Consider the following 56,306-nt stretch of genomic DNA (forward strand, 5'->3'; position numbering starts at 1 on the left):
CCCGAGGACATTGTCGCCCGCTATGGTGGCGAGGAGTTCGTAGTGGTGCTCCCGGATACCACGGCTGAAGGGGCCCGCTGCGTGGCCGAGCGGATCCGCCGGCGGGTGGCCGAAACGCCTTTCCAGGTCTCCCGGGAGACCATCCACCTGACGGTAAGCATCGGCATCAGCGGCCGGATTCCCGAGACGGTTGAGATCACGCAGCGCCTGTTTGAGGACGCGGACCAGGCCCTATATGCCGCCAAGCATTCCGGACGCAACCGGGTCTTTGTCGGCAGCGATGGGCAACCGGCCTGATGGCTCTAGGAGCCTGCCAGGCTGGCATCCAGACCCGGGGAAAGGATCTCGGCCATGGCCCCCATGAACTGGCGGCGGAGGAAGCGCTCCGTCTCCTTCTGGATGGCTTTCTGCTGCTCCGGGTACTCAATGTAATCCATACCGCGGAACAGCATGAACCGGACCACGGTCCGGGCAATGTCCAGCACCGTGGTCCGGTCCACCTGGGGGACCAGCTCCCGCTCGGTCACGTCATCGGCCATCTCGCTGGCGGCCTCCTCCAGCTGCCGCGCCAGGGCCTGCCTGAGCACCAGTGAGGGCCCGTGAAGTTCCCGCACCGCGACCATGACCACCGCCGGGTTAACGCGGAAGTACTCGTACACGAAATAGACCGAATCGTGGGCTGCCTGATCCGAGGTCGCCGCCGCTGTGCGCAGACGCCGGACCTGACGCTTGACCTCGGAGGCGATGCATTCGAGCACGAACAGGCCGAAGTCATCCAGATCCGAAAAGTGACGGTAAAAGGTGTTGGGGTTGAGGCCGGCTTCACGGGCCAGCTCCCGGATACCCAGCGAACTGATGCTGCGACTGCTGGTCACCAGGCGCAGCGATGCCTGGAGCAGTTTCATCTTCCCTTCCGGGATGGACTGGGTGCCAGGTCCGATCATCGGCCTCTTTCCACTGGTTCACTCGGGTTCACGGGCCTTAGAATACGCGCTCAGCAGCACATTCGGACAGGCCACCCCCATCATGCCCACCACCTATGACGTCATCATCATCGGCGCCGGCGCCGCCGGGCTCATGTGCGCCGCGACTGCCGGCTACCGTGGCCGGCGTGTGCTGGTGATCGAGCACGCACGCCGCCCCGGGCGCAAGATCCTGATGTCCGGTGGGGGGCGCTGCAATTTTACCAACCTCAACAGCACCCCGGCGAACTTTCTCTCGGACAACCCGGGGTTCTGTATTTCCGCCCTCAAGCGCTACACCCCCGAACACTTCCTTGAGCTGGTGGAACGCCATGGCATCGAGCACGAGGAAAAAGCGGCGGGGCAGCTGTTCTGCCAGGACTCAAGCCGCGAGATCGTGGATCTTCTGATGACCGAGGCCGAGTGGGCTGGCGTCGATGTCATGACGCGCACGACGGTGGCAACGGTCGCCACCTCCGATAGCGGCTATACACTGGCGACCAGCGCTGGCGAATTCCACGCGGAAGCCCTGGTGGTTGCCTGCGGCGGCCTTTCCATCCCCACCATGGGGGCCACTGGTTTCGGCTATGAGCTTGCCCGCCAGTTCGGGCTCGATATCATACCCACCCGGGCCGGCCTGGTGCCCTTTACGCTGGCGCCGGAGCTCCGGGAGCAGCTGGCGCCACTGGCGGGCATCAGCTGCCCGGTGGCGGTCTCGTGCAACGGCGAACGATTCCGGGAACCCATGCTGGTGACCCATAAAGGGCTGAGCGGCCCCGCCATGCTGCAGATCTCCAGTTTCTGGGAACCCGGTGATGCCCTGGGGATCGATCTGCTGCCGGATCAGGATGCGAGCCAGTGGCTGACGGAACAGCGCCAGAACCACCCGAACCGCAGCGCTGCACGGGCCCTCGGCGAGGAACTTCCGAAGCGCTTTGCCCAGGCCTTCTCGGAACTCCAGGGCTGGCGGGAACCGCTCCAGCATTTCAGCAGGGCAGACCTGACGCAGGCGGCACAGACCCTCAATGGCTGGCAGTTGACGCCGGCGGGCACCGAGGGTTACCGGACCGCCGAGGTTACCCTGGGCGGCGTGGATACTCGCTCGCTGTCCTCAAAAACCATGGAAGTCCACGACCAGCCCGGGCTTTTCTTCATCGGCGAGGTGGTGGACGTCACCGGCCACCTCGGCGGGCATAATTTCCAGTGGGCCTGGGCCTCCGGCGTCGCCGCCGGCCAGGCGGTCTAGGAGCAGCGTATGATCATCCTTGTTCTCGTCACCATCCTCTGGGCCTTTTCCTTCAGCCTGATCGGCGTCTATCTCGCCGGGAACGTGGACAACGACTTCGCCGTGCTGACCCGTGTGCTGTGCGGCGCGTTGGTGTTCCTGCCGCTTCTGCGCTGGCGCGGCGTTCCAGGCGGCTTCCAGCTGGGCATGATGCTGGTCGGCGCCAGCCAGTTCGGCATCACCTACCTGCTGCTGTACCGCTCATTCGCCTTCCTGACGGTGCCGGAGGTGTTGCTGTTCACGGTCTTCACGCCCATCTACATCACGCTTATGGATGACGCCCTCCACCGCCGGTTTGCCCCGGTGGCCCTTATGGCTGCCGCACTGGCCACGCTGGGGGCGGCGATCATCCGCTACGATGGGCTCAGTGAGTCCTACATCACCGGCTTTGTCATGCTGCAGGGCGCCAATCTCGCCTTTGCCGCCGGCCAGGTCGGGTACCGGCGCCTCTATGAGCGCTATTCGCTGACGGCGCCCGCCTGGCGGCTGTTCGGCTACTTCTTCCTGGGCGCCATACTGGTGGCGCTGCCGTCCTTCCTCATATTCGGCGACCGCACCATGCTGCCCGCCACGCCCTGGCAGTGGCTGGTTCTGGGCTGGCTGGGCTTCGCCGCCTCCGGGGCCGGCCTGTTCTTCTGGAACCAGGGGGCACGGAAAGTGGATGCGGGCACCCTGGCAGTCATGAACAATGCCCTGGTGCCCGCGGGACTGCTGGTGAACCTGCTGATCTGGAACCGGGATGCGGACCTGCTCGCGCTGGCTCTCGGCGGGGGACTGATCGGGATTTCGCTCTGGGTCAACCAGTACTTCCGCCCTGACCTGAAGGACGCTGCGGCATGAGCATCGACATGGAGGAACCTACACAGGTCCATACCCTGCGGACACCGGATAACCGGCAACTGGTGGGCCTGGAAACGGGCGCGGAAGACGGCATACCCGTAGTCTACGCGCACGGCATGCCCGGCTCAGCGCTGGAGGCTCTGTTCTTCCATGAACAGGCACGGATAGCCGGTTTCCGGATACTGGCGCTGGACAGGCCCGGCATCCGTGGCTCCAGTTACCAACAGGACCGGACGCTGCTCGACTACCCCCGGGACCTGGCCCTGTTCCTGGATCACCTGGGGATCGATCGCTGCATCCACATGGGCTGGTCCAGTGGCGGATCCCGCACCCTGGCTGCCGCCCATGAACTGCCCGGGCGGATACGGCTCGCGATACTGCTCTCCAGCTATACCCATTTCCGGGAAATGGCCGGTGCCCGGCGACTGTTGCTGCGCACGCTCTGGCCCGGGCCTGTCATTGCGGATATCAGTCCCGCCCTGTTCCGGGCGACCGTCGCGCTGATCACCGCCATTGCCCAGCGGCGGCCTGATTTCTACATGGCCCGGGCACGCAGCCTGTTCAGCGACGCGGACCACGCCATCCTGGGAGATCCTGGCCAGATCCGGCGCTTCCGCGCCAGCCAGCTGGCCTGCCTCAACTCAGGCGCCCACGCCATTGCCACGGACCTGCTCACGGAGATGGGCGATTGGGGATTCCGGCTCGGGGCCATCCGGACACCAACACTGGTCCACCAGGGCGCCGAGGATCAGCTCCTGCCCCCGGCCTACGCCCGGCACCTGGCCGCCACACTCCCTGATGCGGAACTCACCATGCTCCCCCACTCCGGCCACTTCTATCCCCTGGGCCGGCCCTTCCAGGGGGATCTGTTCCAGCGTATCCAGGAGGCGCTCAGCGCACCTCCCGCTCACCGATGAACAGATAGTAGGCCAGCGGCACCACGATCACCGTCAGCAGGGTGGACATGGCCAGCCCGAAGATCAGTGAGATCGCCAGACCGTTGAAGATCGGGTCCGTCAGGATGAAGAAGGCCCCCAGCATGGCGGAGACGGCGGTCAGCGCTATGGGCTTGATGCGCACGGCGCTGGCCGTCACAACCGCCTCTTCCAGCGGTGTCCCCTCGCGCAGCAGATCCCGGATGAACACCACCAACAGGATGGAATTGCGCACGATGATGCCGGCCAGCGCGATCATGCCGATCATGCTGGTCGCGGTGAATTCCTTACCCAACAGCGCATGGCCCGGCATGATCCCGATGAGCGTCAGTGGGATGGGCATCATCACGATCAGCGGCAGCCCGTAGGAGCCGAACTGCGCCACCAGAAGCAGGAAAATGGCGATGATCCCAACGGCATAGGCGATCCCCATGTCCCGGAAGGTCTCATAGGTGATCTGCCACTCCCCGTCCCATTTGATGGCAGCCTCATCCGGCCATTCCGGCTGCTGGATGTAGTACTGGGGCAGGTCTTCCAGGTCCTCGGCCATACGGAACATACCGTACAGCGGGGAGTCCACGTCGCCGGCCATGTCGGCAGTGACGTAGGTAACCGGCATCAGGTTCTTGTGATGGATCGCCCCGGGCCAGCTGCTGGGCTCGATTGAGGCCACCTGCGCCAGCGGCACCCTATCGCCGGAACGGCTCCGGACATTGAGGGACAGCAGCGCCGCTTTTTGAGCCCTGTCGCCTTCATCCAGGATCACCCGTATCGGAACGGCGTACTTGGCGTTCGGATCGTGGAAGTATTCAAGATTGCGCTTGCCCAGTGTGGTCGAGAGCAGCTCCACCACCTGGGCCTGGGAAACGCCCAGCGTGGCCGCCCGCTGGCGGTCAAACACCACACGCCAGCGCTCCACAGGGGCCTCCACCGTGGTGTCGATATCCACCAGCCCCTCGACACCTTCCATACGCCGTGCCAGTGACGCCGCCTCCCGGGCACGCACCTCCGGACTGGGGCCATAGACCTCGGCAACCAGCGGCGACAGCACCGGAGGCCCCGGCGGCACCTCCACCACCTTCACGGCAGCCCCATAACGTTCACCAATCTCTGTGAGGGGCTCACGCATCGCCTGGGCAATATCGTGGGAAGCCTTTTCCCGCTCGTCCTTCAGGTTGATCTGGAGATCGCCCTGCCAGGGTTCCTGGCGCAGATAGTACTGGCGCACCAGCCCATTGAAGTTGATGGGTGACGCCGTACCGGCATAGGCCTGCCAGTTGGTAACAGACTCGTGACTCTCCAGATAACCACCCATCTCCGTCAGGACTTTCTGGGTGGTCTCCATGGGAGTGTCCTCAGGCATATCCACCACCACCTGGAGCTCCGACTTGTCATCAAAGGGGAGCATCTTGAGGATCACCAGCATGAACACCGGCAGGGCGGCAGCGCCCAGCGTCAGCGCGATGACCCCGGATGCCAGCCCATGGCGCCGCCAGGGATGATTGCCCATGAAGGGCGTCAGAACCCGGCTGAAGAGACGGTAGAGGCGGGGGTTAACTTCCTCCGCTTCGGCACCCTCCGCCTCTTTCGCCCGGTCCCGGGGACGCACCAGCCGCAGTGCCAGCCAGGGAGTAAGGATGAACGCCACGAGCTGTGAAAGCACCATCCCGGCCGAGGCATTGATGGGAATAGGGCTCATATAGGGGCCCATAAGCCCCGTCACAAATGCCATTGGCAGAAGGGCAGCCATGATGGTGAGGCTCGCCATGATGGTTGGGGTCCCAACCTCATCCACCGCAGCAGGGATCACCCGGATGGCAGGGGCATCGGAGTTATGGATGCGCCGGTTGACGTTCTCGACGATCACAATGGCGTCATCCACCAGGATCCCGATGGCGAAGATGAGCGCGAACAGGGATACCCGGTTCAGGGTGAAGCCCCATGCCCAGGAAAACACCAGCGTCAGGAGCAGGGTCAGAAGCACCGAAAGACCGACCACCATGGCCTGGCGCCACCCCATGAACGCCAGAACCAGAAGCATGACGGACAGGGTGGCCATGATCAGGTCCGAGATGAGCTTGCGTGCCTTGTCACTGGCGGTCTGCCCATAGTTGCGGGTGGTGAGCACCTCAACATCATCGGGTATCACCCGCCCCCGCAGCTGTTCGAGCCGGTCTGAAACAGCGGCGGTTACATCAATGGCGTTCTCGCCGGCTTTCTTGGCAACGGCCACCGTCACTGCCGGATAGCGCTGACCGGGTTGGCCCTCACCCGCAGGGCCAAAGCCCAGCTGCACCGACGCATCCGGTACCGTGCCGCCACGGCCGACCGACGCCACATCCGAAAGGTGAACGACAGCCCCATTGCTGTGCGCCACAACAAGCGACCTGAGCTCCTCGACCTGCTGGAGTGGCTCCCCCGGCTGAACCGGGATGGACAGCCCCGCACGCGTAACCCTGGTTTCCTGGCCGGTGGCATTGGCGGCCCGGACCGCCTGCTGGAGATCACTGATGCCCAGGCCATAACCGGCCAGGCTGGCGGGCTCAACCCGCACATCGATGCGATCCGGCACACCACCGACCGTGTAGATATCCCGGGTTCCGGGCACCCGCTTGAGTTCCGTCTCCAGGGTATGGGCAAGACGGGTCAGGTCTTCGCCACTCTGGCGCCTCTGCGGGTCATAGAGAGTCAGGGTCATGACTGGAACGTCATCAATACCCCGTGGCTTGACCACGGGTTCGCCCGCTCCCAGGCCCTCGGGGAACCAGTCGCGGTTGGACTGGACCTTGTTGTGGATGCGCACCAGGGCTTCCCGACGCGGCAGCCCCACCTCGAACTGGACCGTGATGACCGCCTGGCCCTGGCGCGAGACCGAATAGATGTCCTCAACGCCCCGGATCTCGTCCAGGATCTGTTCGCCCGGGGTGGCGATCAGGCTCTCCACCTCACGGGCACTGGCCCCGGGAAACGGCACCATGACGTCCACCATGGTGACGTCGATCTGGGGTTCTTCCTCCTTGGGCGTCACGATGACGGCAACAATACCGAGCAGCAGCCCGATCAGTGCAAGGAGGGGTGAGGCGACTGTTCTGGAAGACACGCGCGATCTGTCCGGATGGGCCCAACCTGCCATTCGGTGCCATCAGTACAGGGCCTCACGACGCACGGATTCACCCTCACTGACACCGGAGAGCACTTCCACCAGCCCATCCCGGCGGCTCCCGAGACGCACCTGGCGCAGACGGGGCTCGTCATCCGGGCCGCGCACGAACACGGCACGCAGTTCACCACGCCGATAGATGCTGGACTCGGGCACCCAGAGTGCCTCGCGCGTATCGGTCGGAATGCCCACACGCACCAGCATACCGGGGAAGAGACGGGCCTCGGGGTCGGCAAGCTCAAGCCTCAGCCGGAAGCTGTGGCTACGCTGATCCGCATAGGGGTAGAACGTCATCCCATCGGTTTCGAGCTGTGCCCCGCCATTGAGGGTAACCACTGCCTCACGCTCGGAGCGCACGCGCTCCGCGTACTGCTGGGGAAGAGAGACCACCACCCGCAGCTGCTCCAGCGACAGACCCCGCATCAGCGGCTGCCCTGGCGAGACGGATTCCCCCACCTCGACCATGCGCTCGGTCACGATGCCACTGTAAGGGGCGTGTACACGGGTGTAACTGAGCTGCTCCCGTGCTTCGGAAAGTGCGCCTTCGGCGCGTGAGACACGGGCTCTGGCTGCATCAAAGCGATTCCGCGCCTGATCCAGTTCCTGCTGTGAGGCGACATCGCGTTCGTGCAGCTGCTCCACGCGCCCCAGGTTCTGGCGGGCATCCGTCAGGTCGGCGCGGGCCTCGTCCAGGCTGGCCCGGGCCTGCTCCACACGAGCCTGTTCATCACTGTCCTCAAGCCGGACAATCAGCTCGCCCTCTGGAACGGCGTCATCGACGTCGTAGGGCAGCTCGACAACGGTTCCCGCTGTCTGGGCGGATACTGTGCTTTCCCGCACAGCCTCGATCATGCCATCAAGGCGGAGGGTTTCTGTCAGCGTTTCCCGCTTCACATCCACCCACTGTGCTGAGGCGGCCTGGACTGCGCCCGAAAGGCAGAAGCAGAGAACCATCATGAGGGCTCGGCGCATGCCTGCCTCCTTAAATTTAGTGTAACCTAATATTTAAGTCTAGCACCCGCATGGCCTGGCAGGAAGGTGGCGGCTGCCGGCTCCGCGCTTGCACGGGCCGGCAAACCTGTAAACAGAGCCCTGGTCAGGAGTCTCCGCTCTCCGGCTCAACCGCCTTGCCGTCGGCCCAGCCGCCGCCCATCGCCTTGAACAGCGTGGCCGTGGCGTTGAGCCGGTCGCGGATGGCATTGGTGAGGGTCAGCTCCGCGTCCAACAGGACGCGCTGGGTATCCTGCACCGTCAGGAAGTCCGTGAGGCCTTCCTCGTAGCGCAGCTCGGCCAGCTCCAGCGTTTTCTCCAGCGCCTCGACCTGATCCCGGAGCCGGCTTACCCGTTCATCCGTGGCCTCATACACGGCCAGCGCATCGCGGACCTCGCGGAACGCCTGCTGCAGAGTGACCCGGTACTGGGTTTCAGCCTGGTCACGCAGGCTCTGGGCCGCCTCCACACGTGCTTTGTTACGACCGAAGTCGAAGATGGGGCCAAGCACGGAGGCGCCGATTTCCCAGGTTTCCGCCGGACCGGTAAACAGGTCATCCGACTCGATGGCCGCGCTGCCGAAGGAGCCACGCAGATTGAAACTGGGCAGGCGCTGCGCCTGGGCGACGCCGACCTCCTCGGTCGCCGCAATGATGGCCGCCTCGGCCGCACGGATATCCGGCCGCCGCTCCAGCAGATCCGAGGGCAGCACTTCCGGGACTTCCTCAGGCAGGGTGATGTCACTGAGGCTGCCTTCGCCGAAATCCAGCTCGCTGGTGAGTTCGCGCGGGGTCATGCCCACAAGCACACCCAGAGCCGTCTTGAGCTGGGCGACACGCTGACGCTGCTGGGGCACCAGCGCACGGGTGGCTTCCAGTTCGGACACCGCCTGGCGCAGGGTCAGCTCATTGGTATCGCCGCCCTCGTAGCGCGCCCGCTCGATCCGCACGGTTTCCTCGCGCGTCTCCAGAGTGCGCTCGGTGATGGCGAGGGAGCGCTGGGCCGCTCGCAGCTCGGTGTAGGTGGCCACCACATCCGCAACCGTGCTCAGACGCACCGAGTCATGGGTGAACACCGATTCCTGCAGCGCCGCCTCGGCGGCATCGCTCTGACTCTCGAGCTTCCCCCAGAGGTCCACCTCATAGCTCAGAAGGCCGGTTACCGAGAACATGTTGCTGGTGGTACCGCCACCCAGCGGGTTGGCCGCCCCGGATTCACGCCCACGGGCGGCATCGGCCTGGCCTTCGACAGTCGGCATCTGCTGGGCGTCCGCCAGCCCCAGCCGCGCCCGCGCCTCCTGCAGCCGCTGGTACTGCAGCTGCATGTTGAGGTTGTCGTCCAGAGCCCGTTCCACCAGACGGTTGAGCACAGGATCGTCAAACCGGTGCCACCAGTTGGACCAGTCAGCACGCTCCTCGCCGGTCAGCAGGACCTCGTCCGGCCATTCCTCCGGCAGATCCACCTGGGGCTCTTCGTATGCCGGGCCGACCGCACAGCCGGCCAGGAGCAGAGGGAACATCAGTGTTGCGAACAGTATCCTACGCATCGGAAACCTCTCTGGAGCTGTTGTTGCTCCCGCGATTGCTCAACCAGATCGAGAACTCCTCGAACAGCCGGTAGAACAGCGGCACGAAGAACAGGGCCAGGGTACTGGCGACGATCATGCCACCAACCACCACGGTGCCGATCTCCTGCCGGCTGGAAGCACCGGCGCCGGTCGCCACTACCAGTGGCAGCGAACCGATGATGAAGGTCAGCGCCGTCATCATGATGGCCCGGAAACGCTGCTGGGCTGCCGCAATCGCAGCATCCTTCGGTGACAGGCCCTCGCTGCGGTTCTGGGCCGCGAACTCCACAATCAGGATGGCGTTCTTCGCCGCCAGGCCGATCAGCACCAGCAGCCCCACCTGGAAATAGATGTCGTTGGGGAAGCCACGCAGCAGGGCGGCCAGAGCCGCGCCGAATACGCCGAAGGGGATGGCCGTGGCCACCGCCAGCGGGAGCGTCAGGCGTTCATACTGCGCCGCCAGGATCAGGAACACCATGACCAGGCCCAGAGCAAACGCGATGGTCCCGGCCTGGCCGGCAGCCTGGAGTTGATAACCCTGCCCAATCCACCCGAGTGGCGTGTTGGCCCCCAGATTCTCGTCAGCCACCTCGCGCAGCGCCTTCATAGCATCGCCGGTGGTGTAACCCGGTGCCGGGTCGGCGGCGATGTTGGCCGCGGGGTAGACATTGAATCGGTTGATGATATCGGCCCCGGTCTCGCGGGTCAGTGTGACCAGCGAGCTGAGGGGGATCATCTGACCGCTGTTGGAACGCACGAAGACACGGCGCAGATCCTCGGGCCGGCTGCGGAACTCACCCTCGGCCTGCATGTTCACCTGCCAGTTACGCCCCTGCATAGTGAAGTCATTCACGTAGAAGGTGCCGAAGGTACTCTGCATAGCGGAGAACACCTCACCGATGGGCACATCCAGGGCCCTCGCCTTCTGACGGTCCACTTCGGCCTTATAGCGCGGAATGCTCACATCCAGATCGGTCCGGGCATTGGTGAGCACCGGATGCTGGTTCGCGGCCTTCACCACTTTCTGGGCCAGCGCATGGAGTTCCTTGGTACTCATGCCGCGCTGATCCTGAATAAACGCCTCCACGCCACCGGTGAGGGACAGCCCCTGGATCGGCGGCGGAGAGAACGACATGACATTCGCCTCTTCCACTCCTGCACCCATGCCCATGATTTTCTTGGACACGGCAGACGCTGACTGCCCTGGCCCCTGACGCTCAGCCCAGTCCTTCAGCGTTACGAATGCGATTCCGGCATTGGAACGGCTGGCACCGGCCAGAAGATCGTAGCCGGCGAAGGCCACAACGTTCTCGACTTCGGGCAGATTCAGCACATTACCAACCAGCTCCTCACGCACCGCCTCGGTCCGCCCGAGCGCCGATGCCGGCGGCAGGTAGGAGGCCATCAGTACATAGCCCTGGTCCTCCTGGGGCACCAGTCCCGAGGGCAAGCGGTCCAGCATCCAGAGGGTACTGCCGATGAACAGGAAGAAAAGCGCCACACCAATCACGGCATGATTCAGGATCCAGGTCACACCGCCCACGAACCCATTGGTGATTTTCTCGAAGGCAGCATTGAACCATTGGAAGGGCTTTGAGACGTCCTTGGGTTCACCATCCAGCAACCGGGCACACATGGCCGGGGTCAGCGTCAGCGCCACAATGCCGGAAATCACGATGGAGACCGCGATAGTCACCGCGAACTGGCGGTAGAGCTCACCGGTCAGCCCCCCCAGGAACCCAACGGGCGCGAACACGGCAACCAGCACCAGAGTGGAGGAAACCACGGCTCCGGATACCTGCCCCATGGTCTCCACGGAGGCGCCGTACGCCGTCATGCCGTGCTCCTGCATCAACCGTTCCACGTTCTCCATCACAATGATGGCGTTGTCCACCACCACCCCGATGGCAAGAATCAGTCCGAACAGGGTAAGCAGATTCACCGAGAAGCCGAGCACCGTCATCCCGGCAAAGGTACCGATCAGGGCAACCGGAATGGCCGCCAGCGGGATCAGCGTGGCACGCAGGTGCTGGAGAAAGATGAACGTCACCACCGACACCAGAACCAAGGCGATCACCAGTGTGATCAGAACCTCCTGAATCGACATCTTGATGAAAGTGGTGGTGTCGTAGGGGATATCGTACTGGATGTCCTCCGGAAACCGATCCTCCAGCTTCTGGAGTGCTTCACGCACATTGGTAGCGGTCTCGAGCGCGTTGGCCCCGGGCTGCAGGTAGACCCCGACCGGCACCGCCGCCTGGCCGTTGAAGCTGGCCGTGAAGTTATAGTTCTGCGCGCCCAGCTCGACCCGCGCGACATCGCCGAGACGCAGCGAAGCGCCATCGCTCGTGGTCCGCAGCATGATGTCCTCGAATTCGCTGGGATCACTCATCTGCTGCGGTGTGGAGACACTGAATGTGAACGCCTGATCCACGGGCGCCGGCTGCCCACCGAGACGGCCTGCTGCGTACTGGGCGTTCTGGGAACGCAGGGCACTGGCGACGTCCATCGGAGAGATGTTGTATTCCGCCATCTTGTCCGGCTGCAACCAGATGCGCATGGAATAGTCCTTGGCGCCGAAGAGAGAGGCGTTACCCACACCCGGGGTCCGGACCAGCTCGTCGATGACGTTCAGCAGCGCGTAGTTGGAGATTTCGATGGTACCGGTGTCCCCGGACTTCGAGGACAGCGCCACGACCTGGAGAATCGAGGTGGAGCGGGCCTCAACGGTAACGCCCTGATCACGCACGGCCTGGGGCAGGCTGGCCATGGCCCGCTGGACACGGTTATTGACGTTGATGGTGGCCTGGTCCGGATCGGTGCCAACCTCGAAGGACACCGTGATCTGCACGCTGCCGGCGTTGGTGCTCCCCGACTCCATATAAATCATGTCGTCGACGCCGTTGATCTCCTGCTCCAGTGGCGCCGCCACACTGTCGGCCAGAACTTCAGCACTTGCACCAGGGTACCTGGCCTCAACCACGACTTCGGGCGGCACCACGTTCGGGTACTGCTTCACCGGCAGCCCCATGAGCGAGGCCGCGCCGGCGATCAGGATGATAATGGAGATGACCGCCGAGAAGATCGGGCGGTCAATGAAGAATCGGAACATCAGTTACTCTCCCCGCCTTTCTCGCCGTCTTTCTGACCATCCTTCCCGGCGCCTTCGACTTTCACCTTCATCCCGGGCTGACGGATGCCGGCCATACCGCCAACCACCACGCGTTCACCGGCTTCAAGCCCGTCCGTGATGATGCGGCGACCATCAACCACCTGCCCTGTCTTAACCGAGCGTGGCTGCGCCTTGTTGTCCTCGGTCAGCACAAAGACCTGCAGACCGCCATTCTGACCGTCGCCTATGGCCTTGGCGGGCACGGTCACCACATCATCGAGCGTCTTCAGCTTCACCCGGATGCGCACGAACTGACCCGGCACGATGCGCTGTTCTTCATTGGGGAATACGGCACGGGCGGTAACGGTACCGGTCTCCGCATCGATGGTGCTGGCCGTGAAGTCAATGGTACCGGTGTGTTCGTATTCGGAGCCGTCCGGCAGGATCAGCTTCGCGGTGCTGCGGTGATCGCCATTACCATCCGAATGCATGGCTTCCCGCGCCCGCCGGCGCGCCGCAGCATCGTTCTCCGGCAGCGCAAAGCGCACATGGACCGGGTTCATCTGGGTGATGTGAGTAAGTTCGGTACCGCGTTCGATCAGGTTGCCCTCGGACTGGGTCTCGAGGCCCGTCACACCGGTCACGGGTGCTTCCACATCGGTGTAGCCCAGTTCCAGTTCGGCACGGGCAACCTCGGCTTCTGCAACCGCAACCTGGGCCTGTGCCAGCTCAAATGCGGACTGCGCATTGTCCCGCTCACGCTCACTCACAGCGTTCTTCTGGTAGAGACTGGATACCCGGTTCCATTCCCGCTCAGCCTGGCTGAGATCCGCCTGCGCGGACTGGAGCTGGGCTTTAGCGGCCTGCAGGGCCACCTCAAAGGGTTCCGGGTCGATACGGAACAGGGGCTCACCCTGCTCGACCACCTTGCCCTCGTCGTAAAGGCGCTCTTCCAGAACACCCTCGACGCGGGCCCGCACAGCCACTTCACGGGCACCCCTGACACGCCCCGCATAGTCCTCGCGGATGGTCACATCCTCGGTCTGAACCTCAGTAACCGACACCGGGGGCGGCGGCATCCCAGCTCCTTTCTGCCCCTGGCCATTGCCGCCACAGGCAGCCAGCCCCAACGTCAGCACCAACACGGTACCGACGCCGCCAATACGACGGGCTCGGCTGCCCCCTATGACTTCTGTCCGGGTCAACTGATTCATGGTTCCTTTCTCTCCGCAAAGTCTCAATCGGTGTGGAAAAGCTGTGTTCAGCCTGCTCAGCTCTCGGGCTTGAGGATGCCCCTGAACAATAATTCGCTGATTTCGTCCGCCCGCTCCGCACGCGATTCCCGATCGCCTGCAAGCAGCTGGGAAAAGACCGCCCCATAGAGCAGGTCGCTGAAGACCTCCTGGGCCAGTGCCGGCGACATGTCAGGTCGCATACGGCCCTGCTCAATCAGCTTCTCGAAGCGTGCCCGCCATTTGCCGCCGCTGGTTTCCTGATAAACAAAGTAAAGAGGCTTTCCATTCTTCGGAAACTCCGCCCGTTCCTGGATGAAAAGCTCCACCGTCTCAGGGTTGCACTCAAAAAACTCCAGGTAACGGTGAATGCCAAGGCGCAGCTGTTCGAGGGGATCCTCCAGCGGGTCGACCGCCTCGTTCACATAACAGGTCAGGTCCTCCAGCGCCTTTTCCACTGTTGCCATGAAGAGAGTCTCCTTGCTGGCAAAACAGCGGTACACCGTCCCCTTACCCGCGCCTGCGCGCTCGGCAATGCGATCCATCTCCGCGCACCGGTACCCAACCTCCGCGAACACCACGGCGGCGGCCTCCAGGACCTCCCTGCGGCGCTGTTCCGGTGCCTTGTGGGTGCGCGTCGGGCGCGAGGAATCGGTCACGTGTATCGGCCTCTTGAAGATGGACTGACCAGTCCGTCTAATCATACGCCCGCTAAAATGGACTGACAAGTCCGTAATCCTGAACCCCGGTTTCTGGTAGAATCCGCACAAACCGAGCCCCCCATTACGGAGCCACCCATGACGCCGGATTCCTTTTCCCAGCGCTTCGGAGGCATGGAGCGCCTCTACAGCCAGGACACCGCCCGATCCCTTGCCGCCGCCCATGTCGCCATTGCCGGCGTCGGCGGTGTGGGTTCATGGGCGGCCGAGGCGCTCGCCCGCAGCGGCATCGGGGCTCTTACCCTGATCGACATGGATGACATCTGTGTGACCAATACCAACCGCCAGGTCCACACGCTGGCGGACACCATCGGGCGCCCGAAGGTTGAGGTGATGGCCGAACGGCTGCGGGCAATCAACCCGGAATGCCGGGTTACAGCAGTTCCGCAGTTTGTGACCACCCGCAGCATGGAGAGTGTGCTTCCCGGGAACTGCGATGCGGTGGTTGACGCCATCGATAGCGTCAACCACAAGGCGGCCCTTCTGGCCCACTGCCGCCGGCGCAAACAATGGGTGATCTGCGCCGGGGGCGCTGGGGGACAGATGGACCCAACCCGAATCCGCGTGGCCGACCTGAGTCGCACCACCCAGGACCCGTTGCTGGCCAAGGTACGGAACCTGCTCCGCCGTGAATACGGCTTCCCGCGCAACCCGAAGCGGCGCTTCACTATCCCCGCCATCTATTCCGAGGAACAGCTCACCTACCCCACGCCGGAGGGCGGCACTACCCATGAAAAGCCCGGTGACGGCCCAACCCGGTTGGACTGCAGCACGGGCTTTGGCGCCGCCAGTTTCGTGACCGGCACCTTTGGTTTCGTGGCAGCCTCCAGGGTTCTTGAACATCTGGCCCGCCGCCATGAAAGAATGCGAAGAGCACTGAAAGAGGAAGGCGACTGACCATGGCCCGTGTTCCGGAAGCCCTCACAATGCAGCTGGATACGCCTGTTGCCACGGCGCAACCGATCGGCGGCGGCAGTATCAACGAGGCGGCCCGGCTGACCCTGGAGGATGGCCGGACCCTTTTCCTCAAGACCCACCCCTCGCCTCCGGCCGGCTTCTTCGAAGCGGAAGCAGCCGGCCTGCGGGCGCTGGCCGCAGGCAATGCGGTACGCATACCCGCCGTCATTGCGGTTGCGGAAGAAGGCCTGATCCTGGAATGGCTTGATGGCCGCCCCGGCGGGGACTTCGCCCGCCAGCTTGGGGAGCAACTGGCAAAGCTGCACAGCACCACCGCCAATGAGTTCGGTTTTGAGCGCGACAACTTCTGCGGCCTGACACCCCAGCCCAACCCCCGCATGCGCGACGGCTTCCGGTTCTTCGCCGAGGCCCGGCTGCTGCACCAGGGGCGGATGGCGCGGGACAGCGGCCGTCTCGGCCATGGCGACATTCAGCAGCTGGAATGGCTCGCCGGCCGCCTCGACCGCTGGATTCCGGAGCAGCCCGCCAGTCTGATCCACGGCGATCTATGGTCCGGCAACATCCATTGCGGCCCAGCGGGCGAGCCGGTCCTGATCGACCCGGCCACCCACTATGGCTGGGCCGAGGCGGATCTGGCCATGACCACGATGTTCGGCAGCCAGCCACGCGCCTTCTACGAGGCCTACCTCGCCAACAGCGCTGTCGAGCGGGACTGGGAGGACCGAGCACCGCTTTACAACCTCTACCACGAGCTGAACCACCTGAACCTGTTCGGAGGACCCTGGGCCGGTGGCGTGCGGCAGACCCTGAAGCGATTCACCTGACCCAGTCTGTGAAACGCCTCTCACGAGGCCTCACCTGGCCGGCTTGACGCTCCGGCGCGTGCTGGCATAATTCAACTGTTTCAAAGACAGGATGTCAGCCACAGGACACGGAAATGGTCAGCGCACCCGCTATTGCCTCAACCAGCCTGCTCCAATGCGCGCCGACGACGGTGAACGGCGCATGACGCACCGTAGAACCGTCGCATCATGGTGCAAGCTCAGTCTGATCCCACTACTGGTGGCTGCCAGCTACTTTCTGTATTCCAGCGAGGTCATGGCCGATATGTTCGGATGGTTCAAACGTTACGACGTGCATCTTTCGCCGGAGGTGAGGGGGCAACTTAAAGACAAGGGAAAACCGCTTAAAGGCGCCCTGATTACAAGGGAGGTCCATTACGGTAAGTCCTATATCGATAGGACTCGTACAGACTCTGAGGGTAATTTCTCTTTCTCGCCACGGAGCATTCGTTCGTCGTTACCCTCACGGCCTTTGACTGAAGCAAGAGTAATACAGCTTATCCACGCCCAAGTTCGTGGTGAATCCTATATTCTGTGGCAGGCCGCAACAGAAGATATCGTGACCCCAAAAGCGTTTCGTAAACACTTGAACCGCCTGAGCTGCGATATCTCCAATCCGGACAAAACTCACCATCTTCATAACCACGAACACCCACAGTTCGATCATAACGTTGGCAGTATCTGTCGCTGGGAATAAATCAGGACGATTAATTCAAGTTTGAAGAAGGATCTTCATGATGGAAACGCTATCGCCAAAAATAGCAGCAGAATGCGCTGACGCCGTATACAGCGTCTTTTCTCCTGAATCGATGGGGAGTATCCCTATGCCAACCTCACCTCAGCTGGGACGCCAATTCTCTTTCAAGGGTGGAGCAGCCCCGGTCATGGGAGAGACCGGTGGGATTTTTGGGCTTTACACTCAGACAACTGGCTTCGCAGTTATAGGCGAAGGGCTGGAGCGGCACCATAATTCGACGCTGATAGCAATCCGTGGCAGCAGCTCGATTGCGGACTACCTCACCGATTTTGATGTGGGCATCGCGACCGGAATTAATAATCAGAGCGTGCATTCAGGCTTTGAAGAAGCTTTTGCAAGTATGCGGCCCGCGTTTCATGACAGACTTTCTAAACGACTAACACAGGCTCGTGCCGATCACACTGTTCACTGCGTGGGTCACAGTCTCGGCGGTGCACTCGCTTCCATGACTGCGGATTGGCTAAAGTCGGAATTCCCTGTGAAAGTGAATTTGTACACCTTTGGCGCACCTCGTGTAGGACTGAAAGGCTATGCAACAAAAAACACGAACCAGGTTGACGCGCACTTCCGTTGCACGCATGGCGCCGACCCCGTGCCGTTAGCCCCTGTTTGGCCCTTCATTCATGCCCCTACTGAAGGCCCTAGTGAATACAGACTTGATAGTGCGGAAGGCATCAATTTCTCTGCTCACAGAATGGGACACAAGGGAACACCTGGCTACCGAAATACGGCCAGCGCTGATGACTGGGGAGAACTTAAACGCCAATCCATCCGCTTCCTTAATCAACCTGTCCGGCTACGCTATGAGGATCGACTCCAAGCTTCATTCACCAATTACTGGTCAGAAAAACTTAACGCTGCGCTGATCACACTTCTCAAAGACGCAGGGTACTACTCCGCTATCGCTACCCAGGCTACCGTAACTTCTGCCCTGACGTTTTACGACCGGCTGGCACGCTCACTGGAAAAAATCGCGGAGGCATCAGCCGACTTCGCTGAGCAGACTGCAGGACTTCTGGGCCACATGCTGGTATTCGCCGGGAAAGTTGCGGTGACCGTGACCAAGCTCACCTATCAATTCATCCGGTGGGTATTTGAAACCACCATCGGAGCACTGAACCGTTGCGTCAAAAAAGCACTGGAAACGCTTTAGGGTAACCCTGTCCTGCCTACAGGCAGATCAATGATGTTTCCATATTGTCAACAATCCGAGATAAAGGTATTGTGCCATGGAGGGCAGAACTTGCATGTGATCTCAAGGCGCCCGTTCAAGGAAGCTGCGGAGCGCTACCCTGACGACGCCGAGGCGATTCTCAGGACATATCGACTTCTCCGAGCGGGCAGCTTCAAAAGCCCGGAAGAAATGAAGTGCCTGTTTCCGTCATTGGATAATCTCAAATATCGAAAAGGCTGGTGGGTCATCGATATTGGCGGCAACAACCTGAGACTGATCGCATTCATCAGCTTTCAGGATCAGCGCCTCTTCGTTAAACACATCGTCACACATGCGGAATATGACAGGCTCTGCCGCCACTATGCACGGGGAGGTCATTGAAATGGCATTCAGTCAGGTTAAGGAAAAAGCCAGCGCGCTGTTCAGTGAGGCACCGTTTATCGGCAGCATCCACAGCAATGAGGAATACGAGCAGGCACTGGCCCTGGTGGATGAACTGATTGAGGATTATCCGCTTTACCGTCCACTGATTGAAATGCTGTCAGCCTCCATTGAGCGGTGGGAAAACTCTGCCCCTGAATTCACGGATTTCAACCGGCGCTTAGAGCATGTGGATCCTGGTGTTGCCACCCTGAAAAGTCTTATAGAGCAGCACGGGCTGACCATGAATGACTTCCCGGAGATCGGGTCAAAATCACTGGTCTCCCGTGTCCTCTCCGGCGAGCGACAACTGACCCGCCAGCACATCAGGGCTTTAACCCGGCGGTTCAATATCAACGCGGAGCTGTTTTTCTAGGGCTGCAACACCAGCTTCCCCCGCACATGCCCATCCTCCTGCCGGCGATGGGCAGCAGCCGCATCACCGAGGGGGAAGGCGGCGGCGATATGGAGTTCCGCGTCACGGCGGTTAAGCAGTGCCAGGATCTCCTCGAGCTGGTCGGTATCCGGCTCAACCACGTAACCCGCCGCCTGGATGCCTTTCTCGGAAGCAAGGTCCTTGATGGCCTGGGCCGTCACCGTGGGAACGGTGACAAGCTTACCGTGTTCCCCGAGGGTGCTGAGCGCGGCCTTGCCGGCCTCGCCGCCCACCAGGTCGAGGACGGCGTCCAATCCATAGCAGACGTCATGGACGTCTTCCTGTTCATAATTGATGACGTCGTCAGCGCCCAACTGGTGGAGGAAATCCTCGTTGGCACCGGAGCCCGTGGTTACCACATGAGCCCCATGCTGAGCGGCAAACTGCACGGCAAAATGACCTACACCTCCGGCACCCCCAAGAATCAGAAGCTTCTGGCCGGGCTGAAGCCCAAGATGGCTGAACAGGCCCTGCCAGGCGGTGAGGGCGGCCAGGGGGACGGCTCCGATTTCTTCCAGTTTCAGCCCCTCCGGCGCCCGGCAGAGTTCGTCGGCGCGCACCAGGGTCTGCTCCGCGTAACCGCCACCGGCCCGAGGGAACCCGGTCATGCCAACAACCGGGTCACCCTTTTGCCAGCCATCAACACCGGCGCCCACCGCATCAATGGTGCCAGCCACTTCAAAGCCCGGCACCCAGGGCAGATGATCACGTATGGCATTGGCCACGAATCCCTGGCCAGAGCGGGTCTTGAAATCGATGGGATTGACCCCGGCACTGGCTACGCGCACACGCACCTGGCCCTCGCCGGGCTGAGGCAGCGCCGCTTCACGCAGTTCAAGGACGCCGGCATCACCGAATTCGGGAATGACGATCTGGCGCATGGCATATCCTCCAGGAGGTTACTGATCGTGGCTGGCCTTCTTTAACAGCTCGGCCATGGGCTCCGGAATCCGTGCCGGCCGCTGGGTCGCGGTATCAATACAGACATGGCGGGACTCCGCTTCCACCAGCGTCCGGCCATCACTGGGCCGGACCAGCTGGAACTGACGCCCGGAACGCAGCTTGCCGTCGAATTCGGTCAGCCAGGTTCCAAGGATCAGGTCATCATCGGCCAGCGCCGCGGCTTTGTAATCAATTTCGGTGCGCACAATCGCCATAGCGCGGCCAAGCTCTTCCTGCAGCTCCCAGGTCAGGCCCACGGACTCAATGTGCGCCCAGCTGATCTCTTCCATCCACTGCAGATAGACGGTGTTGTTGGCGTGCCCGAGGCGATCCACGTCCTGTTCAGAAACCCTGATGTTCATCGTGAACGGATCGGCCATCCGCCAGTGCCAGTCACTCATCCGGTTGCTCCCTCAGGGCTTTCATCGCCCGATCGTAATCCAGTCGACCAATGCGGTCATTGTAGAGTGAACCAAAATAGAGCGCACCGTCTCGCGCTTTCACCGAGGTTAACATCTGCACACGCTCCCCCGTCGGGTCATGCAGACTGCCCAGCATCTTTCCCTGCTGATCGAAAGCCAGTACCAGACCGTAGGGCTCGGGGCTCGGCTGCAGGAATTCCGGCAGCTTGGCCACCTGCTCCTTGAGCCAGGGACTCGGGTGGAAGGCGTCCATCTGTGGGTTGCGCCTGGTGGGCAGGGCCACCCAGATGATGCCGTTGTGATCCGCGGAGAGGTTATCCGGGAAGCCCGGTAGATTCCGGGCAAAAACCTCACTGGTACCCGCTTTCCCGCCTTCAAGCCAATACTGCTGGATGCGGTAGCGCCAGGTTTCATTGACCAGTACCGAATGCTCGTCCTCGGTCAGCGCCACCCCGTTGGCGAAGTGGAGGTCGTCCATCAGTGTTTCGGTTTCGCCGGTCTCCGGGTCGTAACGGAGCAGGCGCCCGTGCGGGCGGCTCTCGAGCATATCCAGGCGGTAGTCCGGCTGATGGAAGCGGCTGCTGGCGTCCGAGAAGTAGATGCGCCCGTCCGAGGCAATGGCCAGGTCATCGGTGAAAGCAAAGGGGGTGCCTTCGGATCCAGTGGTCAGCACCTCAACAGTGCCATCCGGGGCGACCGACAGCAGCCCCTTCCAGGCGTCTGCAACGATCAGGTTCCCGTCATCGTCGAACTCCATGCCCAGGGGACGACCGCCGGTATCCGCGAAGGTCTCCACCTCGCCTTCCGGTGTCACGCGGATGATCCGCCCATCCTGCAGGCCGCCATAGACATTGCCCTCGCCATCCACCTCAGTGTCCTCCGGGCCTTCGATCTCACCCTTGGCAAGCACATCAGCGTCCTGCAGTGCTTCATTCGGTTTCGCTGGTCCTTCCAGTCCCGGCGCCTCCGGCGGCTCCCAGGCGGCGGAATCCACTGGAGAAGGCCAAAGGAAAAAGAGACCAAGGAACAGCAGAATGAGGACCAGGAGTGTGAGCAGGATTTTTTTCATTGTTATTCCGACTTGCTGGTTTCAGTTGTCTTCGGCCAGGAAGCGCTGGCAGATGCGGGCAAACAGCTCGGGTTTTTCCGCGTGGAGCCAGTGCCCAACCTCGGGAATCACTTTCAGTTCAGCCCGTGGAAAATAGCGCTGAACAGCGTCCTGGTGGCGGCTCTGGATATAGTCCGAATTGCCACCGCGAATGAAAAGGGTCGGGCCCTCATAGGTGCCCTCCGTCGTCGGGCCAGCCATGATCTGTTCGTAGCAGGCCAGGATTCCCGGCACATTCATCCGCCACCGGAACCCGCCGTCCGCCGGCACCAGATTGGTCAGCAGAAACTGCCGCACGCCTTTCTCACCGATGTATTCCGCCAGCACCCCATCGGCTTCACGGCGGGATTTCACGGCGGCCGGATCCAGCGCCTCAAGTGCATCCTGAATGGCGTCATGGTGGGGCGCATAGGCCACCGGCGCAATGTCGGCAACGATCAGGCGCCGAACCCGCTCCGGCGCCATCAGTGCCATTTCCATGGCGGTCTTGCCGCCCATGGAATGGCCCAGAAGATGGGCTGTCTCCAACCCTGCCCGATCCATGTAGGCCAGCACGTCCGCTGCCATTTCGGGGTAGCTCATGCTGCGTGTATGCGGTGATTCACCGTGGTTGCGCAGGTCCAGGCTGTGCACCTCGAATTCCGGCGCCAGGCGTCGACGCACACCGCCCAGGGTATCGCCGGCGCCGAAGAGGCCATGCATGAGTATCAGGGGCGGGCCATCACCCTTGACGCCCGCATTGAGTTCCACCGTGTCTGTCAAAGCTGTTTCTCCGTGCCATAGCGCTCACCCGCCACTGGCGAAGAGCGGGCGACGGGCTTAGACTCGTAACATCAAGCAGTGTAAGCCTAAACGGAACCTGACCCCATGGCCACAGCAGCACCCCTTCACGATGAACGCCGCCACCTGCAGCGTTTCCCCGCCGCGGAACTGGAAGTCCGGTTGAAGCCAGGGCGCAGCCGCTTCAGGCGTGGAGAAGTCGTCGAAGCCGCCGATTTCACACGCGAGGGTGTCGCCATCATCACGTCCCGGAAACTGCGCATGGGGCAGAAGGTACTGGTGGATCTGACTCTGCGCCTGGACCGGAGCGAACTCCACCAGAACCGCCTGGTTGCGGTGGTCACAAACGTGCGCGCTGAAGGGGAACAGCACCGTTACGGTCTGAAATTCGACTTCCGGGCCAATGCCACGATGCGTGCCCTGGAGACCCAGGCCCGCCTGGGGCGCATGGAGGGGATTCTGGAGCGCATACAAAAAATGAAGGCCCGTCACCGCAGCGGTGAGGACCTCATCAGAACCTATTCAGGTCAGGGGTAAGAGCGGACCCCTCAGTTGAACGCGGGGATCTCGCTCAGATAATCGGACAGAGCCTTGAGATTGGCTTTTTCTTCTTCAGTGTGCGGAACACAGATTTCGAGGTTGGTATCCATATCCATGACGCGACTCCTTGGGTTTGTCAGGATTTCAGGTATTATCCTACGTCGCAATGCCTGAGCCGGCTTGACGCACCCGCTCAACCTTTTGACAGGTGGTAACAGTCGATGACAGACAGTCCCACGGTGAGCGCTTCCGGCACTCTTGCTCTCACCCACTACCTGACCAGCCGGGGATTCGCTTCGCAGGACCACATTGACGGCATTCTTGGGATCTCGTCAGAGGAACTTGAGGATCCCGACTGCCGTGTTGCTGTGCACAGCCATAATCAGCTGTGGCAGGAGGCACTCCTTCTGACCGGGGACCCGGCACTGGGATTGCGGCTGGGTGAGATTGTGGACCCGGACCGCATGGGGTTGATGAGCCACATCGTGTTCAACAGCGACACCATTGAACACGCGCTGGAGGAATACATGCGGCTTCACCGGCTCGTGAATGAGGCGGTGCACCTCTACCAGACCCGGGAGGGCGACCGGATAAGGGTCACCTGGCATGTGCCCGACCCGGCGCTGTACTGCACTCCGGACATGGACCGCACCCTGTCCGCTGCGGTCACCCGTGCGCGCCACTTCATCCATCCCAGGCTGGCCATCGAGCAGCTGAGCCTGGCTCACGAGGACCCCGGCTACCGGGCCCACTACGAGCGGATCTTCCAGTGCCCGGTCACCTTCGGCACCGGTGAGACCAGCCTGTGTTTTCCGGCCCGCTACCTGGATTCGCCGCTGCCCCACCGCAACCCCTATGTGCATTCTGCCCTGACCACACACGTCAACCGGCTGCTGCGCCAGTTGCGCCCGCGCAAGACCGTTTCGGAACGGGTCCGGCGGATCGTCCAGAAACAGCTTCCGCGCACACCGGACGTGGACCGGGTGGCCTCGGCCATGCACATGAGCCGCCAGACGCTTTACCGCAAGCTGAAGAAAGAGGGCGAGAGCTTCCAGAACCTGGCGGAGACGGTGCGGCGGGAACGGGCACTGCAGTATGTGGCTGAGGGCGAATACGGGCTGACGGAAGTGGCGTTCCTGCTGGGATTCTCGGAGCTGAGTGCCTTCAGCCGGGCCTTCAAGCGCTGGACCGGGGAAAGCCCTGGCCACTACCGGGCACGGCACCGCGAAGAGCGCGCCTCAACGATGGCGGACTAATCCTCGCCGAACTGCAACACCAGATGATTCACCAGGCGCTGCAGACGCGCCCGGGCATGGCGCGCATTCAACGCGACCTGCTGCGCCGATGCCGATTCCTCCAGATCCCCGGGTGACAGATCCGGCCAATACAGCTCACAGGCAAGCCCCAGTTTGGGAATGCGTCCGCCCAGCAACCAGGGCAGGCTCACCACACCACTCTGGTTCACAGCACGGCGCAGGTGTTCGGGCAGACGCTCTATCAGGAAGCGGGCTGAAGCCGGAATGGGAATCGGCCGCCCCAGCCTTTCAGTACCACTGTGAGCCAGCAGCAGTACCGGCGCCTCCGCCCTCACAGCCGCTTCTATGAAGCGCTGGCTGCGGAACGGCTGTATGTCGATGCCGTTGCCGACATTACTGTATTCGCCTTCCGGCATGATGCAGCAGTCATTGAAGGTGCCGTTGCTCAGCTTGGCAACAACATCCTCGACCCCGGAATCCGCGGAGGTCTGCACCAGGCGCTCCAACAGAGGACCGACACCGGGCACCCGGTAGAACCCCCTCCAGGTCACTCCGAACGGCACCCTGTCACCTCCGCCGTGGCGCACCATGCTTCGCACTAGCGCTGCCAGTGCGGGCGCTGGGCCGAGTACGGGGCCATGATTCATGATGATCATCAGTCGGGGATGCGTCTGGAGGATGCCGGCCAGTTCGTCCATGCCGACACCATCCGCTTCTTCGCGGTAGAACAGCGGCGCCAGCCGATCGGCGATCGGGAGGAGGTCCTGGTAGGTGTGCGCCATGGCTACCTCTTCTTCAGCTCACTGCGCACGGTTTCCAGCCGCCGCCGGTTCACGCCGAAATCCGAATAGCCGAGCCGTGAGGCCGAACGCACCTGGATCACGCCCTGCTCCGGGTCACGGACAAAATCCAGATCATCCACGAACCGCAGCACCCGGGTGCGGGCCTCGGCGCGGATGGTCTCCGCCGTCTGCTCCACGATCCGTACGCCCCCCAGGGCCTCCAGCACGCCAGGCAGCCGCTCCCATGTGCCTTCATCCCCCGGCAGGGGCTCTATGTACTGCTTCCCCCGGCCCTGGCTGGAAACACAATTGGGCTTGCGCGGACACGGCCTGAGTTGCGGACTTCCTGCATCAGTACTCATACGGACTCCATTCTGGACGACAGGGTCGGGGTAAATCTGCTTCACTTGCGTAAAGGTCAGACATTACCAGAGGCCAGCCATGGATCACACCGCGTACCTTGAGGCACTGCGAAGCACAGCAGCAGGCACTGAACAGAGCTTCGACGCCGAAGAATTCCGGGCACGCCGCCAGCGGGTGGCCAGCGCCATGCGCGAGGCCGGCCTTGAGGCACTGCTGGTGACCAATCCAGGCGAGATCAACTACCTCACCGGTTACCGGACCTTTGAGGTCTCGGTCCATGCGGCACTGGTCTTCCGCCCGGAGCGCTGCTTCCTCCAGGTGCCCTCCATTGAAACCGGCCCCGCTGCGGCGACGGCCCTGGTGGACGAGGTGGATGGATACCGGTGGGAGTCCGTCCAGTCCGTGATCGGCCCCCTGGTAGACCAGCTCCGGGACTGCCGCGCCATCGGCATCAACCAGTGGGGCAACGGCCTGCGCCCCGGCGTGCTGGACGCCCTTCGGGCCCAGTTGCCCGATACGGCCTTCCATGAATCCAGCGCCGTGCTGGACCGCGTCCGGCGCGTCAAGACAGCAGCAGAGCTGGAACGTCTGCACGAGAGCGCACGCATGACCATGGCCGGCCTGGAGGCCGCCATGGCCGTGATCGAACCGGGCGTGGACGAGAACACCATTGCGGCGGAAGGCGCCCGCGCCATGCTGGCCGCCGGCAGCGAGTTCATGAGCCTGCAGCCCATTGTGGTCAGCGGGCCACGCAGCAGCGTGATCCACCTCAACCATCAGAGTCGGGTTATCAAGAAGAACGAATCCGTCTTCCTCGAATTCGGAGCCGTGCGCCACCGCTACACCGCGCCGCAGATGCGTACAGCCGTTGCGGGGCAGGCATCGGACCGGATGAAACGGCTCAACGATGTCTGCCACCGTCTTCACGACACGCTGGTCTCGGAGATGCGTCCGGGGCAGCGCTTTACAGACGCGGCAACAGCCGCCAATCGGGTCCTGGCGGAAGTTGCGGACGAGGTCTTTTTCTCCGGTGTCTTCGGCTACACCGTGGGGGCGCAGTTCCCTCCGAGCTGGGTCGAGGGGACCGGCTTCATCGCCGAGGGCGAGGAATCCCCGTTCGAGCCGGGCATGGTCTTCCACCTGCCCCTGTGCCTGCGGGCACCGGGTGAGTTCGGAATCGGTATGAGCAACACGGTCGTCGTAGGTGATAACGGGGCCACTCCCATCACCTGTAACGACTGGCAGCTGCGGGAGCCATCCTCATGAGAGCACTTGTCGTCGGCGCCGGCATTGTCGGTTTAACCACCGCCCGGATGCTGGCCCGCAGAGGGTATTCAGTGACGGTGGTCGAAGCGCACGAGGGCCCGGGCATGGAGACAAGCTATGCCAATGCCGGCCAGCGCTCCTACGGCCACGTCTCCCCCTGGGCGGCACCGGATCTGATCGGCGTGGGCCTTAAGGGCCTGGTGCGTCGGCAGGGCCCGCTGAAGATGCACATGCCGCCAGCACCGAGAACGATCAGCTTTCTCTTCCAGACGCTGCGCTACGCCTGGGAGAGCGGCCGCTATGACGCCAGCAACCGCGCCATGCTCCAGCTTGGCCAGGTCAGCCGTAATGCGTTCCACGCGATTGACGAGGAACTGCCGGAAGGCTTTGATGGCCATCATGAGGGACTGCTGGAAATCAGCCGCGACCCGGTGGAATACGCCGGTCTGCAGACCAAGGCCCGAGCTTTGGCGGAACAGAGCATCGAGCATGAGTGGCTGGACGCCGACTCGGTCCACCGCCAGGAACCCGCACTGGCGGCAACGGGGCACCTGCAGCCATCCCTGCTGATCAACGGTGACGGCACCGGTGACTCCCGGCGCCTTTCACAGCTTCTCATGATGCAATGCCGGGAAGCGGGGGTCCGGTTCTTCTTCGGCACCAGCGTGACGCAGTGGGAACATAACGGTGATGCCCTGGAAGGCGCACACGTTTCCGACGGCAACAGGAGCTGGCTTGAGGCGGCTGATGCGACCGTTGTCTGTGCCGGCTGCGCCTCGCGCGAGCTCGTCCGGCCACTGGGCCTGAAACTTCCTGTCTACCCGGTCAAGGGCTACTCTCTAACGGCGCCGCTGGACAATCCTGACAAAGCGCCCCGTTCCACGGTCGTGGATCTGGACAACAAGGTTGCCATCACCCGTCTCGGAGACCGGATGCGGATCACCGGGTTCGCGGAGCTGGCCGGCTTCAACCGCCGGATACCGGAATCACGACTGCAGGTACTTCAGGAAGCCATCAACGAGCGCTTCCCTGGCGCAGCGGATTTCAATCATGCGGAGCCCTGGACCGGCTTCCGGCCCATGCTGCCTGATGGCCCGCCGGCCCTCGGCGCCGGCCCCTTACAGAACCTGTGGCTCAATACGGGCCATGGAACCTTTGGGTGGACCCTCTCGGCAGGAAGCGCGGAGCTGCTGGGCATGATGATGCACTCCGAGCCGACGCCCATTGATGTCAGCGCTTTTGACCCGTGCCGCTTCGGGGGCTCTCGCCGCTGACAGCCAGCCCGGTATCCCCTTCAATCACCGGTTGCACCAACGGCAGGGGGATATCCGGATGACGACGGACCTCGACGCCGCTCATATCAAAGCCGGCACGCTCAAAAACCCGACGGGTATCCCGGTTGATATTGCAGCCACAGGCAAGCGGTCTCCAGAGGGGGTTGAAACGCTGCTGCCAGCGGGCCAAGCCCGGCTCGCTGGCGGCCACATGTTCGAAGAACAGCAGCCGGCCGCCCGGCTTCAGCACCCGCGCCATCTCAAGCGCGGCCCGGTCCGCCTCCGGGATGGTGCAGAACACCAGGAACGCCACCACGGTATCGAACCGGTTGTCCTCAAAGGGCATGGACTCAGCCCCTGCGTGAACCAGCTCCACCGGTGGTTCCCCAGAGCGTAACTCAACGCGCTCCCGGCATTCGCGCAGGAGGACCTCCGAGGGCTCCAGGCCCACAATCCGTTCCACGGCTGGTCCGTAATGGCTCAGGCTGAGCCCGGAACCGATGCCGATCTCCAGCACTTCCCCCGACGCCTGGCTGAGCAGCTCCCGGCGGACATCCGCCAGCGTCCGCTCGGCCAGTTTCAGAACGGGCGAAAAGACGTGTCGTTCGTAAAATCCAGCCAATGACACAGCGCCAGCCTCCCGGATGATGGGTGATCGACAAGCATAACCCGGATCACCGCTACAGGTCAGACCCATGCGAACACGGACTCTCAGACGCCCCCAGACGGAACTCCATATTGTGGAGGATGGCGACCCGGCCAATCCGGCCATCCTCTTCCTGCACGGCTTCCCGGACTGCCATGACCTCTGGCTGCCCCATATGCAGGCACTGAGTAGCGACTACCACGTGATCGGTTTCGACATGCGGGGGGCAGGACAAAGCACACCGCCAGCGCGTGCCGAAGGCTACCGGATCCCCTGCCTTCTGGAGGACATCGATGCCGTGATCACGGCTACCCGGGGCCGGGAAGGCACCGCACACCTGGTGGGCCACGACTGGGGCTCGATCATCGGCTGGAGCTTCGTTGCCGACCCGGTCTATGGGCGCCGGGCCGAATCCTGGACCAGCCTTTCCGGCCCGCATCTTGGAGCGGCGGCCGAATGGGTCCGGAACGGGATCCTGAAGGGCGGTGGCGACCGCAAACCGGCACTGAACCAGGTGCTGCACTCCTGGTACATGCTGGCACTGAACGTTCCCGGCCTTGGTCAGGCTGTGTTCAGCACCGTCGGCACGCCGGTTTACCGTGCTGCCCTGACCATGGGTGGCGTCCCGGCCGATCACCCTCACCTGGCACGCTCACGCGATGAGGTTACCCGCCTGACGCGCCATACGTTCCAGCTCTATCGCCAGAATGCGCTCAGCCCGCCGCCCACGCCACGCCCGGGCAGCATCAGAACGCCCAGCCAGATACTGATCCTGGAAGAGGACGCCTTCGCGACACCAGCAGTGTGCGAGGCCATGACCCGTTACTGCCAGCAGGTGAGCTGCAAGCGGCTGGCGGCCAATCACTGGGCGCCGGTCACGCACCCTGAATGGATCCAGGAGCGCATCAGGGGGTTGGTGGCCAGCCTTCACTGACACACACAGAAAACCCCCGGCCGGACGCACCGGGCGGGGGTTGAAGCGCGCCCTTACAAGAGGGCGGCCAGGGCCGGTTTACGCCTTGTTGAGCTGTTCCTCGGCGTACTCGTAATTGGCCAGGTTGTTCAGGAAGTTCATGACATAGTCCGGACGACGGTTGCGGAAGTCCAGATAGTAACTGTGCTCCCAGACGTCCAGTGCCAGCAGAACCTTGCCTTCACCGGTTGCCAGCGGGTTGACGGCGTTCGGGGTCTTGGTGACCTTCAGCTTGCCGTCGTTGCCCAGCACGAGCCAGCCCCAGCCGGAACCGAACTGGCCGACAGCGGTGGTCTTGAACTGCTCCTTGAAGTCATCCACGGAACCGAAGTCCTCGACCAGCTTCTGCTCCAGCTTGCCCGGAATACCGCCACCGTTGGGGGACATGTTTTCCCAGAAGAAGTTGTGGTTCCAGTGCTGGCCAGCCTGGTTGAATACTTTCTGCAGGTCATCACGGCCATAGGCGAGCTTGACGATTTCTTCCAGCGACTTGCCCTGCAGGTTGCTGTCCTGCTCGACCAGACTGTTCAGGGTCGTGACATAGGTGTTGTGGTGCTTGCCGTGGTGGAGCTCAAGCGTTTCCTGGCACATCCCCTTTTCCGCGAGTGCGTTGTAGGAATAGGGAAGATTGGGGAGTTCAAAAGCCATAGTGTTTCCTCCTTAACGGCTTCAAGTATTCAGGAACGATCCTCAGTCACGGACGTTATCACAGAATTCGACCCCTCGGTGCCCATAATCGAGTCGATGTTCAACGCCCATTTCCAGGGTCTGTTGAAGACCATGGGATCGGTTTGACAGAAATCAAGGGGCACCGGGAACTTGCAGAACCACTGATTTGTGCAACGATGACATGATAGGATCTTCCACGTAGAAATGAATCTGAGTTCCGGGTATGCAGTCGTTCAAACCTCGCGAGACCCTGAGTGAACAGGTTGCCCGCCACCTTGAGAATATGATCGCCTTCGAACAGCTCAAGTCGGGCGATCGCATCCATGAGAGCAACATGGCGCGGGAACTGGACGTGAGCCACGGCGCCGTAAGGGAAGCCCTGCTCATGCTGGAAAAACGTCATCTGGTTCGGAACGTCCCTCGCAAGGGAGCGTTCGTCACCACGCTGGACGCCGACTTCGTGAGCAGTCTTTACGAAGCCATGAGCGTGTTTCTCTGCCATACCGGGCGTAAACTCGTGCGCCAGTGGGAACCCGCCGACATGGAACGGCTTGAATCACTGTACGACAGCATGTGTGAGTCGTACCGGAACGGCCAGCTCATGGAATTCCTGGACACCGGCATTGAATACACCCAGGCGTCGCTGGCCTACGCCAACAACTACTTCATCACCGCCGCCATCAATGACCTCTGGCCCTCCGCCAAGCGCTGCGCGTTCGTGGCGCTGCGCCAGGGCAACCGGGTACTGGAGGACAACCTCAACCACATGCGCGAATCGCTGGACCTGCTGCGTGCCCGGGATGAGGAAGGCCTGGTGGACAATGTCGACGCCTACGCCCGAAAGCAGTGCGAACAGGTGCTCGCCTGCCTGCCGGAGAGCGGAGGCGGCCCGGGGGCGCAGGGGGCTACCGGGTGATGAGCAGGGTTCGGGCATTATGGCTGCCGGCCATTCTTCTGTCTTTAGGTGGATGCAGCCTCTTTCAGCCAGCACATGAACCCGCCGGCAACGCTGCAAAAAACGGGACTGAGTGCGAATGGGTCGTGCACCGTGGTGTTGCTGAACTTGTACGGATAGAGCAGAATGCCGCCATAATGAAGCTTTACCCGGCAGATTTCACATTTCGGGTAGAGCCCGCGCAGCCAGACTGGCAGCCCGGTAGCGAGTTCAAGGCATTGATTGAAAAGTCTTCGGGACCTGACTGCGGCCCTCCGAAGGTGATTGAGATTGAGCCTGTATTCAACGATTGACCGACCATCTATATCCCCGTTCGGGATTGCTTCCCCAGTGGCCGACTCGATGAACCTCTCCGTTATTCTCTCAACCTACAACTCGCCGATATGGCTGGAGAAAGTGCTGTGGGGTTACAGCGTTCAGTCCCATCAGGATTTTGAACTGCTCATTGCCGACGATGGCTCAACCGAAGAAACAGCGGCGCTTATTGAATCCATGCGACAGAAGACCAGTCTGACGCTCCGTCATATCTGGCATCCCGACGATGGCTTCCGTAAGTGCCGAATCCTGAACAAGGCAATCCTCGAGGCGCATCATGATTACGTCGTATTCAGCGATGGTGACTGCATCCCCCGCTCCGACTTTCTCAGTGTCCACGCCCATGAGGCGAGACCGGGCTGCTTTCTCTCAGGGGGATACCACAAGCTCCCCATGCAAACCAGTGAGGCCATCGGCAAGGACGATATCCTGACCGGACGCTGTTTTCAGCTCGACTGGCTCAAGACACGTGGGCTCGCCACCAGCTACAAGAACAGCAAATTGACGGCCACACCCCGGCAGGCCCGCTGGCTCAACCGGCTAACTCCCACGGCCTGCAACTTCAAAGGATCCAATGCTTCGGCCTGGTTGGCGGACATCAGAAAGGCCAATGGTTTCGACGAGGAAATGGCTTACGGTGGCGAGGATCGGGAGTTCGGGGTCCGTCTGATCAATAACGGCATACGCCCTCACCACGTTCGCTACAACGCAGTGGTCATTCACCTGGATCACAAACGGGGCTACGTGGATCCTGAGGTGCAGAAGAGCAACAAAGCCTATCGCGAATGGGTCGAGAAAAGCGGACTCAGAGCCACGCCGCGAGGACTCAATCTTCACAGTGAGCCGGAAACAATCCCAACATGAGCGAAACACCAGTACCGGACATTGTCGTAATCAGCCTCGCGAGAGCCACTGACCGCCGTGAAGCTTTCAGAGAACAGTTCAGGGAACTGGGGCTGCCCTTTCGATTCTTTGAAGCCGTCGACGGTCAGCAAGGTCACCCATTGTTCGACCACTATGACCGCAGACGCTCCGAGGCCCTTGGTGAAATACCGCTAACCCCGGGGCACCTGGGGTGCTATGCCAGTCATTACAATGTCTGGAAGGAATGCTCGGAATCCGGCACTTCCCGCATCGTTCTGGAGGATGATGCCCAGATCGACCCTGAAGGTTTTCTCGCGTTTATCCGCCTGATCCCGTCGCTACCGGAAGAGGTTGAATGCCTGCGGCTGTTTCCTTCCCGTTCCCGCAATACTGACAGCATACCGCTGATGTCGAGGGAAGGCCTGACCGTTGCCAAATTCCTGCGCGGACACAAAAGCACAACGGCGTATTATCTCACCCCTCGGGCGGCTGAAAAATTTCTGGCTCACGCAGAAACCTGGTGCGAGCCAGTGGATATTGAGATGGACCAGTTCTGGTGGAACAAAGTCGAGTGTTTCGGCCTGCTCCCAGCCTGTGTCACGAACAACCCGGATTTCGAGTCCACCATTGATTCCGGTGAGTCGACAAGGAATAAGCGGAAAGGTTCAAGGAAAGTTCGGTGGCGACTTTATATGCTCTGGTGCCGAATTCATCGTACACTGCATAATATGAGATTCAAATTACGGCATCGGACCTCGGTTGAAATTGATGCGAATACTAGCCTAACAAATATTTCTGGCACACATACCAATCGTAAGCCGAATTCGGACTAACGCCTAATGATTACATTTATTTTTTCGTACAACCGTGGACCACATCTTCAAAATTGTGTGGAGTCGGTAGAGTATTGTGCGCCCGATTCAACCATCATTATTTATGATGACAACAGTGATGATCCGGAAACCCGGCGTATTCTCAAAGATCTCACAGAGCGTCACGAAGTACGAAAGCCTGGATCGCTTCACAATCTAAGCATGCACGGTGGCCTCTATAATAATATGCAACATGCTCTTTACTCTGTAGAAACCCACGACGAGATCATCTGCTTCCTTCAGGATGACACTCAGATGGTTCGTCCCATAAAAAACGAGGATAGGAGCTTTATTAAAAACTATTTCGCTTCAAATCCTAAGGCAGGTTTTATCGCTCCGGTTTTCCAGAAAGGGCATACTCGGAAGAAAACGCTGGAACGATTCCGATATGCAGCGAAATACGGAGTTTATTTCTGCCACCATGAAAGCAATAAAAATGTTGCCGGCATGCATTATTCCGACATCTCCATAACGCTTTCAGGTCGTCTAAAGGAAGTCCAGTGGTGTTTCCATGGCGATGAATACGACAATGAACAACAAGCTCGACAGCACTTCATGAAGATGGGCTACCTATACGCTCCATTTGTGATGTGGCTACCTAACCCACCTGCTTATCGCAATAAAGGTAAAACGCTCGCATTTCAGATTGCTGAGCGACGCAACAGGGCCGGCCTTTATCCCTATAGATTTATGACAGAGGAACGCATTTCGGCGCTTACAACCCGTGACCCGGCTCAGCTACCCATTGCCGAACAAAATCTGGAGCTCACTACCGTTTTGGAGAAGCCTTGGATATTTCATCCATTGAAGCGTTCGAGACTCTTAAGAAAACTCGATAGACTTCAAACTTTTTTTCAACATAGCCGGTAACTGAAGTCTCTTGTTTCAATTCATGACAACTAGATTACCGCACCGGATAACTTAGTGCCCCAAGTGTGAGAATTGCGCCAAGTCACATAACAACACATTCTCACCTGGCAGCCAAATCCAGAAACCAGCATCCTCCTGCTTAGGCAGAGCCCCTAAAAAGCATTTTTTAGGTCCAAATAGGAACGTCCATTTTTATCTTGGAAGCTTTTACTCAACGCCTTCTCAAATTGAAAATTTTCGATTTCTCCGGATTTCTTAAGTGCATAAAAATGATTAAACCCACCTTCATAATACATCACATAATAGTCAAATCTATTTTTACTACTTCCAAGGAAGTCGAAGATCGCCAATGGAGCACGCTTGACGCCATAGTTATATTCATCCCAGACTCCAGCCTTTTCCGCCTCTATTGAAGAGAACAACTCTTCAGACGTTATCTGGCACCATTTTTTGTTATTACAAACATTTGAGAATTCAGCAGTTCCGGCATGATGCATAAAGAGCAAATCAGGGTCCAGCTTCGAGATATACTGTGGGCTTGCACCCTCAATTGCCGTTTTTTTCGTATTTAGCCCCACCAGATCATACTTCTCTCCTGGAAGCCAATAGGCAAACCTTCCCGCCTCCGTCAAGCCACTTACAGTGCTTGAGCTCGCATAATCTTTTAGATAAAAGGGAAAACTATTAATGTAGGCCCCACCCTGAGCATAGTGAACATAATCAACCGTATCATCAAGATACTGCAGAATTGAAAAAACGTATAGCCCCAGCATAACAACAGAAAGCTTTTTGTTTTTAGATTTTGAAGCTAAACAATAGCTCACAAACAGTGTTGCCAACACCAATACAGCAACAGTCCCAGGGGCCTGCAATCGATAACTTACATTTTGACTCAGGGTTGCAAATGAAAGAAAAAAGAAGAGCAAAAGAACTGGCGTTATCATTAAAACAATATTGCGGCGATTATTGCTTAAAAATATCGCCAACATCGCCATGATAACCAAGAACGCACTTTGCCCAACCCATTTAAAATGAGACGCCAACCCTGGCAGGAGATCAGAAGAGCTTCCTTTAACGTACAAAGGGAGTGGCAAAAGACTCCCAAAATAGTTATACCTCCAAAAGAAATAAAAACAACCCAAAACAAAACAGATTGCCGACGACTTTAAGTAAACATTAAGCCCTTCGTTTTTGTATGAGTTAAGCAACCCCACCAGAGCCCCTGAAACCCCAATAATCACGCCATCCGGACGAAAAAGCCCCAGAACCAACCCAATAAAGGGGATCAACAGATTAAGATTATCGTTATTTCTGTAAATGATGTATAAAAATAACGCTATTATCCCAGAGTAAAGACCAGTACTGAACCCTGCCAACGAGGCCTCTGTTATTGGCGACAAAATAACTATTACAGCGACCCCCAACATAATGACATGAGACAACCTATTTCCAAGCTGCCTCAAAGGCAAAAACAAGGATAAAGCGAAAACTAGAATGCCAACACCCACCCCATTAAGTATGGTAGCGGCGAGCGCAACATCGATTCCTGCATACGTTAAAACTCCTAACGCAATCATCCACAGGAAGTCTGTAGCCCCCTCTGCTGGAGGTCCGCCTTTAAAATATGAGATCCCCTCACCAGCCGCAAAGTTTTCGGAGAAAATATAAAGGATGTATGCGTCTTCATGAGGATGCCCTGTCCAGAGAACATATACTGAAAGAGCGATGTACGCAGCTACAGCAATTAACGGATAAATCCACAAACGCTCAGACATTCTCAATCTTTACCTTCACACAAATATAAATTTTTTTCCTTTGAACAAATAATCCTTTATCTACCCACATAAGCATTGGCTTATCACCGTTAGAGTCACCATATGCATAAGTATAAGAGCAAGGAAATCTAACTGAATACTCTCTGACTAGCCTGAGTTTTTCGAACCCATAGCAGTTTTTGCCTTGCAAATTTCCTGTTACTTTTCCTTCAGATACTTCGAGCTCAGTCGCCAAAACGTCCGAAAAATTATATTGCTCACCAAAATGGTTAATATAAATGGCCGGTGATGCGCTGACTATCACGCAACGATGACCGCGCTCTTGGTGCCATTCCAAATTTTTAATCATTCTAGAGCATAATTTCTTTGTGAGAACTTTTTGGAAGAACTCCACCCCCAGCCGAAGCAAGTGATCATATTCAAAACCACGAACATAATACCTGATTACGACTTCTTTGGCTTTTTCGTTGGAAATCAGTGACAATAGATACGCAAAAAAGATTGGGCTAAGCCAAAGCAAACCTACATAGTATCGCGGAGCTCCTACTACAAACTTAAGAAAGGGCATAAAAGTATCGCCTTTCGTCAAGGTCCCATCAAAGTCAAAAAAGGCAATAGTGTTTTTATCATCACTCATAAAGAGAGTCGCTTAAAAACGAACTCGGGGATATAACGAATAATCTGCATGATGCCCCACCAGAACCAAGGTAAATAGACCTCGTGACGACCTTTACGCATGGCTTTGATTATGCCGGTGGCGACGGCATCGGGTTTCGCCCAAAGTGGGCCTGATTTTTCGAGCCCGTCCGTCATTGGGGTATCGACAAACCCTGGTTTGACAGTCACCACATCGGTACCGTTTTTATAGAGACGGTTGCGAAGTCCCTGAAGGAAGATTGTGACCATGCCTTTAGCGGAACCATAGACGTAATTGCTCTGTCGCCCCCGGTCGCCTGCCACGGAACTGATTACCGCGATGACACCGCCGCCCTGATGTTCGAAGCGGTTTCCTAAGAGTGTAAGCAGGCTAATCACGCTGAGTGCATTGGTCTCGATCTCTTGGCGGGTCGTGGCTACAGACACCTCACAGGCTTTCTGCTCAGGCAATGTACCGTGGGCGATCAATACCGCATCTAGGCTGCCGAGAGCTACCTGAGTCTCTTCCAGCATCGATTCGTGCATTTTGTCATCGCACAAATCCATGGCTTTCGAGCGAATGGTGGCCGCAGGGGATCTGACCTTTAGATCTTGAGTGATTGAAGCCAGCTTTTCGGGATCTCGTCCCACGCAGAACACATTGGCACCCTGAGCGACAAGCTGGCGAGCTGTGTGTTCGGCAATCGTTGAGGTAGCTCCGATAATCAAGACATTTCGCAATGCGTTCATTGGGTCACCCGTTTCCAGAAATGAGAGGTCAGTTGTGGATCAATGAAACCGCTGAATGTCTCCCAGTACGGATAGCCTTGGCGGAACAGCCAACCAGGCATACGGGCATCCTTGGCCGGGTAGAGTGCACCGCCGGCTTCGCTGATCACTCGATCGAGCACCTCAAAAAGCCGCTGTGTTCGAGCCCCGCGATCAGGGAAATCCAGAGCGAGGGTCGCGCCGGGTCTGGGGAATGAAAGCATGCCGACGGGCGACTGATTGCCAAAGGTCTTGAGCACTGCCAGAAACGATCCCTGCCTATAGCGGGCAATGATTTTGAGGAGCTCGCTCAGAGCGTCTGGTGCGGTCTCCGGTGGCAGCACGCATTGATACTGGTAGAAGCCCGCCTTGCCGTAGATGCGATTCCACTGGCCGATCGCATCCAGTGGATAGAAATAAGGTACGTAGTGGGTAAGCTCACCACCCGGGTTGACCGGCTTATGATAATACAGCTGGTTAAACGCCCACAGGCTGGCGTTGTTGACCAGCGAAACCGGCAACTCAAAGGGAATGCTCCGGGATCTCTCTTTGAACGGAGCGGGGGTAATCGGTTGCGCAGGCGCATGGCAGGCGGCATAGAGCACGCCTCGGCCACGTGAGCGCCCTGCTGCCAGGCAATCCACCCAGGCTACCGTATAGGGCCACTGGGCTTCCAGCTCGCGGTTGAGTTCCCAGAACTCGTCGAGGTTAGCAAAACGATGGGATTCGACCCACATCCACGGGTTCTGTATGCGGCTCAGTTGCAGGGTCGCCGATGCGATGAGCCCGGTCAGACCCAGCCCCCCAATTGTGGCCCGGAACCATGGTTCGTTCTCGGTTGTAGAGCAGCTAAAACGCTCCCCATCGGAGCGGGCCAGTTCAATTGCCTTCACGTGATGGCCAAAGCTGCCCATGGAATGGTGATTCTTTCCGTGAACATCATTGGCAATGGCGCCACCGACGGTCGCATAGCGCGTGCCGGGGGTTACCGGCAGGAACCAGCCTTGAGGCACGACCAGCGCCAGGATCTCGCCCAACGTGACGCCTGGTTGGCACTGGATAATCCCCTGCGTTGGGTCGAAGTCGATGAATCGATCCAGCTCCCGGGTTTGCAACAAGGTCCCGTTATCCGTCAGACACACGTCCCCGTAACTGCGTCCGTTGCCATACAGTGTGCAGGGGCCGTTCTCGCTATTCTGCCCTGGTAAGGCGGGTTTTGTGAGTCGTTGCACACGGTTCGGCGTCAGTTTAGGAATGCGGTTCCAGGAAAGGAGCGCGTTCATATTGGTTCGCCCTCACCGTGACGGCTTTGAATTAATGCCACGAGACCAATAACCACGGCGAACCAGAGCGTCGCCAGGCGAATGAAGACAGTCGCTGCAACCGCTGCCGGCATGGGGATTCCTTTGAGGGTCAGGAGCGAAACCATGACGGCCTCGGCACCACCTAAACCACCGGGCATGAAGCTCAGTGCTCCTGCCAGCATGGACAGGGCGTAAACGAAGATGGCGAATGACATCCCCAGGTCCGCGCCCAGCCACTGCAGTACCCAGTGAAAGGCCAGCGCCTCGGCGCCCCATGCAATGATGCTGATCACTGTAGCAACGGAAAGCAGCCCTGGACTGTGGCAGCGTCGGGCGTCATTCAGCATCATTACCAGGTGCTGGAGGATATTGAACAGTTTACCTTCGCGCTGCAGCGTCCAGTGATGGATTCTGTCTAAGAGGCGACGACTTGAGAGGCACGTCAAGGCGACAACAATGCCGGCAATGGCGACCAGTACCAGCCCGCGAGCCTCCGGATACTGAGTCAGACCGATCAATGCCAGGATCACAATGGCCACAAGATCGGATAGCCGCTCACTGAAGAAAGCAGCAAAGGAAGTTGGATAAGGCACGCCGTGATGTTTGAGCAGCAGACCACGGAACGCCTCACCGGCCTTGCCAGGGGTCGTCGTAAGAGCGAAACCGGCCAAATAGATCCGGGCACTGGGTAACACGTTGATCTTATGGCCTAAGCGTGAAAGGTAGAGTTGCCAGCGCGCAAAGCGCAGGCCGTAGTTGACCAGCGACATAGCCAGTGCGGCGGCAGTACCGGTAATGCTAATCTGGACGAAAGCAGCAACAACTTCCTCCCAGCCTCCACAGAGCGAAAAAGCAAGATAACCAACCGTCGCTACCGCAACGGACAGCACCAGCGCCTTCAATCGCCAGCCGTCCACGTGCGTGACCGACGCCGTGCTCATGCCAACACCCACAAAGTGGCCCCAAACCAGGTAAAGGCGGCCAGGATCATGTGCCAGTCGGTCAGAAGATCCCTGGCAGTGTCATTACCCTTGGAGTGTTGGTGGAGAAGGAAGAGATAACGGAAGATCCCATACACGACAAATGGAACCGTATAAATCAGGTTTGGAGTGCCATGAAGTTCGATGGTCTGGGGTGAGACGGTATAGAGCCCGTAGCTGAGGACTGTACATGCGGCGGTAACCGCAATGAATTGTTCCAGCATCACGGGACTATAGTCATCGAGCACTCTACGAGTGACGGCACTGTCGTAGTCCGCTTCTGAATTTTCCAGCACCAACAGTTCTGCGCGTCGCTTGGAGAAGCCAAGAAACAGCGTCACCATGAGCCCGCACAACAGCAGCCAGGCGGAGGGTGCAATCCCAAGACCAATGGTCCCGGCAAAGATACGCAGCATGAACCCGGCTGAGATGAGAAAGACGTCCAGGATGACCACATGCTTGAGGCGCCAGGAATAGACAACGTTCAGGAGCAGATAAGCCATGGTGAAGCCGAGTACCCAACCGCTTACCAGCCAGGAAAGAACCATAGAGATGGCCACCAAGACCCCAAGCAATCCCCTGGCACTCCCCGTGGTCATGTCGCCGCTGGGCAGGGGGCGTTTGCATTTGGTTGGATGCGCACGATCCGCCTCCACATCTAGCAGGTCATTGAGCACGTAAACGGCGCTTGCCATGGCACAAAAGGCGAGAAACGCCAGCCCTGCCTGCGTGAGCGTAACTGCATCCCACTGATGGGCAAACAGTGGGCCAATCAGGACGAAGCCGTTTTTCAGGTACTGGTGGGGACGAAGCAGTTTAATAACGGCGTTCATGAATAACTTCTGCCGGTTCCAGATACAATTAAAGCTGCCCAAGCCGGTGACACCCGCTTGTTAGAGTAAGAACCTACCTCCTGGCCGATCCGAGCCGAAACTCTGGCACAAAGTTCAAAGGCGACTGGCATTGGGTCCGGTTTCCAGGTTCATCTTATGGCTTGTTCAATGCTGTGGAGCAATTTAAGAAAGCGCTTACCTCGCAACGGATTATAGCTCCATGGCCTGCGCGGTGTTCTCTCCCGGCACTCCAGGCATTCCTCGGCAACCGGCGGCCGGCTGTCGTCCGGACGATTAATAAAGTTCACAGTTTCTTGGCGTGACCAGACATCAAACGGATAAAACCCACATTGCTGTGAGCGCTCTGCAAGCCTTAGTGCCAAGGTTTTACGTTTGCCCCTATACGCAGGAACCTCCGGCAACCACATCGCAAATGGTGAGCGCATATAGGCCATTCGGCCAAACGCATCCCGCGCCTGCCGGTCATTTTCCGGCTCAGAGGTAAAGAATCGCCAATTGTGCGCCCTGAGACGTCCGGGAAGAGTCAAAAAAAGGTCAGAATAATGTACCCCGGCGCTCTGGCCCCAGTCTTCCCTGAAATAGGTAACCCCGTCTTTACTGTTCGCGTCATGAACCGGGCATTTTTTCTGATCGATACCCCGGATAAAACAAGGGTGGATAAACCCCAGATCAGGATGATTTTTCAAAGTCTGATACAGGATTTCAAACTCTTCCTTAAGCACAGGGCGCACAACCTGGCAGTCATCCTGAAGAAAGCAGACCAGCGCCTCATCCTCCAGGGATTCGAACGCGGCCTGCATGTTCCAGTAAAGGCCACCGTGCTTGTGCTCCCCATGAGCCTCAGGCAGCACCACCTCGTGATGTTCACGAATCCGGTCCAGAACCATACGGGTTTCCGCGTCATCGCTGTCATCATCAAAAACGATGATGCGCGCACCGGGAATGCAGTCAGTAATCGAGCGCACACAGTTATCGAGGAACTGCGCCCGGTTGAACGAGAAAATGCAGAAGACCGGTTGTATTTCAATGTCGCTCATGGATGTCCCTTGAAATCGGTTCACGCGTCCACTGCCAGACCAGAACCATTGGTAGCCAGGCAAACAGCCAGATGGGCTTCATCGACAGCACCAGCGTATGTTCATCCGTAAACGTCAGCATCAGGACCAGTCCGATAATCCCCAGAAGGCCAGCGATCTCACCCCACTCTCTTGCTCTGGTGACGGCCACCCAAGTCAACATACCAAAGATCGCAACTAGGAAAAGCACACCGATGATGCCTGTCTCGGCGTAGGTGCCCAGCCAGAGATTATGCGCATGGGTGACGATGTAGTTATTCGGGCGCCAGAACTCTGCGGCCGCATGCATCTGTTCCGGTTCCGTACCCGCACCGTAGCCCAGAAACAGCGAGTCCGGCGGGAACAGCAGGTAACCTTTCCAGATTTCAAGGCGCTTTGAGTCACCGCGCTCTATCAGCCCGTTAAGGAACGAGTCGAGGCCCTCATGCCACTCGATGACAGCACCGCTCAGGATCAGAACCAGCACCAGAAGACTGACGGTCAGTTTCAGATTCCGGCCTGTTGCAAAGGGGAGCAGGACGAAGAAGTAAATGCAGAATGCCAGTATCGGCCCGCGACTTTGCGACAGGAAGGCGAAGCTGGCGACACTGCTGCAACCGAGAAAGATCAGCAGACAGTCTTCCCACCGCCAGCGGGGAACACTCTGCGTGAGCAGAAAACATCCCATGGCAAGATACGCAAGAAGGATCGAAGTACCCTGGATGGGGTGACTCAAAGCGCCAAGGCCTTCGACCCTGCCTCCGTCCCAGAAAAGGAACCCTAGGCCAGCACCGACGACGCAGGCACCCAGAAACAAACGCCCCCAAAGCGCCGGGGCGTCGCGCAAACATTCAACACAGATCCAGAGAGCAATAACTGAGAAAAAGGACTCAACGCCCCAGCGCAGAATTTTCAGATCGTTGGCGAGCGATCCAGGACCGACTAAAAACGTACTGATGCCCACGTAAATACAGAAGACACCTACGACGCGGATAAAGGGATCCCTGAGAACTCGGAGACCGATGGCATAGCGCCAGGTGACCAGCGTTGCAGGAATCACCAGCGCGTGGAACACCGTCTTGTACAGGTCCTTCCATGGACCCACAACGGACACCAGAAGCCAGATCAGGACAAGAAACGGCAGCGCCTGAATGATCTTACGGGCCACTGGCCCGGTCTCAGCAGCTTCGCGTGCATGTGCCATGGATAGGTCAGTACTCCTAACGCCGGATGAGATCATGGAGTCGGGGTGACAGGGTTTCGAAGGGGATAGGTTCGCGCCCACCGCTGTGAGAGTGGATGGTGATGTAGTGCGTTGTTTCCGTATCCATTTCCGTCTCCACAAGCTCCAGAAGTTCCGTGATGCTCGGGGCATCATAGATATAGCGCATACAGTCGAACCTGCGCCATTCAACATCATCAACAGGCCATGACATCCGGAGAAAGGCCTTGTAGATGCCGAACTCAGACCACCGGCGCGGGGGTTGGCTCAAAAGAACCCTGTCCCACCGTTTTCCATAGGTCGACTCAAGCCAGGAGACCAACTGCCGAACGACAGCCGTTTCAAGCACAAACGGCGTGTCAAAATAGGTGTTCAGCTTGCCATCGACGACCGCCGCCTGCCCGACTAATCGTTCAGATTCCCTGACCCAGTTCCGGACTTTGCCACCGAGTTCATCCATCGGCTGCCAGGTTGCAAAACACACCACCTTCCCTCGCGGTGGCTCAAAATCCGTGAGGGCAGCTTCGGGTGTCACGATCACATCCGAATCCAGAACGACCACCCGATCCACATCCAGCTCATTAGCCAGGGTCAGTTTACAGATCTGCTGGGTGTGCCACCCCGTGTAGGCGGGCCAGCGCGGTATGCCGAGTGCGCGTTTAAGACTGCCTGCTATTCGGGTCCAATGGCGCCCCACTCGCGCACTGATGGCGCAAGCTCGGGCGCGTCGACGCTCCACCTCCGGTGCCAGAACATCGGCCGTGGTCAGCAGCCGGACGCTTCCTCTCTCAAACTCCCTGAAAAACGCCACATCCTCCGTCTGCACCACGATGTAGTGCGGAACAGCGCTCAGGGGAGATCGGTCCAGTGACAGTCTCAGGAGCCGCAGGTGTTCCAGATCACCTTTCCAGGTCGGCGTAACGAATGCGTACCCTGACCCAATGCTCATCGGCTCCCCCACTTATCCTGCCAGCGCCGGATCAGGGTACGCAGCCTTGTGTTGGCTTCACTACCCGAATAACGTCCCTTAGCCACATGCCGGATCCGGTAAACGCCGGGCACATCAACCGCCACCCCCTGGCTACGGATCAGCCAACGGAATGCACGATCCTCATGACACTTGGCGAATGTATCCACTGGTTGCTGGTAAAGACCGATCCGCCGGCAGTAACCCACCGCCCGGCACACATCACCATGTGCTATCTGGAGCGGACCTGTGGCGCGAGAGGGATAGTGCGGGGTAAAGCTCTCGTCTGCGATATCCAGAACCTGCGGCTCTCCCGAACCCGCACTGAGCATGGGATTATCTTCGGCAAGGAGTTCCGTCACACGTTCCTCGCTCGGAAACAGCAGCGCATCCCGACGCCCCTGCAACTGCTCCCCCAGTTCCTCGAAGCAATTCTCTCTGAACATCAGGTCGCAGTCTGTAAACCAGACCCAGTCAGCGTTGGTGGCCAGCGCCGCGTGATTACGTCCGATACCGCGGCGAAAAAGCCGGCGGCGTTCAACAGGCCACCAGTTCCAGGTCACATTGGGAGGGGTCTTTTGCTCGAAATACGACAGCAGTCGGCGCGTGCCTTCATCCTCAGGGCAGTAGAACACCGTCATGATGACGTCAACCGACTGCGGCGGGAAATTCACCAGTGAACTGAGCTGATAGACAAGGAAGTGCGAGTACTGCCAGCAGTGACTGACGATTTCGATGGTCAATCGGCCCTCACGGGCAGCACGGTCGGCCAGCGGAGGAAGATCGGGTTCAAACCAGCGGGCAGGCAGCCAGCCTTTCGCGGCAAAGCGAAAGAACATCAGGGCCAGAATCGTATGAATTCGCCGCCATGCGGATTGCATTAAAACCGTCGCTTGTCGATTGCCTCAGAGGAAGGCGCAGATAATAACACCAGACAGAATGCCGGGACAGTTCACAGCTGTTCATCTGGTGTTGCTAGGTCCCCTTGCCATAACCGGCCAGCAGTGCATTCCAGCCCTCGCTCAGACGTGACGGGGAAACCCCTTCCAGTTTCATCAGCGACCGGTGAAGGCGCTTGAGGTTACGATCAGGCCATTTCGAGCGTACCGAAGGAGATCGAATAACCCCCTTATCAAAATCAATCAGGTAAACCTTCTCCTGGGATAGAAGGATGTTGAAACAATTAAGGTCTGGATGATCAACACCGTAGTCATGGAACTGCCGGATGCTTGCGCCCACGCGGTACCACCAGGCATCCGATAATGCCGACGCCTGTTCTCCCAGTGACCGGGTATCCGCCAGTCGCTCTACAAGGATGGCGGCTCTGTAGTGCAGAAAGCCGTAACGCCAGACTGCGCTGGCCACTGGCCTTGGCACGGGAAGACCCTGATCGTACAACGCTTTAAGGAGATTGAACTCAGCAACGGAACGGGTCCGGGCAAGCCCCGTGTACAGATAGGCGTTGCTCGAGACCCGAGCCACCAGCCCGCCGCGGTTGTAGTAACGCAGGACCATGGCCAGACTGGCGCCACTCACGAACCACGCGCCTCCACGGCCGCCGGCCGCTACAGGCTCCGCGGCCTCTCCCCACCATTCGGGCTCAAACCAACCGGGCTCGAATACGGCACTCCATGGCTCGTTCACTTGGAAGACAGCGTGGCCCCCCGTGACACAATGGACTCCCTTAGCGGTTGTAGGTTCCCTCAACCTGCACCCCGTCCGTTACCATTCTCCAGGGAAAGATGCGACACATCCGGGGCAGGTGGCTGGGGTTCCTTAGTTTCCGGCCCAAGATCCTCGCCGGGCGGCGCCACCGACCATTCATCCAGGTGCTCGAACACGGGTTCCGGTTCCTCCCGTGTGTCCCCCAGCCGCTCGCCCGGAGCGCCCAGGCTGAGATCCGAGCCGGCCAGAATGGAATCCACCTTCTCACCCGCCACCGGCAGCCGGTCACCCGGTTCCACGGCCACATCGCCGCCTGCAGGCGATGGGTCACGGCCCTCATTCGAGCGGGCTTGTGGTTGCTCCACCGCCCCGGCCTGCTGCATGGGCTCAATATGCGCCACCAGCCCGTTCTTCTTCATGGCGGCCTGATACTTGTGCGCCGTGGCCTCATCAAGCCGGTTCCTGATCACCACGCGCTCACCGGAGAACATCTTCTCCAGCTGGGCATCATTGGCCTTGAACAACCCCCTGGCCCGTTCCCGCGCCGACTGTTCGTCGAGGCCTGCTTCCCACTCCCCGCGAAACACCAGTTGATACATAGCGTTTGCCCGTCGTTTGCCTGCGTCTGTTTCACAGCATAGCGCACATGACGCCTGTGAGCCCTGTAGCAGAGCGAACGCTGGAATATTAAAAAGCTGTCAAACCGGCTGCATTATCCGGAACAGCCGAGGATAATACAGCTGTTACGTTCTGTTACGTTGAATGCGATGATGCTACGAGTTTCGACAGGATACTGGCTCACCGTTCTGGCAACCACGCTGCTGCTCACCCCGGCTGCGATGGCTGGCGCCAGCGAGCGTCTCGAGGACCGCCTGGCCTCGACCCTGAAGCAGGTACATGCCAGCTATGAGGGCTACGAGCAGGCCACAGTCCCCGAGGATGGACACCCCAAGACCTATCTGCTTCTGGACTTTGAGGGCGACAACCTCAGCCGCCGCGAGCAGCGCCAGGAGCGTATCCATCACATCTGCAGCCGCATACTCACCAACCGGGACCTGGTGGAGGACCTGTCCCGGCGGGGCGTGCATATGGTGTCCGTCGCCTTCGACCGCCAATACCAGTACGACTGCCTCTGAACAGCCCTACTCCGGTTCCGGCAGAAAAGCCTCCCCCGCGAACTGTTCCAGCAGCTGCTGCACCCGGTCCAATTCGAAGCCGGCCACGGCCTCCGCCAGCTGATCGGCGAAGGCCACCAGCTCCTCAACGCCCTGGTCCCGCGCCTGTGACTGCAGTTCTTCGGCAAACGCCTGGAGCGCCTCCGGGTCGCCGCTGTCGACCAGAGACGTGGCCTGCGGGATCAGGGAATAACGCAGCGCGCGCATCACCCGCTTCTGCTGCTCCTCGCTGAGGTCGCTCCAGGCTGTCAGATTCTCCGGCTCACTCCCCTCATCCGTCTGTTCCAGATCAATGCGTTCATGGGTGAGGTAATCCGCCAGCTCCCCGAGCAGGATCTCCCGGCTCACGGGTTTGTGCAGATAGCCATCAAATCCGGCCTCGCGGATGCGCGCGGCCTCGCTGGTCATGACCGAAGCAGTAAGCGCCACGATCGGGATATCACTGAGCTTGCGATCCTCGCCAAAGGCCCGAAGCGCCGCAAACCCGTCCATCTCAGGCATGCGGATATCCATCAGCACCAGGTCCGGACGGGAAGCACGCGCCTTCTCCAGCGCCTGAACACCATTCTCAGCCTCTTCAACCGCAAGCCCTTCGGGCTCAAGCACATCCCGCACCAGCTGGCGGTTCACCGGGTTGTCATCCACGATCAGGACCCGGCCGCAACTGAAGCGATAACGTACCGCCAGCGTCTCATCATTCACATCCGGTGCGGCCAGCGCTGTTTCCACATCACGCAGATGCACGCGGAAGGTCGTGCCCTCACCGGGCTGGCTGCGCACGCTGAGCTCACCGTTCATCATCTCGACCAGCTTGCGGCTGATCGCCAGTCCCAGACCGGTGCCGCCGTATAGTCGACTGCTCTGCCCGGCCTGCTGCTCAAAGGCCTCAAAGATCCGCTCCTGCTGCTCCTCGGGAATGCCGATGCCGGTGTCGACCACCTCGATGCACAGCTCGGGGGCCTCGCTCTCCTTCCAGGCCACACGCACCCGGACTTCACCATGGTCGGTGAACTTGATGGCATTACCCACCAGGTTGAACAGCACCTGGCGCAGGCGGGTTTCATCCAGGACCATCACCGGCGGCATGTTCTCGTCCATTTCAAAGACCAGTTCCAGCCCTTTCTCGCCCGCCCGGATCGTGAAGATATGGCGCACATCCTCCAGCAGCCGGCTGAGATCCAGTGGCCCGTACTCAAGCCGCATCTTGCCCGCCTCCACGCGCGACAGGTCCAGGATGTCGTTGATCAGCGTCAACAGACTGCGGCTGCCGGCCTTGATGGACTCCAGGTAGCCGCGCTGGCGCTCGTCGGTAATGGTGCGCTCAAGCAGTTCCGTGTAGCCGATGACCGCATTCATGGGGGTGCGGATCTCATGGGACATGTTGGCCAGGAACTCGCTCTTGGCGCGGTTCGCCTCCTCGGCCTGGTCCGCCAGGTCCTCGGCCCGCTGCTTGGCGTCGAGCAGTTCCTCCTCGCTGCGCTTCAGGGCCTGTTCGGAACGTACCCGTTCACCCACTTCCCGGGAGAGCTTGCGGTTCCAGTAGAAGAAAGCAGCCAGCACCAGCAGGGCGATGATCCCCACCCGACGGACCACGGTGTAGTCCGCCTGCTGTTCCACATCGAGTTTGATCCAGCGGTTGTAGACCTCATCCAGGGCCGAACGGTCAATGCGGCTCAGGGCCTTACCCAGAATCCCCACCAGTTGCGGGTATTCCGCCTTTACGGCCAGCCTTAGATCGTACTGGAAAGGCGCGATGCTGGTGATCCGGAGATTATCCAGACCGAGACGGGAGACGTTGTAGCTGACACCAGGGATATGAGTGATCATCACATCCAGCTCGTTATTGGCCACACGGCGCAGCCCCTGCTCGATGGAGGTCACTTCCGTGATATCCAGAGCCGAGTGGTGTCGGTTGAGGTATTCTCCGGCGGCCATGCCCTGGACCACACCGACCCGATCACTGTCATCGAGCTCGGAGAGATCGCCCACAAAGCTGTGGTCATCACGCACCACGATGGCCACCGGCAGACTGAGATAGCTGCGCGTGAACAGGTGCTCGTCCTGGCGATCCGGTGTGCGCGGAAGCGCGGGTACCACATCCACTGTCCCATCAGCGAGCATCGAATCCACCGTCTCGCCGGAGGGAACCGGCACCCGCTCAAACTCGTAATCAAGCTCCGCCTCGATCAGTGACAGAAGATCGGGAATCACGCCTTCCAGTTTGCTGTCGCCCCGGAACTCAACCGGGGGCCAACCGGTCCGCATGGCCACTTTCAGTTCCGGGTTGTCCTTCAGCCACTGGCGTTCATTCGCAGTGAGCACCACCTCTTCCTCGGTGTCCCCGAAAATCTCCTCATGGCCGATCCAGGCCCCCTGGATATTGCGGTGCTCCAGGGTGGTCATCGAATCAATGGCCGCATCCAGAATGCCCCGCAACTTTCCTTCCTCGAAGGGGACGGCGTAGGACATGGGCAAGGGGCGCTCCTCCATGACCTGCACCCTCTGGATAACGCGCAGGTCGTTGTTCTCCAGATACTGATCCCCCACCGGAACGGGAGCGAGCAGTGCATCCGCTTCCTCACTGCGCAGCATGTCCATGGCCTCACTCAGCGTCAGCGCTGCCAGGGGCGTGAACGAGGGGATGCGGTCGAGGAGCTGGAATGGGTAGCGGTCACCGTCCAGAAAGACCACGCGTTTGTCTTCCAGGCTGCCAAGCCGGCTGATGCTGGCGTTGTCCCGGCGGGCATAGATGCCGTAGCGCACCTGCATGTAGGGGCGGGTGAACCGGTACTTGCCGGTTGAGCGATTGGCGAAGCGCATGCTGATCGCGTCGATCTGGCCCTGGGCCAGCATGCGTTCAAGAAGCAGGGGGTTGCCGCCGACCATTTCCACACGGGTCCCCAGCTTGCGCTCAAGAAGCCGGGCATAGCCGGATTCGGTGCCCAGGACCCGACCAAATTCATTGCGGTAGGCCAGCGGCGGACGGCCCGAGGGAATGCCCAGGCGGATGCGTTCCTTGTCCTGCAGCCAGAGCTTCTGGTCCACACTGAGTTCGGGCAGGTTATCGGTCGCCGGGAACGGGATGGCCTGCCCCGCCACCGGGATGACCAGCGCCAGTAACGCCGCAAAAACCACCAGCAGCCGCATCAGCGCCCTCCTCCCGAGCGTTTGTCCTGCTCGGCAGCGGGAATGACGCGATTACGGCCCTGCTCCTTGGCGCGATACAGGGCACGGTCCGCCATATCCAGCAGCTGGTCCGGGCCATCAACCTCCATGAAGCCGGTCACGCCACCGGAGAAGGTCACCTCGACCCGTTCATGCCGGAAATGGAACGGCAGCGCCTGGATCCGTTCACGCAGCTTATCCAGCACGGTAACAGCGGTCTCCAGCGGCGTTGCCGGGAGCAGAATGATGAACTCCTCGCCACCGTAGCGCGCGATGTAGTCCGTCTCACGCAGGTTCTCCCGCAGGGAGCGGGCCAGAAGCTGCAGGACCTTGTCGCCGGCCAGGTGCCCGTAAGTATCGTTGATGCCCTTGAACCAGTCGATGTCGATGATGGCCAGACTCGTTGGCTCACGATAGCGGTGCCAGCGCCGGTATTCCTGGTCCAGTCGTTCCTCCAGCGCCTCACGGTTGGGCAGCTGGGTCAGCATATCGGTAGCCGCCCGTTCCCGCTCCTTTCTGAGTTCCTTCTGCACTTCCCGGGACTCGGCCTCCATGGCGGTCACCTTCTCCTGTAGATCCTGAACCTGTTCCCGCAGGGCCTGTTCCCGCTTCGTATCAGCCTCACGGTACTCCGTCAGTGTGGCATTGAGGCGATCCACGTGATCACGAACCGCCTGCTGCAGCCCGCTGAGTTCAGTCGCTCCCAGGGCACTGCTGCCCATCTCATCCAGTTCCTGGTCGATGCGCTGGTCGAACGCTTCGGACACTTCCTGCCAGTGACCGAAGTCCAGTGCCCCCGTCTCAAACTGGGTGCGCAACCGCACCAGCCGCTGGTCGAGACCCGCCAGGAACTGCTCAAACTCCCGCTGCCCCCGGCCCACGGCCGCCACAACAAGGTGCACGACCTCATCCAGAACCGCCTGGATCTGGCCCCAGTTTTCGCTTGCACGGACCCTTTCCAGAAGGATTTCAATCCGTTCCTGGGCCGGTTCCGGCAGTGTGATATGTTGCTGGATATGGCGCAGAAGCTGCAGAAGCCGGGCACAGAGGTTGCGGAACTGCTCATCGTCGGCCCGGGGCTCACCGCTGTCCAGATCGAGCCCGGCAGCCAGCTCACTGTCCTCCGGCTCGTCAGCGTTACTGTCCGGAGAGTCTGCTTCGGTCGCCTCTTCTTCCCTGACGTCAGCTCCGCCACCAAGAACCCGCTGCCAGAACGAGCCCCGCTTCTGTGCGTCCCCGGACTCGGAAAGAACCTGCTGCTGGAGTTCCGCCAGCTGCTCCAGAATCCCGGGTAGTGCGTTGAAGCGCCCAACAGTGTCTGCCGGCGTGCGCTCCAGCGCCCTGAGTCGACGGCGTTCATTGCGTCCCGCACGGGAACGCAGCGGATCGATCAGACCCTGCAGCGCTTGCTGGAGACGGCTGACAACCGCCTGACGTTCCTCATCGAAGCCGGAAACGTGCGTTTCCAGCGCATCCTGAAGGCGCCGGAGGGCGCCGGGATCAGGGTCGCCTTCACGGACCAGTTCCCGCAGCTCGCCAAGGAGCCGATCCAGTTCGCCGTCCTGCCCTTCGGCAACCAGCGAGACACGGACCAGAAGCCGCTGGAGACTGTTCTGGCGCTGCTGCCACTGCTTTTCATCCTGCTCATGCTGTTCCAGCGCGGCAAGGTATTTCTGCCGCCAGTCCTGGTCACTCATGCCGCCCCTGCTCCGTCCTGGCTCCGCTGTCACCGGCCTTGCGCCGCCGCGCACGCGGATGCGCGCTGTCGTACACCTGGGCCAGATGCTGGAAGTCCAGGTGAGTATAGATCTGTGTGGTGGCTATATCCGAATGTCCCAACAATTCCTGTACGGCCCGCAGGTCGCCACTGGATTCCAGCATGTGACTGGCAAAGGAATGACGCATCAGATGCGGATGCAGGCCCTGGTCCGCGTGGCAGCGCTGCCCCCAGCGCCGCAGGCGGGCCTGTACCGTGCGGCGATGGATACGTTGCCCTCTGCGGCTGACGAATACCGCCGACTCACTGGCCAGCGCCAGTGCCGGGCGCTGTTCCAGCCAGCGGTCCAGTGCCGCCAGGGCAGCGCGGCCAATGGGAACGATGCGGGTTTTGCCACCCTTGCCGGTCACCCGGACGCTGGCATCACGGCGATCCACGTCGGCATCATTCAGTGCCACCAGCTCCGCCAGGCGCAGCCCTGAGGAATACATCAGCTCGATCATGGCCAGATCCCGCATCTCCAGAGGATCCTCCGGAGACTGTTCCAGCAGATGGTGCAGCTGGTCCACGTCCATCACGCCGGGCAGTGGGCGCTGGTTGCGCGGCGGGCGGATGTCGAGAGCGGGGTTGTCGGCTACCAGTCCTTCACGGATGAGGAACCCGTAGAACCGCCGGATGGCGGAAAGATGGCGCGCGATGGTGCGGCCGGAACGTCCCTCGCGGGCCAGGCCGGCGACATAGCGGCGGAGTTCGGCCTGGTTAAGAGCAACCGGGTCACGCTCCTGATTGTCGCACCACTGGCAGAGCCTGCGTAGATCCCGGCCGTAGTGCTCGCAGGTCCGCTGGGCACTGCGTTTCTCCGAGGCCATGTAGCGCAGAAAGCGTTGCACCGGCTCTGGCAGCCCCTCAGCCGCCTGGATCCGTTCCGCGTACGCATCAGTGGACGCCATGCTGGAACTCCCGGAGTGATGGGTCAGTGGCCGGCTTCCGCATCGGGCATGGCAATCCGGCCTTCCGGCGCCAGCAGCGGCGGAAGCAGCCGGCCAAGGGTATCGCTGATGTAGGTCATGAACAGCGACCCCATGCTGCTGTGGAAATACCCTTCGTCCTCACTGGCAATGGCGATCAGGCCGACGCACTCATCCCGGCGCACCGGGATCACCGCAGCTGAACCCACCCGTTCCGGCGCGGAGAACAACGCCTCACGGTGGCTGTCACGCAGCCGGCCGAAAAGCGGCTGGCTTTCATCCAGTACCTCACCGAACACCTCCCGGGCCCTGTTCCGCTGAAGGTAGCGCACGGCACCGCACTGGGAGGGCGGTTCACCATCGGTCAGCACTGTCAGGCTCGCACTCTGAAGCTGGAACTCACCGCGGATGGTCTCATCCAGTATCGCTGCCACCTCCTCCACGGAACGGGCATCCAGAAGCGCCATGAGCAGGCGCTTGCTGCGCGTGAACAGCTGGTCATTCTGCCGGGCAATGCCGATCAGGCCGGACAGTTCCTCACGCAGGGCATCCCGCTGCTCGCGGAACAGATGCACCTGGCGTTCCACCAGCGAGATCGCCTGACCGCTATCATGGGGAAGTGTCAGCTTCTGCAGGAGATGCTCATGACGCTCGAAGAAATCCGGGTTGGCCTCCAGGTACTCAGCCACATCGGCTTCGGAGACCCCGGTGGTTGCCGGTTCCGCTGTCGGGTCTGTCATGCATTACCCTTCTTTTTCCTGTTGTTCTGCGGGCGACCACCACCCTGACGGGAGCGGCGTCCGTCACCGGGTGGCTTGATCCGCCCCTCGAAGACCCGCGTGGCGGGCCCTTCCATCGTAACAGCTGCCCCATCCCCCGGCCACGAAATGGTCAGGGGACCGCCGAGCAACTCCACTGTGACGCGCTCGGACAGAAGACCACGCAGCCGCCCGGCCACAACCGCGGCACAGGCGCCACTGCCGCAGGCCCGGGTTTCGCCCACACCGCGCTCGAACACCCGGAGCCGTATCCGATCCGGCGCCACCACCTGCATGAAGCCGGCGTTGGCCCGGGCCGGAAAGCGCGGATGGGCCTCAATCAGCGGGCCCAGGCTCTCCACAGGCGCTGTGTCCACATCGTCCACCACGAGCACGCCATGGGGGTTGCCCATGGAGACCGTGGCAATGCTCAGCTCCTGGCCGTCCACCGTAATCGGATAGGTCACCGCCTGTTCGTCCGCCGCGAACGGAATGGCTGCGGGCGCCAGCTCCGGCACCCCCATGTCCACCCGCACCAGCCCCTTCTTTGTAACCTCCAGGGTCATGATGCCGGTGGCCGTCTGCACCCGTATCCGGTGCTGGCGGGTCAGTTGCTGGTCGCGCACGAACCGTGCGAAACACCGGGCGCCGTTGCCGCACTGCTCCACTTCGGAGCCGTCCGCATTGAAGATGCGATAACGGAAGTCCACGTCAGGGCGCTCCGGAGGCTCCACCATCAGCAGCTGATCAAAGCCCACGCCCAGATGGCGGTCCGCCATTGACCGGATCTGGCTGGCTTCAAGCTGCACCGGCTGGGTAATGGCATCCACCACCATGAAGTCGTTGCCCAGCCCGTGCATCTTGGTAAAGCGCAGCCAGCCGCCACGCCCCCGGCGCCCGTCGCCACTCATGAACCCAGCTCCGGCAGCGGTATTTCCGGTGCCAGCTGTTCCTCCAGTGTTTCCCGCCGGCGCACCAGGTGCACATCCGCCCCGTCAACGAGGACCTCCGGCGGCCGGTTGCGGGTATTGTAGTTTGAACTCATGACAAAACCGTAGGCGCCAGCCGAGCGCACGGCAAGCAGGTCGCCCGCCTCAATCGCCAGCTCGCGCTGCTTGCCCAGAAAATCCCCTGTCTCGCAGACCGGCCCCACCACATCGTAGACGGCCGGCTGGATGCCACTCGGGTCGGTCACCGCCTCAATCCGCTGCCAGGCGGAATACAACGACGGCCGGATCAGATCGTTCATGGCGCCATCCACAATGGCGAACCGGTGTTCATCGCCACCCTTGATGCCCTCCACCCGGGTCACCATGATCCCGGCATTGGCGGCAATGGAGCGCCCCGGCTCCAGAAGCAGCTCCAGGTCCCGGCCGGCCAGCCGCTCCTTCAGTGCCTCCCCGTAGGCGCCGGGGCTGGGAGGCTGCTCGTCGCCATAGGGCACACCGAGACCTCCGCCCATATCCAGGTGCTGGATGGCGATGCCGTCTTCGGCGAGCGCGTCGATCAGCGCCAGCATCCGCTCCAGCGCATCCATCAACGGGTCCAGGCTCTGCAGCTGCGAGCCGATGTGGCAGTCCGCGCCGACCACCTCAAGGCCAGGCATCTCCGCCGCCCGGCGGTAAAGGACCCGCGCCTGCTCAATCTCGACGCCGAACTTGTTCTCCTTAAGGCCCGTGGAGATGTACGGGTGCGTCCCGGCATCCACGTCCGGGTTCACGCGCACCGACACCGGCGCGATCCGGCCGCGCTCCGAGGCCACCTCGCTGATCATGGCCAGTTCGAAGTCGGACTCCACGTTGAAGCAGCGCACCCCGGCCTCCAGGGCACGCTCAATCTCCCAGCGCTGCTTGCCCACGCCCGAGAAAACGGTCGCCCCGGGATCGCCTCCGGCCCGGATGACGCGCTCGAGCTCACCACCGGAAACAATGTCAAAACCGGCACCGAGCCGGGCCAGTACATTGAGCACCGTCAGGTTGCTGTTGGCTTTTACCGCATAGCAGATGCGATGGGGCATCCCCTCCAGCGCCTGGTCATAGGCGTGGAAATGGCGCTCCAGTGTGGCCCTCGAATAGATGTAACAGGGCGTGCCGTGAGCCGCAGCGATCCGGCTTACCGGTACGGATTCGGCGTAGAGCTCGCCGTCGTGTCGGTTGAAAAAATCCATGGTCGGCGTCTGCCCTGATCAGCAAAGATGACTGGGAATGGTGTACGAAGCCGGAACCCGGGCACTTTCCGGCCCTTCCGGGTCGCCCTCGCGGTAGAGCGGTCCCTTCTGCCCGCAGCCGGCCAGAACCAGCATGAGCGCCAGCAGTGCCAGGATCGATCCGCGCATAAGCCACCTCCCGAAGAAACGCAGTATTATAACGCCACAGTTGAAGGATCTCACACACGGATGTCACCCGGTCGCCATGCTTTCTGCTAATCTCGGGCGCTATGAGGGAATATCTGATCAAGCGGGTTCGCACCGAGCCGGGCAGCAGCGCCAACGCCGAGCCAGCCAGCCTGCAGGTGGACGACGAAGGTGTCATCCAGGCAGCGGATGACGCCGCCGAGGCCCTGTTCGGCTACGGCATCCTGGAAATGCAGGGGCTGCCCATGAAGGAGCTTGTGGCCAGCCGCGAGGATAACCCCCTCATGCCCCCGCTCAACGATGCCCTGGAGCAGGGCCAGAGCGCGCTGATCACCGTTCGCCATGCCTCCGGCTATTTCTTCTCCATCAACCTGCGCCGCTCCACCAGTGACGCCACGGCCAGCACCGACGAGGCAATGCGCATACGGCCGCGCCAGGCCACGCCCCTGGACACCCGCGTATTCCGCCTGGCCGAACAGAGTGGTGGCCTCGGCATCTGGGAGTTGGATCCGGACTTCAACCGCCTGCACTGGTCCGAAGGCCTTTACCACCTGCTGGACCTGCCGCCGGGCAATCAGCTCGACCCGGAGCATGTGCTGTTCTACTTTCAGGAGCACCAGAGCCAGGTACGCCGGGCCATTCTCCAGTGCCTGCGCCAGGGCGAGCCGTTCTCCATGGAAGTACCGGTGCTCACCGCC

55 protein-coding genes and 1 pseudogene (2 of these 56 running past the window's edge) are annotated in these 56,306 nt (G+C 60.4%); 22 read left to right on the forward strand and 34 right to left on the reverse strand.

The genetic code is table 11. From position 1 onward, the window contains the following. A protein-coding gene (locus F3089_RS10075; protein ID WP_151440684.1) for a sensor domain-containing diguanylate cyclase crosses the window boundary here: on the forward strand, window positions 1–297 show its end. The gene continues 1,563 nt to the left of window position 1, outside the view; only the last 297 of its 1,860 coding nucleotides appear in the window; its start codon lies off the left edge, out of view; its stop codon occupies window positions 295–297. 5 nt (window positions 298–302) lie between these two features. Here the strand turns inward: F3089_RS10075 and F3089_RS10080 are convergent, their stop codons facing one another. Beyond that, entirely contained in the window at window positions 303–944 is a 642-nt protein-coding gene (locus F3089_RS10080; RefSeq protein WP_151440685.1) for a TetR family transcriptional regulator, read from the reverse strand. A gap of 82 nt (window positions 945–1,026) precedes the next feature. Between F3089_RS10080 and F3089_RS10085 the strand changes: the two genes are divergently transcribed. The 3 genes from F3089_RS10085 to F3089_RS10095 are packed head-to-tail and all read left to right on the forward strand — an operon-like array spanning window position 1,027 to window position 4,004. Beyond that, window positions 1,027–2,208, forward strand: coding sequence for a BaiN/RdsA family NAD(P)/FAD-dependent oxidoreductase (locus F3089_RS10085; protein WP_151440686.1), 1,182 nt, complete (start codon window positions 1,027–1,029; stop codon window positions 2,206–2,208). A 9-nt stretch (window positions 2,209–2,217) separates the two neighbouring features. Beyond that, the gene (locus F3089_RS10090; protein WP_151440687.1) at window positions 2,218–3,087 is read left to right on the forward strand and encodes an EamA family transporter; all 870 of its coding nucleotides are present in this window, start codon (window positions 2,218–2,220) and stop codon (window positions 3,085–3,087) included. Next, window positions 3,084–4,004, forward strand: a complete 921-nt coding sequence (locus F3089_RS10095) for an alpha/beta fold hydrolase (RefSeq protein ID WP_151440688.1) — start codon at window positions 3,084–3,086, stop codon at window positions 4,002–4,004. Before F3089_RS10090 ends, F3089_RS10095 begins: the two co-directional genes overlap by 4 nt. On the opposite strand, the pseudogene F3089_RS10100 reads toward F3089_RS10095, so the two are convergent. The 6 genes and pseudogenes from F3089_RS10100 to F3089_RS10125 form a co-directional block, all read right to left on the reverse strand. Further along, window positions 3,979–7,165 (reverse strand): annotated as a pseudogene (locus F3089_RS10100) (efflux RND transporter permease subunit). The gene F3089_RS10095 and the pseudogene F3089_RS10100 overlap by 26 nt on opposite strands. Continuing rightward, window positions 7,165–8,154: an efflux RND transporter periplasmic adaptor subunit gene (locus F3089_RS10105; RefSeq protein WP_151440689.1), complete on the reverse strand. Its 990-nt coding sequence runs from the start codon at window positions 8,152–8,154 to the stop codon at window positions 7,165–7,167. The pseudogene F3089_RS10100 and the gene F3089_RS10105 overlap by 1 nt, the downstream one beginning before the upstream one ends. Before the next feature lie 124 nt (window positions 8,155–8,278). Then, the gene (locus F3089_RS10110) at window positions 8,279–9,718 is read right to left on the reverse strand and encodes an efflux transporter outer membrane subunit (protein ID WP_151440690.1); all 1,440 of its coding nucleotides are present in this window, start codon (window positions 9,716–9,718) and stop codon (window positions 8,279–8,281) included. Further along, window positions 9,711–12,851, reverse strand: coding sequence for an efflux RND transporter permease subunit (locus tag F3089_RS10115; protein WP_151440691.1), 3,141 nt, complete (start codon window positions 12,849–12,851; stop codon window positions 9,711–9,713). Before F3089_RS10115 ends, F3089_RS10110 begins: the two co-directional genes overlap by 8 nt. Further along, on the reverse strand, window positions 12,851–14,065 hold the full coding sequence (locus F3089_RS10120; protein ID WP_151440692.1) for an efflux RND transporter periplasmic adaptor subunit: 1,215 nt from the start codon (window positions 14,063–14,065) through the stop codon (window positions 12,851–12,853). Before F3089_RS10120 ends, F3089_RS10115 begins: the two co-directional genes overlap by 1 nt. Window positions 14,066–14,121: 56 nt before the next feature. Continuing rightward, complete coding sequence (locus tag F3089_RS10125; RefSeq protein WP_160898393.1) at window positions 14,122–14,742, reverse strand: TetR/AcrR family transcriptional regulator; 621 nt, start codon at window positions 14,740–14,742, stop codon at window positions 14,122–14,124. Window positions 14,743–14,880: 138 nt separating this feature from the next. Here F3089_RS10125 and tcdA point away from each other — a divergent pair, with 138 nt between their 5' ends. The 6 genes from tcdA to F3089_RS10155 all read left to right on the forward strand — a co-directional run bounded on the left by tcdA (window position 14,881) and on the right by F3089_RS10155 (window position 19,289). Next, the gene (gene tcdA, locus F3089_RS10130; protein ID WP_151440694.1) at window positions 14,881–15,699 is read left to right on the forward strand and encodes a tRNA cyclic N6-threonylcarbamoyladenosine(37) synthase TcdA; all 819 of its coding nucleotides are present in this window, start codon (window positions 14,881–14,883) and stop codon (window positions 15,697–15,699) included. A 2-nt stretch (window positions 15,700–15,701) separates the two neighbouring features. Next, complete coding sequence (locus F3089_RS10135) at window positions 15,702–16,544, forward strand: fructosamine kinase family protein (RefSeq protein ID WP_151440695.1); 843 nt, start codon at window positions 15,702–15,704, stop codon at window positions 16,542–16,544. A gap of 154 nt (window positions 16,545–16,698) precedes the next feature. Then, on the forward strand, window positions 16,699–17,259 hold the full coding sequence (locus F3089_RS10140) for a DUF6795 domain-containing protein (protein ID WP_151440696.1): 561 nt from the start codon (window positions 16,699–16,701) through the stop codon (window positions 17,257–17,259). Between the two features lie 37 nt (window positions 17,260–17,296). Beyond that, window positions 17,297–18,472 (forward strand): lipase family protein, encoded by a 1,176-nt coding sequence (locus F3089_RS10145; protein ID WP_225741733.1) that lies wholly within the window; start codon window positions 17,297–17,299, stop codon window positions 18,470–18,472. 90 nt (window positions 18,473–18,562) lie between these two features. After that, on the forward strand, window positions 18,563–18,874 hold the full coding sequence (locus F3089_RS10150; protein ID WP_151440697.1) for a type II toxin-antitoxin system HigB family toxin: 312 nt from the start codon (window positions 18,563–18,565) through the stop codon (window positions 18,872–18,874). Between the two features lies 1 nt (window position 18,875). Further along, the gene (locus tag F3089_RS10155) at window positions 18,876–19,289 is read left to right on the forward strand and encodes a helix-turn-helix domain-containing protein (protein ID WP_151440698.1); all 414 of its coding nucleotides are present in this window, start codon (window positions 18,876–18,878) and stop codon (window positions 19,287–19,289) included. On the opposite strand, the gene F3089_RS10160 is transcribed toward F3089_RS10155, so the two are convergent. From F3089_RS10160 to F3089_RS10175, 4 genes are read right to left on the reverse strand one after another with little or no spacing between them, the layout of a single operon-like run. Further along, window positions 19,286–20,230 (reverse strand): NADP-dependent oxidoreductase, encoded by a 945-nt coding sequence (locus F3089_RS10160; protein ID WP_151440699.1) that lies wholly within the window; start codon window positions 20,228–20,230, stop codon window positions 19,286–19,288. The two genes, F3089_RS10155 and F3089_RS10160, sit on opposite strands and share 4 nt — an antisense overlap. Before the next feature lie 18 nt (window positions 20,231–20,248). Continuing rightward, entirely contained in the window at window positions 20,249–20,692 is a 444-nt protein-coding gene (locus tag F3089_RS10165) for an acyl-CoA thioesterase (RefSeq protein ID WP_095616383.1), read from the reverse strand. Beyond that, a complete protein-coding gene (locus tag F3089_RS10170) occupies window positions 20,685–21,782 on the reverse strand; it encodes an SMP-30/gluconolactonase/LRE family protein (protein WP_151440700.1) in 1,098 nt (365 codons plus the stop codon). Before F3089_RS10170 ends, F3089_RS10165 begins: the two co-directional genes overlap by 8 nt. 21 nt (window positions 21,783–21,803) lie before the next feature. Beyond that, a complete protein-coding gene (locus tag F3089_RS10175; protein WP_286202762.1) occupies window positions 21,804–22,583 on the reverse strand; it encodes an alpha/beta fold hydrolase in 780 nt (259 codons plus the stop codon). A 105-nt stretch (window positions 22,584–22,688) separates the two neighbouring features. Between F3089_RS10175 and F3089_RS10180 the strand changes: the two genes are divergently transcribed. Both F3089_RS10180 and F3089_RS10185 read left to right on the forward strand, forming a co-directional pair. Further along, window positions 22,689–23,138 carry a PilZ domain-containing protein gene (locus F3089_RS10180; protein WP_151440701.1) on the forward strand — a complete coding sequence of 150 codons (450 nt, stop codon included), beginning with the start codon at window positions 22,689–22,691 and terminating at the stop codon, window positions 23,136–23,138. Window positions 23,139–23,362: 224 nt separating this feature from the next. Then, window positions 23,363–24,397 (forward strand): AraC family transcriptional regulator, encoded by a 1,035-nt coding sequence (locus tag F3089_RS10185; RefSeq protein WP_151440702.1) that lies wholly within the window; start codon window positions 23,363–23,365, stop codon window positions 24,395–24,397. On the opposite strand, the gene F3089_RS10190 is transcribed toward F3089_RS10185, so the two are convergent. Continuing rightward, window positions 24,394–25,179, reverse strand: a complete 786-nt coding sequence (locus tag F3089_RS10190) for a lysophospholipid acyltransferase family protein (RefSeq protein WP_151440703.1) — start codon at window positions 25,177–25,179, stop codon at window positions 24,394–24,396. The two genes, F3089_RS10185 and F3089_RS10190, sit on opposite strands and share 4 nt — an antisense overlap. A 2-nt stretch (window positions 25,180–25,181) precedes the next feature. Beyond that, complete coding sequence (locus F3089_RS10195) at window positions 25,182–25,541, reverse strand: DUF1499 domain-containing protein (protein WP_151440704.1); 360 nt, start codon at window positions 25,539–25,541, stop codon at window positions 25,182–25,184. Between the two features lie 79 nt (window positions 25,542–25,620). Between F3089_RS10195 and F3089_RS10200 the strand changes: the two genes are divergently transcribed. Together F3089_RS10200 and F3089_RS10205 are read left to right on the forward strand one after the other, a co-directional pair. Beyond that, window positions 25,621–26,808: a M24 family metallopeptidase gene (locus F3089_RS10200; RefSeq protein WP_151440705.1), complete on the forward strand. Its 1,188-nt coding sequence runs from the start codon at window positions 25,621–25,623 to the stop codon at window positions 26,806–26,808. Then, entirely contained in the window at window positions 26,805–28,082 is a 1,278-nt protein-coding gene (locus tag F3089_RS10205; RefSeq protein ID WP_151440706.1) for a D-amino acid dehydrogenase, read from the forward strand. The genes F3089_RS10200 and F3089_RS10205 overlap by 4 nt, the downstream gene beginning before the upstream one ends. On the opposite strand, the gene F3089_RS10210 is transcribed toward F3089_RS10205, so the two are convergent. After that, window positions 28,039–28,710: a class I SAM-dependent methyltransferase gene (locus F3089_RS10210; RefSeq protein WP_192497334.1), complete on the reverse strand. Its 672-nt coding sequence runs from the start codon at window positions 28,708–28,710 to the stop codon at window positions 28,039–28,041. The genes F3089_RS10205 and F3089_RS10210 overlap by 44 nt on opposite strands. A 67-nt stretch (window positions 28,711–28,777) precedes the next feature. Between F3089_RS10210 and F3089_RS10215 the strand changes: the two genes are divergently transcribed. After that, window positions 28,778–29,662, forward strand: coding sequence for an alpha/beta fold hydrolase (locus F3089_RS10215; RefSeq protein WP_151440708.1), 885 nt, complete (start codon window positions 28,778–28,780; stop codon window positions 29,660–29,662). Between the two features lie 78 nt (window positions 29,663–29,740). Here F3089_RS10215 and F3089_RS10220 read toward each other — a convergent pair whose 3' ends face one another. Then, window positions 29,741–30,349, reverse strand: coding sequence for a superoxide dismutase (locus F3089_RS10220; RefSeq protein ID WP_095616373.1), 609 nt, complete (start codon window positions 30,347–30,349; stop codon window positions 29,741–29,743). Between the two features lie 244 nt (window positions 30,350–30,593). On the opposite strand from F3089_RS10220, the gene F3089_RS10225 reads away from it, so the two are divergent. The 5 genes from F3089_RS10225 to F3089_RS10245 are packed head-to-tail and all read left to right on the forward strand — an operon-like array spanning window position 30,594 to window position 34,246. Continuing rightward, window positions 30,594–31,286 carry a GntR family transcriptional regulator gene (locus F3089_RS10225; protein ID WP_151440709.1) on the forward strand — a complete coding sequence of 231 codons (693 nt, stop codon included), beginning with the start codon at window positions 30,594–30,596 and terminating at the stop codon, window positions 31,284–31,286. Next, complete coding sequence (locus F3089_RS10230) at window positions 31,283–31,618, forward strand: hypothetical protein (RefSeq protein WP_151440710.1); 336 nt, start codon at window positions 31,283–31,285, stop codon at window positions 31,616–31,618. The genes F3089_RS10225 and F3089_RS10230 overlap by 4 nt, the downstream gene beginning before the upstream one ends. A gap of 49 nt (window positions 31,619–31,667) precedes the next feature. Then, window positions 31,668–32,504 carry a glycosyltransferase family 2 protein gene (locus F3089_RS10235; protein WP_151440795.1) on the forward strand — a complete coding sequence of 279 codons (837 nt, stop codon included), beginning with the start codon at window positions 31,668–31,670 and terminating at the stop codon, window positions 32,502–32,504. Beyond that, the gene (locus F3089_RS10240; RefSeq protein WP_151440711.1) at window positions 32,501–33,337 is read left to right on the forward strand and encodes a glycosyltransferase family 25 protein; all 837 of its coding nucleotides are present in this window, start codon (window positions 32,501–32,503) and stop codon (window positions 33,335–33,337) included. Before F3089_RS10235 ends, F3089_RS10240 begins: the two co-directional genes overlap by 4 nt. Before the next feature lie 6 nt (window positions 33,338–33,343). Continuing rightward, window positions 33,344–34,246 (forward strand): glycosyltransferase, encoded by a 903-nt coding sequence (locus F3089_RS10245; RefSeq protein WP_151440712.1) that lies wholly within the window; start codon window positions 33,344–33,346, stop codon window positions 34,244–34,246. A gap of 152 nt (window positions 34,247–34,398) precedes the next feature. Here F3089_RS10245 and F3089_RS10250 read toward each other — a convergent pair whose 3' ends face one another. The 12 genes from F3089_RS10250 to F3089_RS10300 all read right to left on the reverse strand — a co-directional run bounded on the left by F3089_RS10250 (window position 34,399) and on the right by F3089_RS10300 (window position 46,071). After that, the gene (locus tag F3089_RS10250) at window positions 34,399–36,021 is read right to left on the reverse strand and encodes a hypothetical protein (RefSeq protein ID WP_151440713.1); all 1,623 of its coding nucleotides are present in this window, start codon (window positions 36,019–36,021) and stop codon (window positions 34,399–34,401) included. After that, window positions 36,014–36,658, reverse strand: coding sequence for an HAD family hydrolase (locus F3089_RS10255; protein WP_151440714.1), 645 nt, complete (start codon window positions 36,656–36,658; stop codon window positions 36,014–36,016). Before F3089_RS10255 ends, F3089_RS10250 begins: the two co-directional genes overlap by 8 nt. Further along, window positions 36,655–37,407, reverse strand: a complete 753-nt coding sequence (locus F3089_RS10260; protein ID WP_151440715.1) for an SDR family oxidoreductase — start codon at window positions 37,405–37,407, stop codon at window positions 36,655–36,657. Before F3089_RS10260 ends, F3089_RS10255 begins: the two co-directional genes overlap by 4 nt. Beyond that, window positions 37,404–38,708 carry an FAD-binding oxidoreductase gene (locus F3089_RS10265; RefSeq protein ID WP_151440716.1) on the reverse strand — a complete coding sequence of 435 codons (1,305 nt, stop codon included), beginning with the start codon at window positions 38,706–38,708 and terminating at the stop codon, window positions 37,404–37,406. Before F3089_RS10265 ends, F3089_RS10260 begins: the two co-directional genes overlap by 4 nt. After that, window positions 38,705–39,670, reverse strand: coding sequence for a lysylphosphatidylglycerol synthase transmembrane domain-containing protein (locus F3089_RS10270; RefSeq protein ID WP_151440717.1), 966 nt, complete (start codon window positions 39,668–39,670; stop codon window positions 38,705–38,707). The genes F3089_RS10265 and F3089_RS10270 overlap by 4 nt, the downstream gene beginning before the upstream one ends. After that, complete coding sequence (locus F3089_RS10275) at window positions 39,667–40,542, reverse strand: decaprenyl-phosphate phosphoribosyltransferase (protein ID WP_151440718.1); 876 nt, start codon at window positions 40,540–40,542, stop codon at window positions 39,667–39,669. Before F3089_RS10275 ends, F3089_RS10270 begins: the two co-directional genes overlap by 4 nt. A 149-nt stretch (window positions 40,543–40,691) precedes the next feature. Beyond that, the gene (locus tag F3089_RS10280) at window positions 40,692–41,600 is read right to left on the reverse strand and encodes a glycosyltransferase (RefSeq protein ID WP_151440719.1); all 909 of its coding nucleotides are present in this window, start codon (window positions 41,598–41,600) and stop codon (window positions 40,692–40,694) included. Next, window positions 41,587–42,822 (reverse strand): O-antigen ligase family protein, encoded by a 1,236-nt coding sequence (locus tag F3089_RS10285; RefSeq protein WP_192497335.1) that lies wholly within the window; start codon window positions 42,820–42,822, stop codon window positions 41,587–41,589. Before F3089_RS10285 ends, F3089_RS10280 begins: the two co-directional genes overlap by 14 nt. A gap of 16 nt (window positions 42,823–42,838) precedes the next feature. Beyond that, window positions 42,839–43,789: a DUF6492 family protein gene (locus F3089_RS15875; RefSeq protein WP_192497336.1), complete on the reverse strand. Its 951-nt coding sequence runs from the start codon at window positions 43,787–43,789 to the stop codon at window positions 42,839–42,841. Then, on the reverse strand, window positions 43,786–44,688 hold the full coding sequence (locus F3089_RS10290) for a glycosyltransferase family A protein (RefSeq protein WP_192497337.1): 903 nt from the start codon (window positions 44,686–44,688) through the stop codon (window positions 43,786–43,788). Before F3089_RS10290 ends, F3089_RS15875 begins: the two co-directional genes overlap by 4 nt. Window positions 44,689–44,782: 94 nt before the next feature. Further along, window positions 44,783–45,451: a 3-deoxy-D-manno-octulosonic acid kinase gene (locus F3089_RS10295; RefSeq protein ID WP_192497338.1), complete on the reverse strand. Its 669-nt coding sequence runs from the start codon at window positions 45,449–45,451 to the stop codon at window positions 44,783–44,785. 59 nt (window positions 45,452–45,510) lie between these two features. Next, a complete protein-coding gene (locus tag F3089_RS10300) occupies window positions 45,511–46,071 on the reverse strand; it encodes a hypothetical protein (protein WP_151440722.1) in 561 nt (186 codons plus the stop codon). A 168-nt stretch (window positions 46,072–46,239) separates the two neighbouring features. On the opposite strand from F3089_RS10300, the gene F3089_RS10305 reads away from it, so the two are divergent. Next, window positions 46,240–46,608, forward strand: a complete 369-nt coding sequence (locus F3089_RS10305; protein ID WP_151440723.1) for a hypothetical protein — start codon at window positions 46,240–46,242, stop codon at window positions 46,606–46,608. Window positions 46,609–46,614: 6 nt separating this feature from the next. On the opposite strand, the gene F3089_RS10310 is transcribed toward F3089_RS10305, so the two are convergent. Genes F3089_RS10310 through lptM form a run of 7 tightly spaced genes read right to left on the reverse strand, consistent with a single transcriptional unit; the run spans window position 46,615 to window position 55,590 of the window. Further along, window positions 46,615–49,794, reverse strand: coding sequence for an ATP-binding protein (locus tag F3089_RS10310; protein ID WP_151440724.1), 3,180 nt, complete (start codon window positions 49,792–49,794; stop codon window positions 46,615–46,617). Continuing rightward, window positions 49,794–51,509, reverse strand: a complete 1,716-nt coding sequence (locus F3089_RS10315; protein WP_151440725.1) for a GGDEF domain-containing protein — start codon at window positions 51,507–51,509, stop codon at window positions 49,794–49,796. The genes F3089_RS10310 and F3089_RS10315 overlap by 1 nt, the downstream gene beginning before the upstream one ends. Continuing rightward, on the reverse strand, window positions 51,502–52,479 hold the full coding sequence (xerC, locus tag F3089_RS10320; RefSeq protein WP_151440726.1) for a tyrosine recombinase XerC: 978 nt from the start codon (window positions 52,477–52,479) through the stop codon (window positions 51,502–51,504). Before xerC ends, F3089_RS10315 begins: the two co-directional genes overlap by 8 nt. 23 nt (window positions 52,480–52,502) lie before the next feature. After that, window positions 52,503–53,237: a DUF484 family protein gene (locus tag F3089_RS10325; RefSeq protein ID WP_151440727.1), complete on the reverse strand. Its 735-nt coding sequence runs from the start codon at window positions 53,235–53,237 to the stop codon at window positions 52,503–52,505. Further along, complete coding sequence (dapF, locus tag F3089_RS10330; RefSeq protein WP_151440728.1) at window positions 53,234–54,166, reverse strand: diaminopimelate epimerase; 933 nt, start codon at window positions 54,164–54,166, stop codon at window positions 53,234–53,236. The genes F3089_RS10325 and dapF overlap by 4 nt, the downstream gene beginning before the upstream one ends. Continuing rightward, entirely contained in the window at window positions 54,163–55,422 is a 1,260-nt protein-coding gene (gene lysA, locus F3089_RS10335) for a diaminopimelate decarboxylase (RefSeq protein WP_151440729.1), read from the reverse strand. Before lysA ends, dapF begins: the two co-directional genes overlap by 4 nt. Before the next feature lie 18 nt (window positions 55,423–55,440). Next, complete coding sequence (lptM, locus tag F3089_RS10340; RefSeq protein ID WP_151440730.1) at window positions 55,441–55,590, reverse strand: LPS translocon maturation chaperone LptM; 150 nt, start codon at window positions 55,588–55,590, stop codon at window positions 55,441–55,443. 101 nt (window positions 55,591–55,691) lie between these two features. Between lptM and F3089_RS10345 the strand changes: the two genes are divergently transcribed. After that, window positions 55,692–56,306, forward strand: partial view of an EAL domain-containing protein gene (locus tag F3089_RS10345; RefSeq protein WP_151440731.1) — the 5' portion only. 1,860 nt of this gene lie beyond the right edge of the window; the window shows 615 of its 2,475 coding nt (coding positions 1–615); it begins with the start codon at window positions 55,692–55,694; its stop codon lies beyond the right edge, outside the window.

It is taken from the genome of Halospina sp. K52047b, from assembly GCF_008709855.1.
Lineage (GTDB): Bacteria > Pseudomonadota > Gammaproteobacteria > Pseudomonadales > Oleiphilaceae > Halospina > Halospina utahensis_B.

What these genes read in the sequence shown, in the direction of transcription:
- F3089_RS10080 (WP_151440685.1), bottom strand. Translation starts at nt 944, where the DNA reads ATGATCGGACCTGGCACCCAGTCCATCCCGGAAGGGAAGATGAAACTG.
- F3089_RS10085 (WP_151440686.1), top strand. Translation starts at nt 1,027, where the DNA reads ATGCCCACCACCTATGACGTCATCATCATCGGCGCCGGCGCCGCCGGG.
- F3089_RS10090 (WP_151440687.1), top strand. Translation starts at nt 2,218, where the DNA reads ATGATCATCCTTGTTCTCGTCACCATCCTCTGGGCCTTTTCCTTCAGC.
- F3089_RS10095 (WP_151440688.1), top strand. Translation starts at nt 3,084, where the DNA reads ATGAGCATCGACATGGAGGAACCTACACAGGTCCATACCCTGCGGACA.
- F3089_RS10105 (WP_151440689.1), bottom strand. Translation starts at nt 8,154, where the DNA reads ATGCGCCGAGCCCTCATGATGGTTCTCTGCTTCTGCCTTTCGGGCGCA.
- F3089_RS10110 (WP_151440690.1), bottom strand. Translation starts at nt 9,718, where the DNA reads ATGCGTAGGATACTGTTCGCAACACTGATGTTCCCTCTGCTCCTGGCC.
- F3089_RS10115 (WP_151440691.1), bottom strand. Translation starts at nt 12,851, where the DNA reads ATGTTCCGATTCTTCATTGACCGCCCGATCTTCTCGGCGGTCATCTCC.
- F3089_RS10120 (WP_151440692.1), bottom strand. Translation starts at nt 14,065, where the DNA reads ATGAATCAGTTGACCCGGACAGAAGTCATAGGGGGCAGCCGAGCCCGT.
- tcdA (WP_151440694.1), top strand. Translation starts at nt 14,881, where the DNA reads ATGACGCCGGATTCCTTTTCCCAGCGCTTCGGAGGCATGGAGCGCCTC.
- F3089_RS10135 (WP_151440695.1), top strand. Translation starts at nt 15,702, where the DNA reads ATGGCCCGTGTTCCGGAAGCCCTCACAATGCAGCTGGATACGCCTGTT.
- F3089_RS10140 (WP_151440696.1), top strand. Translation starts at nt 16,699, where the DNA reads ATGCGCGCCGACGACGGTGAACGGCGCATGACGCACCGTAGAACCGTC.
- F3089_RS10145 (WP_225741733.1), top strand. Translation starts at nt 17,297, where the DNA reads ATGATGGAAACGCTATCGCCAAAAATAGCAGCAGAATGCGCTGACGCC.
- F3089_RS10155 (WP_151440698.1), top strand. Translation starts at nt 18,876, where the DNA reads ATGGCATTCAGTCAGGTTAAGGAAAAAGCCAGCGCGCTGTTCAGTGAG.
- F3089_RS10160 (WP_151440699.1), bottom strand. Translation starts at nt 20,230, where the DNA reads ATGCGCCAGATCGTCATTCCCGAATTCGGTGATGCCGGCGTCCTTGAA.
- F3089_RS10165 (WP_095616383.1), bottom strand. Translation starts at nt 20,692, where the DNA reads ATGAGTGACTGGCACTGGCGGATGGCCGATCCGTTCACGATGAACATC.
- F3089_RS10170 (WP_151440700.1), bottom strand. Translation starts at nt 21,782, where the DNA reads ATGAAAAAAATCCTGCTCACACTCCTGGTCCTCATTCTGCTGTTCCTT.
- F3089_RS10180 (WP_151440701.1), top strand. Translation starts at nt 22,689, where the DNA reads ATGGCCACAGCAGCACCCCTTCACGATGAACGCCGCCACCTGCAGCGT.
- F3089_RS10185 (WP_151440702.1), top strand. Translation starts at nt 23,363, where the DNA reads ATGACAGACAGTCCCACGGTGAGCGCTTCCGGCACTCTTGCTCTCACC.
- F3089_RS10190 (WP_151440703.1), bottom strand. Translation starts at nt 25,179, where the DNA reads ATGGCGCACACCTACCAGGACCTCCTCCCGATCGCCGATCGGCTGGCG.
- F3089_RS10195 (WP_151440704.1), bottom strand. Translation starts at nt 25,541, where the DNA reads ATGAGTACTGATGCAGGAAGTCCGCAACTCAGGCCGTGTCCGCGCAAG.
- F3089_RS10200 (WP_151440705.1), top strand. Translation starts at nt 25,621, where the DNA reads ATGGATCACACCGCGTACCTTGAGGCACTGCGAAGCACAGCAGCAGGC.
- F3089_RS10205 (WP_151440706.1), top strand. Translation starts at nt 26,805, where the DNA reads ATGAGAGCACTTGTCGTCGGCGCCGGCATTGTCGGTTTAACCACCGCC.
- F3089_RS10215 (WP_151440708.1), top strand. Translation starts at nt 28,778, where the DNA reads ATGCGAACACGGACTCTCAGACGCCCCCAGACGGAACTCCATATTGTG.
- F3089_RS10220 (WP_095616373.1), bottom strand. Translation starts at nt 30,349, where the DNA reads ATGGCTTTTGAACTCCCCAATCTTCCCTATTCCTACAACGCACTCGCG.
- F3089_RS10225 (WP_151440709.1), top strand. Translation starts at nt 30,594, where the DNA reads ATGCAGTCGTTCAAACCTCGCGAGACCCTGAGTGAACAGGTTGCCCGC.
- F3089_RS10235 (WP_151440795.1), top strand. Translation starts at nt 31,668, where the DNA reads ATGAACCTCTCCGTTATTCTCTCAACCTACAACTCGCCGATATGGCTG.
- F3089_RS10240 (WP_151440711.1), top strand. Translation starts at nt 32,501, where the DNA reads ATGAGCGAAACACCAGTACCGGACATTGTCGTAATCAGCCTCGCGAGA.
- F3089_RS10245 (WP_151440712.1), top strand. Translation starts at nt 33,344, where the DNA reads ATGATTACATTTATTTTTTCGTACAACCGTGGACCACATCTTCAAAAT.
- F3089_RS10250 (WP_151440713.1), bottom strand. Translation starts at nt 36,021, where the DNA reads ATGTCTGAGCGTTTGTGGATTTATCCGTTAATTGCTGTAGCTGCGTAC.
- F3089_RS10255 (WP_151440714.1), bottom strand. Translation starts at nt 36,658, where the DNA reads ATGAGTGATGATAAAAACACTATTGCCTTTTTTGACTTTGATGGGACC.
- F3089_RS10260 (WP_151440715.1), bottom strand. Translation starts at nt 37,407, where the DNA reads ATGAACGCATTGCGAAATGTCTTGATTATCGGAGCTACCTCAACGATT.
- F3089_RS10265 (WP_151440716.1), bottom strand. Translation starts at nt 38,708, where the DNA reads ATGAACGCGCTCCTTTCCTGGAACCGCATTCCTAAACTGACGCCGAAC.
- F3089_RS10270 (WP_151440717.1), bottom strand. Translation starts at nt 39,670, where the DNA reads ATGAGCACGGCGTCGGTCACGCACGTGGACGGCTGGCGATTGAAGGCG.
- F3089_RS10275 (WP_151440718.1), bottom strand. Translation starts at nt 40,542, where the DNA reads ATGAACGCCGTTATTAAACTGCTTCGTCCCCACCAGTACCTGAAAAAC.
- F3089_RS10280 (WP_151440719.1), bottom strand. Translation starts at nt 41,600, where the DNA reads ATGAGCGACATTGAAATACAACCGGTCTTCTGCATTTTCTCGTTCAAC.
- F3089_RS10285 (WP_192497335.1), bottom strand. Translation starts at nt 42,822, where the DNA reads ATGGCACATGCACGCGAAGCTGCTGAGACCGGGCCAGTGGCCCGTAAG.
- F3089_RS15875 (WP_192497336.1), bottom strand. Translation starts at nt 43,789, where the DNA reads ATGAGCATTGGGTCAGGGTACGCATTCGTTACGCCGACCTGGAAAGGT.
- F3089_RS10290 (WP_192497337.1), bottom strand. Translation starts at nt 44,688, where the DNA reads ATGCAATCCGCATGGCGGCGAATTCATACGATTCTGGCCCTGATGTTC.
- F3089_RS10300 (WP_151440722.1), bottom strand. Translation starts at nt 46,071, where the DNA reads ATGTATCAACTGGTGTTTCGCGGGGAGTGGGAAGCAGGCCTCGACGAA.
- F3089_RS10305 (WP_151440723.1), top strand. Translation starts at nt 46,240, where the DNA reads ATGATGCTACGAGTTTCGACAGGATACTGGCTCACCGTTCTGGCAACC.
- F3089_RS10310 (WP_151440724.1), bottom strand. Translation starts at nt 49,794, where the DNA reads ATGCGGCTGCTGGTGGTTTTTGCGGCGTTACTGGCGCTGGTCATCCCG.
- F3089_RS10315 (WP_151440725.1), bottom strand. Translation starts at nt 51,509, where the DNA reads ATGAGTGACCAGGACTGGCGGCAGAAATACCTTGCCGCGCTGGAACAG.
- xerC (WP_151440726.1), bottom strand. Translation starts at nt 52,479, where the DNA reads ATGGCGTCCACTGATGCGTACGCGGAACGGATCCAGGCGGCTGAGGGG.
- F3089_RS10325 (WP_151440727.1), bottom strand. Translation starts at nt 53,237, where the DNA reads ATGACAGACCCGACAGCGGAACCGGCAACCACCGGGGTCTCCGAAGCC.
- dapF (WP_151440728.1), bottom strand. Translation starts at nt 54,166, where the DNA reads ATGAGTGGCGACGGGCGCCGGGGGCGTGGCGGCTGGCTGCGCTTTACC.
- lysA (WP_151440729.1), bottom strand. Translation starts at nt 55,422, where the DNA reads ATGGATTTTTTCAACCGACACGACGGCGAGCTCTACGCCGAATCCGTA.
- lptM (WP_151440730.1), bottom strand. Translation starts at nt 55,590, where the DNA reads ATGCGCGGATCGATCCTGGCACTGCTGGCGCTCATGCTGGTTCTGGCC.